Here is a 57671-nt window from a genome sequence, read left to right as displayed (position 1 = left end):
ACCACGCCGATGACCACGCCGGTGCGCCACTTTTTGATGATTAAACCGGTGGCGACGCTGGATGATATTCTGCATCGCCCGGACTGGTGTGGGCAGTTGCAACAGGCGTGGTACAACCACATTCCTCTCAGCGAAAAAATGGGTGTGCGCATCAGTCAGTACACCGGGCAGAAATTTATTACCACTATGCCGGAGGCGGGGAACCAGAACCCGCATCATACTTTGTTCGCTGGCAGCATGTTCTCGCTGGCGACGCTTACCGGGTGGGGATTGATCTGGTTGCTGCTGCGTGAGCGGCAGCTGGGCGGCACCATTATTCTGGCGGATGCGCATATCCGCTACAGCACGCCGGTGACCGGTCGCCCCAGCGCGGTGGCGGATTTAGGGTCGTTGAGCGGCGATTTGGATCGGCTGGCGCGCGGGCGCAAAGCGCGGGTGCAGTTGCAGGTGGAGCTGTTTGGCAATGATAAAAAAGGCGCGGTGTTTGAAGGTGTCTACATTGTGCTGCCGCCGGATCCGAATGAATTGCTGGAACAGGGCGGTTCTGCCATTCGCTAGTCCTGAAACCGGATATGCAACAGCCACCATGACGGTGGCTGTTTGTTTTATGTCGTCCTGTGCTTAAGGCTGTGTGGCTGGCGCGGGTGCTGCCTGCGGGGTCGACGTGGCGGGCGCGCTGTCTGCCACCGTTCCCTGATGCATTGCCTGGCTGATGGCGTGTCCGGCGCTGTCAATGCCTTGCAGCGTGCCGTTGAGCGTCGGTCTAAGCGGGCTTGTCGCTTCCAGCCGGCCGTTCAGGTGTAACTGCAGGTTGGTGTTGCCGGTGGGCGCGGTGGCCGGGGCAGGCCAGCCCCAGCGGGTCAGGACATCGAACGCTACGGCTTTGCCGGTCAGATCCAGCGTAAAAGTTCGAGCCGGCTGTTGTGCAATCACCGCTTTGGCTTCCAGCAAACCGCTCTGGGTGAAGGCGCTCAGGTCCGTCAGCGTGATTTGGTTGTCATTGGCGTTCAGCGCCAGCGACGGGCGGCGCACATCGACTTTGTTGAAGGTGGCGTCACTGGCGTTCAGGTTCAGCGCGCCTTGCCACACGCCCCACTGGTGGTTGCGCACCAGCAACAGATTGCTGCCGAAGCCGTCCAGCGCGGTAAGCTGGAATGGAAACGCCGGATTGATATCGATCAGCAGGTTATGGTTGGCGCTGAATTTCCGAAGCTCCACTTCCGCCAGCCAGTCGGGCAGCGTCTGCTGCCAGCGTTGACGCCAGTCCGCCGGCAGCGTGTATTCCATGCCGGCCACCACCAGTTCATCCAGCGTCAGCCGCTGGCTGCTGCGTAGCCAGTTGCCGCTGGTGCGCAGCAGTCCGCCTTCCCAACGGGTAGAGAACTGTTTGATGTTCACGCCCTGTTTCGACAAATCCAGACTGACGATCGGGTCGACCAGATGCATGTTGCCGTTGACGATATCGGTGGCGTTGAATGACAGCGAGCCGTCGTCGCTCTGCCAGTCGTTCTGTCGAAAGGTCACGTTTTGCAGGGTGACGTCCAGATCGGTGAACGCCCAGTTTTGCCCTTCGATACGGGCATCTATCAGGTCGAAGCGATTGACGGCTACTGCTGGCAGGCGAGTCACCGGTTGCCAGAAATCCGCCATCGACTGCCGGGTTTGCAACCGGACATTACTCAGCCGCAGGTTATTGACAAGCCAACTGCCGTCCTCCGCACGGGAAGCACTGCCCGTCAGCTCGCCTCGCGCCACATCGGCGCCGAAGTTTTCCAGCGTCAGTTGCTGGTTATTAAACTGCCCTTGCACCAATACCTTGCTGGCCGGCAGGTCGTTGAGGAGCAGAGAGTGCGCGCTGAGCTGAAACGCCGCCTTTTTACCCAGTAGATAGCCGGGTTCCGGCTGCCACGGGGTAATGCCGCCCGTCACCTGTTCGCCTCTCAATCGCCAGTCGCCATCCTGCGCATGCAACGCCATGGCTTTCAGTTGCAGAACATCGGCTTCAATCGGCAGCGTAAAACCGGTCTGACCCAGATTGAGGGTGCCGCCTTCCAGCATCAGGCTGGAAAAATGGCGCGGATCGGTAATCTGGCGCACGCTGAATCCTGCGGATACGCTTTGCGCGACCAGGGTAACGGGCTGGTTTTTATGGCCGAAGCTGACGTCCAGTAATTGAATGCGCCCAGGGGAGGACCAGTCATGCGCCATCTTTCTGAATGACACCTGGTATTCGCTACGTTGATTAACCCATTGACTGATATGCCTGGCACCCCATTCAGTCTGGGCCAGTACGTACAACACCACTACAGCCAGCAGCGCCAGTAACAGCAGTGTGAGAAGAAGTTTCCCGATAAGTTTCATTGCTCAAGTCCGCGCCAGTCGCAAGGGATGATCGTGTTATGCCGTAATTATCCAGTCGTCTCAACAGGTAACTTATTACAGACAATAAATAAGGGCCGATGTTACACCATCGGCCCTTATTATCACGTAAGACGAAAAATTTCTGGAAGCGCGGCTTACTCTTTTTCGTGAGGAAAGACCAGATTCAACACAATCGCTGTGATACCGCCCGCAGCAATGCCCGACGACAGCAGCGTTTTCAGCCATTCCGGCGCGAACTGCAGAATCAGCGGCTGCTGGGAAACGCCCAGACCGACGGCCAACGACAGCGCGATGATCATGATGGCGCGGCGGTTGAGCGGCTCGCGGGACACAATACGCACCCCGGATGCGGCGATGGTGCCGAACATCACGATGGTCGCGCCGCCCAGCACCGGTTCAGGAATGTGCTGCACAAAACCGCTCACCGCCGGGAACAGGCCCAGCACGATCAGCATCAGCGCCACCACGAAACCCACATACCGACTGGCAACGCCGGTCAGCTGAATCACGCCGTTGTTCTGACCGAAGCAGGAGTTGGGGAAGGTATTGAACACCGCGGACAGGCAGGAGTTCAGGCCATTGGCCAGCACGCCGCCTTTCAGGCGCTTCATGTACAGCGGGCCGCTGACCGGCTGTTCAGACACGTCGGAGGTAGCGGTGATGTCGCCGATGGTTTCCAGCGAAGTTACCATGAACACCAGCATCAGCGGGATTAGCAGATTCCAGTCAAAGCCAAGACCGTAGTACAACGGCGTCGGCACGTTAATCAGCGCCTGGCTGGACGTACCGGCGCTTTCCGGCAGCATACCCATCAGCCAGGCGGCCAGATAACCAACGGCCATCGCGATCACCAGCGATGCTACGCGCAGGTAAGGATTGCGCTGGCGATTCAGGAGGATGATCATCACCAGCACGACGGCCGCCAGCAGCAGGTTCTTCGGCGCGCCAAAGGTATGGTTGCTCATGGCGGCAAAACCGCCGCCGATTGAGGTCAGGCCGACCTGAATCAGCGACAGGCCGATGATCATGACGACGATGCCGGAAACCAGCGGCGTGATGATACGACGCGCCAGATGCAGCACACGCGACAGCAGGATTTCCGTGCAGGAAGCGACCATCAGGGTACCGAACAACGCCGCCATCATCGTCGGTACATCCGCACCGCCGTTTTTCAGCGCCATGCCGCCCATAATCAGCGGGGTGACGAAGTTGAAGCTGGTACCCTGAATGGACAGCAGGCCGGAACCAACCGGCCCCCAGGTCTTGATTTGCAGAATGGATGCCAGGCCGGAAGCGAACAGCGACATGCTGATGATGTGCTGGGTATCCTGCGCCGGCAAGCCCAATGCCTGACAGATCAGCAGCGCCGGGGTAATCACCGCGACAAACATCGCCAACAGGTGCTGGCAGGCGGCAAACAGGGTTTGCGGTAAAGGAGGCCGGTCCTCCAGACGGTAAATCAGCTCGCTGTGTGCCGGGGTGGCGGCATCGGCCTGAGGTAGCTCAGTGGTGGAAAGACTCATGATATGGCGGCGCTCCTGAACGGCAAAAGCGCATTTTAATCATCTTCTCTGTAAAAGCAATCGTTTGCGGAATGCGGTTTTCTTATTGCCGGAATACGCCGGGCTAGAATACCTTGTTAACCATAGGGATAAATGCAAGCCCGAGACGAGGCGACGGGAACCACGATGCCGGTCGTCCTCAGGCGTTGGTATAACGGGTGCGTTCCGGCAACCAGCGGTCGATCAACGCTCTGGCGTGTTCCGGGTAGTGCTCATGGATATGACGCGACACCCGCTGAACCTGCGGAATTAATGCCTGATCCCGCAACAAATCCGCCACCCTGAAGGCGGCGTTGCCGGTCTGACGGGTACCCAGCAGCTCGCCCGGCCCCCGGATTTCCAGATCGCGCTGGGCGATCACGAAACCGTCGTTGCTGTCGCGCAGAACCTGTAGCCGTATCTGAGCCGTTTTACTCAGCGGCGTTTTGTACAGCAGCACGCAGTGGGAGGCGACCGCGCCGCGGCCGACACGGCCGCGCAGCTGGTGCAATTGCGCCAGACCGAGTCGCTCCGGGTTTTCGATGATCATCAGGCTGGCGTTCGGCACATCCACCCCGACTTCAATCACCGTGGTGGCGACCAACAGGTGCAACTGATTGGTTTTGAACGCCTTCATGACGGCCTGCTTTTCCTGTGCTTTCATCCGGCCGTGCACCAGCCCGATAGTGAGGTCGGGCAACGCTGCTTTCAGCTCCTGACAGGTGGCTTCGGCCGCCTGCGCCTCCAGCAGCTCGGACTCTTCGATCAGGGTGCAGACCCAGTACGCCTGACGCCCTTCCTGCAGGCAGGCGTTGCGCACCCGCTGGATGATGTCATCGCGCCGGGTATCCGGAATGGCGACAGTGGTAACCGGCGTGCGGCCCGGCGGCAGTTCATCGATCACCGAGGTGTCCAGATCGGCATAGGCGGTCATCGCCAGCGTACGGGGGATGGGGGTGGCGGTCATGATCAACTGGTGAGGATGGAACCCCTGCTCTTCGCCTTTTTCCCACAGCGCCAGCCGCTGATGCACGCCAAAGCGATGTTGTTCGTCGATGATCACCAGCGCCAGACCGTTAAACTGCACCTGTTGCTGAAAAATGGCATGGGTACCAATCACCATTGATACCTGCCCGCTGGCGATAGCCTCTTGCTGGGCCTGCCGCGCCTTGCCTTTTTGCTTGCCCGCCAGCCAGCCGACTTCGATGCCCAGCGGCTCGAACCAGCGGCGGAAGTTGGCGGCGTGCTGCTCAGCCAGCAGTTCGGTGGGCGCCATCAGCGCCACCTGTTTGCCGTGAGCGATGGCCCGCAACGCTGTCAGCGCCGCCACCAGCGTTTTACCGGAACCCACATCGCCCTGCACCAGACGCATCATCGGAAACGACCTGTTCATATCCTGTTCGATTTCCGCCACCACCCGCTGTTGCGCGCCGGTGGGGCTGAACGGCAGGGCGGCCAGCAACTGCTGTTTCAGGTTGTCTTTAGGTTCAAGCGCCAGTGCATGATGGCGTTGCGCGCCGGCTCGCACCGCCAGCATGCTCAGGTGGTGGGCCAGCAGCTCTTCCATCACCAGCCGTTGCTGGGCCGGATGTTTGCCTTGCTCCAGTTCAGCCAGTTGTACATCCGGCGGTGGGCGGTGCAAGGTTCGCAATGCATCCGGCAGGCTGATCAACCCGTGGCGCATCTCTTGAGGCAGCAGTTCGTCAATCGGGTGGGTATTCAGCAACTCCAGCGCCTGATCGGTCAGTTTGCGCAGCGTCGCCTGCCGTATGCCTTCGGTGGTGGGGTACACCGGCGTCAGCGTTTCCTGCAGTTCGACCGCGGTGCTTTCGCCTTGTACCCGGTATTCCGGATGGATCATTTCGCCGCCCAGCTTGCCGCGTCGTACTTCGCCATACGCCAGCACGCGCTGGCCCGGCGACAGGCTGTTTTTCATGGCTGCGTTGAAATTGAAGAAGCGCAGCGTCAGCATGCCGCTGCCGTCGCTGATCTGGCAGGTCAACATCCGGCGGCGACCGAAGCTGATATCGCTGCGCAGTACTTCGGCTTCTACGGTGGCGTACATGCCTGGCAGCACATCGTTAATCAGGTAAAGGTGGGTGCGGTCTTCATAACGCAACGGCAGGTGCAACAGCAGATCCTGCACCGTTTCCAGACCGAGACGGGCCAGTTTTTCCGCCTGGCTGGCCCCGACGCCGGCAAGGGTGCTCAACGGCTGGGTATGCAGCAGGCGGCTGTCCATTATTGCTCCGTGGATTGCATCGCCGCCCACCAGGGCGCGTCGGCAATCACCTGACCGGTGTGGTCAATGAATGGTCGCGGCAGCCCTTTGCGTCTGGCGACGCGGGCCAGTACCGGGTAACCGCCTTCAAACAGCAGGCGCTGCTGTTCTTCCTCATCCAGCGGACTGTGTTCGCGCCGGTACATTCCGGCCAACTGACGCTGGCGCTGCGCTTCGTACAGAATCAAGGCGGATGCCACCGAGACATTCAGGGATTGCACCATACCGATCATCGGAATGATGATGTCCTGATCGGCGAGTGCCAGCGCATCGGCGGAGATGCCGGTTTTTTCCTGCCCGAGCAGAATGCAGGTGGGGCGGGTGTAATCCACTTCACGGAAATCGACCGCGCTGGCGGACAGATTGGTCGCCAGAATTTGCATCCCCTGCGTTTTCAGGTGGCTGGCCGCATCCTGAACGGTACGGTGGGTTTTGACCTGCACCCAACTGTTGCTGCCCGCAGCGGTGGACACCAGGGTCCTCATGCGGTTGGTGGGCCACACGGCGTGCACCTGATGCACGCCGACCGCATCGGCGGTACGAATAACGGCGGATACGTTGTGAGGCTTGTGCACCTGCTCCATGCACACGGTCAGGTCGGGCTGACGGTTGTTAAGCATTTCGCGGATGCGTGTATAACGTTCTGGGGTCATAACAGGCTAATTTCGGTTACGGTTGACTTTAATCACGTCCGGCATCACGCGGATCTTGCGCATGATATTCGCAAGATGAATACGGTCGCGCGTCGTAAGACGGATAAAGGCGCTGTACACCCGGCCATCCCGTTCTTCGGTATTAATGCTTTGAATATTGGAGTTTGACGCGCTGATCGCCGCCGTCAGGTTGGCCAGCGCCCCCTGATGGTTGAACATGTCGACCTTGATTTCCGTCATGAATTCCTGCTCGGTCACCTCATCCCACTCCACCGCCATGAATTTCTCTGGCTCTTTCTGGTAGCCACGGATGTTGCGGCAGGACTCATGATGAATCACCAGCCCTTTGCCGGGGCTGACGTGTGCGATGATCGGATCGCCGGGAATCGGGCGGCAGCACTTGGCGAAAGTGATCAGTACCCCGTCGGCGCCCTTGATAGGCAGTTTGCGGATACCGGCGGCGCCGGTTTCGGCGTGTTCTTCCAGCAGATTGCGCGCCACCACCACGCTCATGGCGTTGCCCAGACCGATTTCCGCCAGCAGGTCGTCCAGTGAGGCGAGCTTCATGCGCTCCAGCTCCCGCTGAATATTCTGTTCCGGAATGTCGGACAGTTTACGGCCGCTGCCCAGCGCGTGATTAATCAGACGGCGCCCCAGACTGACGGAGTCGTCACGTTTGAGGTTTTTCAGCATCTGACGGATTTTGGCGCGGGCTTTGGAACTGACCACGAAGTTGAGCCAGGCGGCGTTCGGGCGGGCGCCCGGCGCGGTGATGATTTCGATCGTCTGCCCGCTGGACAAAGCCTGAGACAGCGGATACGGCTGGCGGTCGACGCGGGCGCCGACGCAGGCGTGGCCGATATCGGTGTGGACCGCATAGGCGAAGTCCACCGGCGTCGCGCCGGCAGGCAGCTCGACGATGCGACCTTCCGGCGTGAACACGTAAATTTCGTCCGGGAACAGGTCGGATTTGACGCTTTCGATGAATTCGAACGAGCTGCCGGCGCTCTGCTGTAGCTCCAGCAGGCTTTGCATCCAGCGCTGGGCGCGCACCTGCGCCGTAGTGCTGCTGCTTTCGCCTTCTTTGTAAGCCCAGTGCGCAGCAACCCCCATTTCCGCCATCTGGTCCATGTCCTCGGTGCGGATCTGGACTTCAACCGGCACGCCGTGCGGCCCGATGAGGGAAGTGTGGAGCGACTGATAGCCGTTGGCCTTGGGAATGGCGATATAGTCTTTCACCCGACCGGGGCGCGGCTTGTACAGGCTGTGTACCTGTCCCAGCACGCGATAACAGGTATCCACTTCCCGGACGATCACCCGAAAGGCATAGATATCCATAATCGAGTGAAAGCGCTGCTCTTTCAGGTGCATCTTGCAGTAAATGGAGTACAGATGCTTTTCGCGGCCGCTGACGCGACAGCTGATGCCGGCTTCCTTCAGGCGCCCTTCAATCTCGGAAAGGATCTTCTGAATCATCTCTTTGCGATTGCCGCGGGCGGCTTTCACCACTTCTTTGATGACTCGATAACGGTTGGGGTAGAGCGCTTCGAATCCCAGCTCTTCCAGCTCGGTTTTCAGATGATGAATACCGAGACGATGTGCGAGCGGGCTGTAGATTTCCAGCGTTTCCCGGGCGATGCGTCGGCGCTTGTCCGGACGCAGCGATCCCAGCGTACGCATATTGTGGGTGCGGTCGGCCAGTTTGATCAGAATGACGCGGATATCCTGCACCATCGCCATGATCATCTTGCGGAAGTTTTCCGCCTGCGCCTCTTTCTTGTCGCGGAATTTCAGCTTATCCAGCTTGGAAACGCCTTCCACCAGTTCGGCCACGCTTTTGCCGAACAGCTGTTCCATATCCTGATAGGTGGCGGGCGTATCTTCGATGACGTCATGCAACAGGGCGGCCATCAGCGTTTCATAGTCGAGACGCATTTCGGCCAGAATGCAGGCCACCGCCACTGGATGGGTGATATAAGGCTCACCGCTGGAGCGTGTCTGGCCCTCGTGAGCATCACGTGCAACAAGATAAGCCTGCTTGAGGCGCTTTATCTGGTCTTCCGGCAGATAACGCTGAATCAGCAGATTGAGGCTTTCAAACAGATACAAGGGCGACTCGCGACCGAATTCGAATTAACGACGACCTTCAGCGATAGCGGTAACCGCCTGGATTTCCGCTGCTTCCTGCTCCTGCTGCTCCTGACGTTCGCGGGTATCCAGAATCTGGCCGTTGATCAGGCCTTCTTCGATCTCGCGCAGAGCGATAACGGTGTACTTGTCGTTTTCTTCCGGAACCAGCGGCTCTTTGCCACCCACCTGGATCTGACGGGCGCGACGAGCGGCGACCAACACCAGGTCAAAACGGTTACCAATTTTTTCTACAGCGTCCTGAACAGTTACGCGTGCCATAGTGTGTACTCCAGTGGGGAAATAAAATGACTGGGCATCATACTGAAAGAGCCGTCAGTCTGCCAATAGTTTGGTGATTAAAGCGTCATGTCGAACTTTCTGACGGCTCAGACGCAGGCGCTCGGCGCGAATGATGGTTTTCAGATCCAGCAGCGCCAGATCGAAATCATCATTCACAATCAGATAATCGTATTCGGCGTAATGACTCATTTCCGCCACCGCCTGTTTCATCCGGCGGGCGATGACCTCTTCACTGTCCTGACCACGACCGCGCAGGCGTCGCTCCAGTTCTTCCTGTGAAGGCGGCAGAATAAAGATGCTGCGGGCTTGCGGCATACGCTCACGGATCTGACGGGCGCCCTGCCAGTCGATATCCAGAAAGACATCGACGCCGGTAGATAACACCTGCTCGATAGCCGCGCGGGACGTTCCGTAATAATTGCCGAAAACTTCGGCATATTCCAGAAAGTCGTCCTCTTCAATCATACGTTTGAATTCATCTACCGGCACGAAAAAGTAGTGTTCGCCGTGGACTTCGCCGGGCCGCATGGCGCGGGTGGTGTGCGAAATGGAAACCTGGGTGTCATACAGCGGCTGCGTTTTCAGCAATGCCTGAATCAAACTGGATTTCCCCGCACCGCTGGGGGCGGAAACAATGTATAACGTGCCTTGAGCCATAGTGAATTCTGTGTCTGATAAAGATGAAAGGAGAGATGCGGCCAGTCGCGCATTTTCCCGCATTATACACGCCGCTGTGTGAACCGTCGCGTGGTGAAACACAGCCTGACTCTCCGCCAGCTGTCTGTCATCCCGTCTCTTTTCATTTTGCGAACCACTTTCCTGCTTTTATATCGGTTGCTGCAACCGGCGCGATGCCGTGCGGCATGCTTCGCATTCCCTTGTCTTTGTGCTCGTATTTCCTGACCGCCTGCGTATTAATGCCCTGGTTTTCGCTCAAGGAGTTTCGCTCAAGGAGGAAAGGCGATGCGATATCGATACGTGCTGGCGGCGGCGCTGTTTGTTGTGAGCGGGCTGGCCGAAGCGGCGTCTTGTCCGGCATGGTCGTCGGCGCGGGCTGAACAGGAGATCGCCCAACTGGGGCAGCAACTGACGCAGTGGGACAACGCCTATTACGAACAGGGCCAGAGCCCGGTGGACGATCAGGTTTACGATCAACTGCGTCAAACGCTGGCGACCTGGCAAGTCTGTTTTCAGACGGATATCGGGCGTTTTGCGATAGCTCTGCCTACCACCGGCAAACGGCAGCATCCGGTGGCGCACACCGGCCTGAAAAAGTTGTCGGAACCGGCCGAACTGAAGCAGTGGATCGCACAGCATCATGATTTGTGGGTGCAGCCCAAGATCGATGGCGTGGCGGTGACGCTGGTGTACGAACAAGGGACGCTGGTTGCCGCCATCAGTCGCGGCAATGGCTGGCAGGGCGAGGACTGGACCGACAAGGTGCGCCAGATGAATACGGTGCCACAGCGTCTTTCCGGTGTGTCCGGCCGTCAGGTTTTTCAGGGCGAATTGTATTTACAGGTGGCGGGCCACCGTCAACAGCAGGTCGGCGGCATTAACGCGCGGGCGCAGGTGGCGGGTGAAATGCGGCGCAAACAGCCTTCGCCGCTGCTGTCCCGCATTGGCGTATTTATCTGGGCCTGGCCGGACGGCCCGGCGGACATGCCGGCGAGACTGGCGAAATTACGGGAACTGGGGTTTGGGCTGACAGCGGATTACTCGCAACCCGTTTCCTCGCTGGAGACGGCGGCGCAGTGGCGTGAACGCTGGTATCGTGCGCCGCTGCCGTTTGTGACCGATGGAGTGGTGGTGCGCCAGGCGCGGGAACCCGCCGGACGTTACTGGCAAGACAGCCCGGCGGAGTGGGCGGTGGCCTGGAAATATCCGTTGGTGAACCGGGTGACGGAAGTCACTGGCGTCGACGTTGAAGTGGGGCGAACCGGCAGAATGACCGTAGTGTTGCAACTGCAGCCAGTGGTGCTGGATGACAAAACCGTTAGTCGGGTCAATCTCGGTTCGGTATCCCGCTGGCGGCAATGGGATGTGCTGCCGGGGGATCGGGTCAGCGTCAGTCTGGCGGGGTTGGGGATTCCCCGGCTGGACGCCGTGGTCTGGCGCGGTGCGGTACGTGAAGCGATAACCGTCCCGGCGTCGTCGCCCTTTGATGTTTTCAGTTGTTTGCAATGGAGCCGGGAGTGCCAGCCGCAGTTTCTGGCCCGACTGGTATGGATGAGCGGGCGCAACGGGTTGTCGCTTAGCGGCATCAGCGAAGCCACCTGGCGGCGACTGACACAGCGCGGCGCGCTGGCCGATGTGGTGTCCTGGCTGGCGTTTGAGCCGGCTCAGTTGGCGGCGGCCGGTGATTTCGGCGAACAACAGGCGGAACGGATTCACCGCCTGTTTCAGCACGCGCGTCGCCAGCCGTTGCGAAACTGGTTGCTGGCGTTAGGACTACCGGTGCCATCCCGCGCCCGGCACGCGCTGGATGGTGCATCGCTCGAACAGTTGCAGCAGCGTTCCGCAGCCGAATGGCAGCAGTTTTCCGGTATTGGCGTTCGACGGGCGCAGCGTATTCGGGACTTTCTGCACCACCCCGATATCGTCCGGCAACTGGCATGGCTTAATGAACAAGGCGTGAAATCATGACGGGAATCACCGGTCTGATGGGAAAGAACAGCGCTTTTCAGCTAATAACCAGAGTGATGAATTGAAAGGAAAAAATAGTCAGAGCAGCAAACAAGAAAATAGAAATAACATGAAAAATCAATTCGGCGATATTTAAAATAAAAATGGCATCTAATAACGTTTTTCCTTGTTTTTCCGCGCGATTCACTTATTAGCCGAAAGGATAAACAGATTGCTTAAACGATGCTGAACTGTCTGTGTAAAGATTCCACAGCTAAAGGGCGTAATGGCATAAGAAAAAACCGGAATAGGCCGATGGCGCCTGAACTTTCGAACATACCATTGGTCTGTTTACAGGATATTTTACCTCTGGAGTATGGTCTGGAATGAAATCCCTGCTGGCGTTGTCACAATCTAAATTGTCCTGGTTGCTGGCAATCTATATTGGTTTTTTTTTGAATCTGCCGGTTTTTTATCGGCGTGTAGATGCATTCCCGTTTTTTACTGAAAATCCGGTCGCCAAATATATTCCCCTGTTGGTGGAATCGATGGCTTGCATTTTGTTTACCTTTTTCCTGATGCGACTTCTGTCGCTCGGCGGACGCCGTTTTTTTCGTGTAGTAGCGTCATTGCTGGTCTTGATTTCAGTGGCCGCCAGCTACTACATGACTTTTTTTAATGTCGTGATTGGTTATGGCATTATCGCCGCGGTAATGACCACGGATATTGATTTATCCAAAGAGGTGGTCGGGCTGTTTTTTGTGCTGTGGGTGGCGGCGCTCGGTATTCCGCCCTTGTTTGTCATCTGGAAAAACCAGCTGCAGCAAACGCTGATCGAACAATTGCGTACTCAGGGGCGCCGACGTATCGCGCTGTTGGGACTGGTGGTGTCCGCTACACTGGTATGGTTGCCGCTACGCTATCTGGATCGGATGAATACCTCGGCGGAGAAACTGTCCAATCAGGATTTGCCTAGTTACGGCGGGGTGGTGGCCCATTCTTATCTGCCGGCCAACTGGTTGTCGGCATTCGGTTTGTTTGCCTATGCCCGTTATGATGAAAATCAGGATGACGACGAGCTGATTGATCCCGGTAAACAGTTTACCTATCAGGCGCCGCCGGGAATCGACGACACTTACGTCGTCTTTATCATCGGCGAAACCACCCGCTGGGACCATCTGGGGTTGCTGGGCTACGAGCGTGATACTACGCCGCAACTGGCGAAGGAAAAGAACCTGTTGGCGTTTCGCGGCCACTCTTGCGACACCTCCACCAAGCTGTCGATGCGCTGCATGTTCGTGCGGGAAGGCGGCACCGCCGATAACCCGCAGCGTACGCTGCGGGAAAAAAATATCTTTGCCGTCATGAAATCGCTGGGGTTTACGTCCGAACTGTTCGCGATGCAGAGCGAGGTCTGGTTCTATAACAACATTCAGGCCGACAATTACGCCTTTCGTGAAATGATTGCCTCGGAAAAGCGCAATGAGGGCAAAGCGGTGGACGACATGCTGCTGGTCGATGAAATGTCGCAGTCGCTGATGCGTTACCCTAACGGCAAGCACCTGGTGGTGCTGCACACCAAAGGCTCCCACTATCTGTATTCGATGCGCTATCCGCGCAGCTATGCCCGTTATCAGCCGGAGTGTATGGGCGTGGATGCATCCTGCTCCCGGGAACAGTTAATCAATGCCTTTGATAACAGCGTGTTGTATACCGATGCCTTCATCAAACGGGTAATTGACCAGTTGCGCGACAAGAAGGCGCTGCTGGTGTATTCCTCCGATCACGGTGAATCGATCGACGACAACTACCATTTGCATGGCACGCCGCGCCAACTGGCGCCGCCGGAACAGTTCCGTTCGCCGGTTATGCTGTGGGCTTCGGACAAGTATCTGGCGCAACCACGTAATCAGCAGGCGTTTGAGCAACTACGGGCGCAGCAGCAACAAGGAAAAGTGCTGCGTCATGAGGAGATTTTCGACTCCATGCTGGGGTGTCTGGGATATACCTCGCCGGATGGCGGCATTCAGGAAAAAAATAACTGGTGCAATGCGCCGGGGCGCGAATAACGCCGTTGCCTGCGGGTTGGGACGACGCGCATTCCGGCGGCAATGGCGGTGTTTTTCCACCCTGTCGGACACTTTGTCGCCAACCTGTTGGCTTTTATGAAAAAGGGATTGACGCTATGGTAGGGGCGCAGTAATATGCGCCCCGCATTCGGTGAGTGGCGCAGCCTGGTAGCGCACTTCGTTCGGGACGAAGGGGTCGGAGGTTCGAATCCTCTCTCACCGACCAAATTTTAAAACGGTAAAACCCGGTTACCGTTAACATGAAACTCGCATCCTATGGATAGCGAGTTTTTTTGTTTCTGCAGCCCGGTGTGGCGATTTTTTCACCTTTCTCTTAGCGTTTCAGGCATATTCATGCCAAATCCTGCTTTATGCCTTGTTTCCCTGCTTTTTTTTCTCACGACGATGCTTTTTCGTTGCGAATATTTTTCCCTGTCTGACGCGCTAATTTTTTGTTTGGCTTCGCCTTTTTATCCGCGATGGCTTATTTCTCCCGGTTTTTACCTTTTTTTACATTTAGGCGGGCCGGCAATCAGTTTCATCACGAAAATATTAAGGGTTTTAATCTGAGAGCAATGATAAAAGGTGAAAAAAACAACACGGATAAGCGGCGCTTTCCCGCCGGGCAGAGGTACTGCTCACGGCGGGGGCGGTTCTATCAATATTTCAGCTGCGCCAGCGCTTTTTCGGCTTCCACTCGGCGGCCCAGATCGGCGATTTCCCGTCCCGGGCGGGGCGATGCATTCAGTGCGGAGGTCAGATATTGTCTGGCTTCGCCCTTGCGTCCCGCTTTCAGCAAAAAGTCGCCGTAAAAGAAGTTGGCATCAATGTTGGCAGGATTCATTTTCAACGCGGTTTTCAGGTACTGCTCCGCTTTTTTGTCATCGCCAAACCCCAGCGGCCAGCCCGGCACCTGATAATAAAGCACGCCAAGGATGGTGTAAGCCGCGCCATTCAGCGCATGCGGGTCAAGGGCGATGGCTTTTTCCAGCGAGCTTTTGGCCTGTCCGGCCAGATTGAGCGCTTCCATACCGTCTTTGACGCCGGCCCAGCTGCTGTCGACCATCGCCGACCAGATCAGATAATCCGCGCGATCAGGGTGGCTTTCCGCCTGTTCCTGCGCCTGTTGGCTCAATGCGGCGAAACACTCATCTTTGCGGGATGCCAGCGTCTTGTACTGGCAGACGGACCATTGCCGGTGGATATCCATCGACGTATCGCCGGCATGGCCCATGTTTACCGTCAGCAATCCACTGAGCAGTAGCATTGTTGCTCGGAGAATCATCTGTGAACGCATAGTCGTATGCGAGCGGATAGTCGTATATAAGCGGGTAGCCGTATGTGACCGAATTGTCATATCTGATTGGATTGCCATATGTGCCCGGAGAACCATGTGTGATTTCCCTATTTTTTCTGCGCCTTTGCATAATGCTGGATAGCGGCAAGCTGACGACGGATGGCATTATCCACCACGGCAGGCACCAGCGCATTAAGCCGCACGAACAGTTTTTCCGGCCAACCCAGCCAACGGCGCACGGTTTCCTGCTCCAGCGCGTTGACCACCTGTTCCGCCACCCAGGCCGGGTTGTCGCTGTGGTAGCCCAGCGCCTGAGTCAGAGCGTTGGTCTTCTGGGCGTGACGGCCGGTATCGATGGATCTGGGAGCCAGATGCAGTACTTTAATCCCTTTAGATGACAATTCGCGATGCAGCGCTTCGCTGAATCCGCGCAAGGCAAATTTGCTGGCGCAATATGCGCTGTATCCCGGGTAACCGATCCCGTCCAGGGTCGAGCCGATATTCATGATGATGCCGGGCGTGCTGATGCAGTCGAGCAAAGAGTGAGTCAGCAGTATCGGTGCTTCGGTATTAAGAGCAAGTTGCCGACGGATGACGTCGTGGCTCTGCTCTTCAAACAGGCCGAAGGTCGATGTGTCTATGTTGTTAATCAGCACGTCCAGTCTGGCGTTTTCCGGGAAACACTCCGCCAGCGCGTCGCGATCCTGTTCGTCGCACAGGTCCGCCAGCAAAATATTGTGATGACTGGGATCGGGTAACCGATTCTGTAACGCCAGCAGCGCCTTTTCATTACGGCCGACCAGATATAGCCTGGCGCCCCTGGCGGCCAGCGACAATGCCAGTTCCTGGCCAGTGCTGCTGCTGGCGCCCGTCAGAAGGATACGTTTATTTTTTAGCTTCATGACATTAGTGCTCCGTGAGGCTGCGCAGCATATCGCCGTACAGCTGATAAACCACATGAGCGGCATGAATTATCGCGGTCTGATCGGCCGAGTCGCTGATGTTGTCCATCCGCGCGGCGAAGACGTTCTGGCATGTTTTATCCGCCGGATCTTGTGCCTGCAGGCCGTTTATCGTGCCAACAGGCAGGCCCTGTTCCGCTTCTATCTGCCTGACCATATCGGGCGCGATGTTGGCCTGGATGCCTTCCAGTACGTGTATCAGGCCGAAGATGCTCATCGGGTTGTCGCGCTGGATCTGGTCATAGAGGTACGCCGCCATCAGTTCAATCCACTGGGTGGCGGCGTTCTGGCTCAGGGTTTCCGTTTTGCCGCCGCAGGCACGAATTCTGTGGAGAATCGAGGCCTTGTGGTCGTACTCGGCGTCGATATATTCCTCAATGGCCTCACGCACCCACGCCTGATGCCGGGGAAGACGACCGCTCGCCGCCATCAGCAGCGGTACGGTATAACTGACGTGATGGTAAGCCTGCGTCAGAAAGGCGATGTACATATCCCCGGTGATGGTTCCCTGACGACAGGCGTCAATGACCGGAGCGGACATCATCAGTTGTTGCGATGTTGATGTTGCGGATTGCAGTTGCTGGTAAAAGCTCATGTCTTACTCCTGAATGGCGCGTTGACAGTCGGGGCCGCCTCTGGGTGCGATGGTGTCATGCTAACGGGCGAGCATTAAGAGAGACTTAAGACGGTTAAAAAATCATCTCAATATCGATGTGTTAGATTAATGTTTTGATAAATAATGAAATTTATAGTCATTGGTTTGCGGTGAGGGTACACGTCGGCGTCGGGTTCGGCGCCGGAATCCGGTGGTACTGAAATCCGATATAGGTAAAATCCGGTATAGGTGATAGTAGGCCGCCTGATAAATCACGAAGGGACGGAGAAACAGCATGTCGAGATCGCGCCGCGCGCATCAGCTGGCGATTTGGGTGGTGATGACCAGCGCCTCGTTGGTGGGGCTGGTTCAGGGGTATTCCATCCCGCTGGTGACGCTGAAACTGACCGCGCTGGGATACGGCTCCGCGCTGACTGGCATGATGTCCGCGCTGCCGGCGATTGGCGTCTTCGTCTCTTCCTGGGTGGCGGCGCCTGTGGCGATGCGTTTGCCGGTGGGCCGCTTGCTGGCGCTGTCGACATGGGGCATGGGCGTCAGCCTGACGCTGTCGTTTTACCTCGACAATGTGCTGCTGCTGGCCGCACCGCGTTTTCTGATGGGATTTTGCTGTGGGCTGATTATCGTCATCGGCGAAACCTGGGTCAGCGGCCACACCGCCGAGCACCGCCGGGGCGTGCTGGTGGGATTGTACGCCACCGCGTTTACCGGCCTGCAACTGCTGGGGCCGCTGCTGATTTCCCTCACCGGCCTGGACGATCCCACCGGGCTGTTGCTGATTCTGGCGCTGCATGGCGTATGCCTGCTGATGGTGCCCGGCTCGTCTTTTTCCGGGCTGGCGCTGAGCGCCCATCGGCAACATAACCTGTTTTCACTGCTGCTGGCCGCGCCGGCGCTGGCGGCGGCGGTATTTGCGTTCGCCTTTTTCGACGGCGCGGTGCTGTCGATGCTGCCGCTGTACGGCATAGCGCACGGCTACGAGGAACCGCTGGCGGTGCTGCTGGTGACGGTGCTGTTTATCGGCGATGCGTTGTTGCAGGTGCCGCTGGGCTGGGTTTCCGACAAACTGGGTACGGTGCGGGTGCATCTGGTCTGCGGGGTGCTGTTCGTGCTGATGCTGGCCGGTCTGCCGTTCAGCTACGGCACCGGCTGGGTGTGGGCGAACGTCTTCCTGCTGGGCGCGGTGGCGGGCAGTATTTACACTCTGTCGCTGGTGCGGGCGGGCAAGCAGTTCAGCGGCGTCGATCTGGTGGCGATCAACGCCTTGTTCGGCGTTTTATGGGGCGTCGGCAGCTTCAGCGGTCCGCTGGTGAGCGGTTCGCTGATGCAGTGGTACGGCCGTGATGGGCTAATCGCTATTCTGGGGTTGCTGGGGCTGTTGTTTCTGGCGGCCAACGCGCTTGCGACGACGCAGCGGGACGCCGCCAGACCGGCGAGTCCGGAAGTGGCCGAGTAGCCCGACAGGCGTGTATTGGTGGTGAATCACCGGGGGAGAAAATGGATCGTCTGGCAACGCTGGAAACGTTTATCTGTGTTTATGAGTGCGGCTCCTTTTCCGCTGCGTCGCGCCGTCTTGGCATCGGCCAGCCGGCCATTTCCAAAGCCATCATACAGCTTGAGCAGCAACTGTCGGTCAAGCTGTTGCTGCGCTCCACCCGTGGGTTGACGCCCACCGAAGCCGGGCAGCGGTTTTACGAGCAGGTCGCCCCGGCGTTGCAACAGTTGCACGAGGCGCAGGACGGGGTGCGCGGCGGTAACGGAGAACTGAGCGGTTATTTGCGGGTGTCGGCGCCGGTGACTTTCGCCCGCCTGCATGTGCTGCCCCGTTTGCATAGGTTTATGTCGCAGCATCCGCAGCTGAAGGTGGACATCATTCTGGATGACCGTCCGGTGGATCTGATCGCCGAAGGCATTGATGTGGCGTTGCGGCTGGGCGAGATGAAAGATTCCGGGTTGACCGCCCGGAAGATCGGCTCGGCGCCGATGCGGTTGCTGGCTACGCCGGCGTATTTCGCCGCTCGCGGCACGCCGGCCTTGCCCGAGGCGCTGGAAGAGCATGACGCGGTGATCTACCTGCAGGCCGATGCGCCGGGCAACTGGTGGTTTCGTCGCGATGACCGGCAATGTCTGGTCACGCTGTCGGGACGCATCCGCACCAGCGCGGCGGAAGGGGTGCGGGAAGCGGTGCTGGCGGGCAACGGCCTGGCGGTGGCGTCGGCGTGGATGTTTGCGCCGGAGCTGGCGAGCGGCGAGGTGGTAACGGCGCTGACCGACTGGCATATCGGCGTCATGGATCTGTGGGCGGTTTACCCCGGCGGCCGGTTAACGTCGGCCCGCGCCCGGGCGTTTACCGAATTTGTGGCCCACCATCTGTCTGTGCCTGCCTGAGTTTCCTTTCACCCATTCCATTCTGGAATAAATATTATGGCTGGTGGCGCTCTTCTGCGGTGAAGTCGCCTTGCTTATGCTGAACCTGTCCCCCAAGTCGTGCCGTGTGATGGTGCTTCCGGCCTGAGGGGAAAACAACCTTCAGACAGGCAACCACGGAGAATGACCATGAGCACGTTATCTTACAGCGATGACGCCGTACAACAGGCGGGTAAGCCGCTGATTTTTGCCATGGCGGCCGCCAGCGGTGTGGCAGTCGCCAATATTTATTACAACCAGCCGATGCTCGGCCTGATGACCGCCAGCTTTCCCGGCAGCGGCGCGACATCGATGATTCCCACCGCTACCCAGCTTGGTTACGCGCTGGGATTGCTGATGCTGGTGCCGTTGGGCGACAAGTTCGAGCGGCGACAGCTGATCGTCTGGCAATTTTTGTTGCTGGCGCTGGCCTCGGTACTGGCGGCGCTGGCGCCGTCGGCGACGGTGCTGCTGGCGGCATCGGTATTGATCGGCGTCGGCGCGACGGTGGCGCAGCAGATTGTGCCGGTAGCGGCGACGGTGGCGGGCGAGGGTCAGCGCGGCGCGGTGGTCGGCACCGTGATGAGCGGGTTGCTGAGCGGCATACTGCTTAGCCGGACGCTGGCCGGGCTGGTGGCGGATGCCGCCGGGTGGCGCGCCATGTTCTGGCTGAGCGTGCCGCTGGCGCTGGCGGGCGCGGCGCTGATGGGGCGCATGCTGCCTGTGTTGCCGTCGTCATCGGCGCTGTCCTGGCGTTCGCTGATGCGCTCACTGCTGACGCTGTGGCGCGCGGAGCCGGCATTGCGTCGCGCTACCTGGATTCAGGGTGCGCTGTTTGCGTCGTTTAGTGCGTTCTGGAGCATTCTGGCGCTGTACCTTGCCAGCGGCAGCCATCCGATGGGCGCGGCGGCGGCGGGTCTGTTCGGCGTGATTGGCGTGGCGGGCATTACCGCGGCGCCGGTGGCCGGACGCCTGGCGGATCGCATCGGCAGTCGGCCGGTGATTCTGCTGGGCGCGTTGCTCACGCTGCTGGCGTGGGGCGTGTTTGGGCTGTGGGGCGCGGTGGCGGGCCTGATTGTCGGGGTGATACTGCTGGACCTCGGGGTGCAGAGCGCGTTGATCGCTCACCAGCATGTGATTTATGGCTTGCAACCGGCGGCGCGCGGGCGCATCAATACGCTGTTCATGGGCGGCATGTTCCTCGGCGGGGCGCTGGGTTCCAGCGGCGCGATGGCCGCCTGGCAGGCGGGCGGCTGGATGCCGGTAACGCTGTTTGCCGGCGGCGTGACGCTGCTGGCGCTGGTGGCGGCCAGTCGTCGGTAATCACGGGCGGGGTTCCGCCCGTGACGGGTATAACGATTACAGCGTATAGCGCACCGGCAGCAGCGCGGTGCGATCCACCGCGCCGTTGAGGCGTTTCATCACGGCATCGTACGGACACAGGGTGCCGACATCGGTTTTCTGGCAGCCGTTCATCGAGAATTCGCTGCGCAGCGGCGGATGGTCGTTATCCAGCGCGGTCAGCCCGCGAATCTGGTCCAGCGACTGCGCCTGGAAGTAGATGCGCACGAAGCGTTGGCTGGACTGCGGATTGCGCCAGCGTTCGAAGATCAGGCTGCCTGCGGGCGGGATATTGCCGCGCGGGTAGTCGCCCATCTGCCAGGTGAAGCCCAGCATGGCGCGCAGTTTGGCGATGTTGGTGTCGTGCGCTACGTACAGCAGCCATTTGGCGTCGGGCGGGGCGTCCGCCTGATGTTCCGGGTTGAGCGCCAGGGCTATCTGATTCATCAGTACCGAACCGCCGCGCCGCGCCACGTAAGGCAGGTCGTTGGTGAAATCGTAGTTGGCGGTCAGCAGCGGCATTAACGCGCCCACCGCGGCGGCGGTTCTGGCGTTGCCGAACGCCACCTGACCGAGCGGGTTGTTGTTGCTGTAGGCCAGCCGGATGGTTTCCGCCATGTTGGCCAGCGCTTCCGGCCCATGCAGCGAGAGGTTCCCTTTTTTGCTCTCTTTCACTTCCCATTTGGCGCTGAACGCCGGACAGGGTTTATCCGGCAGGCAGACCGCCTGTTTCAGGCGATCGATCGCCGGTTGCCACTCCGCCTGAATCTGCCCGGCGCTTTTGCCCTGCATCGCTTTTTGCAGATCGGCCTTCACCTGTTCCTGATCCACCGGCACGCCGGCGGTTTCGGCATGGAACAGCGGGTCGTTGTCTTCACTCTCCGGGCCGCGAATCACCACGCCGCAGCCGGGGAATACGCCATCCATCAGCGCCATTGCGGTTTCCTGCGTGCGTTGCAGCGGGCTGGCCCAGACAAACACGTCGTCGGACGCCGGGCAATTTTGGGTCAGCAGCCTGTGCTGGCGCAGGTACTGCCCTTCGTACCGTCCTTTTAGTACCGCCGCCGCATAACCGTGACCGGTCAGCTCGCCGTAATGGGTCAGCCAGGCAGGCCAGTTGCGTCCGGTGCCTTCCTGAATGGTTTTGACGTTGCCTTCGGTCGGCGGGCGTACGCCGTGGCGGCTTATTTCCACCACTTTTTCCAGCGTCCAGCCTGACGGAGCGGTTTCCGCCTGCGCGCCCAGCCAGGGTAACGCCGACAACAACAGCCCGGCGACGGTCTTGCGTGTGAATAACATAGTTAATCCTCGGGTACATGCCTTTTGGCTACCGCAAGGCTAAGCGATGGCGGTAGCGGGAAGAATATTTTTTCTATGTAAGAATCGTGGGATTTCTTTCAGCCTGTAAATAAGTTTGTTGAAGAGAAAATATCTTTTTGAGCCCGGCAATGATGTGAACGTCATCACTTTCACTCTGAAGGCCGTGAAATGAAAACAGAAAAGCCTGAATCATGAAACTGTCTTCTTTTTGCCGGTTTGTTGTCACAGAGCGCTTTTAGGCTTGGCGGATTAACACCGGGGTGTGATTTACGGAGACGTCATGAAGGCCAATAAAATACCGACGCTATTTAACCGCGGTGGGTTTGGTGGCTCAGGATTTATTGGCGCCGGGTTTATTGCCCCGTTGCTGATCCCGTTATTGCTATTCTGGGTGATTCCTTTTTTTTGCAGCCTCTATATCAGCCTCACCGACTGGGATTATATTTCGCCGGATTATCATGTCGTCGGTGTGGATAATTACCGTGATTTGCTGCAGAGCGACGATTTTTCCGGCGCGCTGGCAAACACGCTGGTGTTCGCCATCGCGGTGGTGATGCCGGTGGTGGCGCTGGGGCTGGGATTCGCGCTGCTGCTGCATCGCCGGTGTCGCGGGCAACGCTGTTATCAGGCGATGATCTTTTCTCCGTGGATTACCCCGACGGTAGCGGTTTCCGTGGTGTGGTCATGGGTGTTCGACTCTCGCGCCGGGCTGGCGAACCAACTGCTCGGGCTGTTCGGCGCGGCGGGCGTGCCCTGGCTGGAGCGGCCGGGCAGCGCCATGCTGGCGGTGGTGGCGGTCACGGTATGGCAGGGCATCGGCTGGACGATGATGTTCTTCATCAGCGCGCTCAACCGCATTCCCGCCGAGCTATACGAAGCCGCGCGGCTGGACGGCGGCAGCCGCGCTACACGCCTGTTAACCATCACCTTGCCGCTGATTTCCCCCACCACCTTTTTCCTGTTGATCGTCAATCTGGTGAATGCCGTTCAGGCATTCGATCAATTTCAAATGCTGACGCAGGGCGGCCCCGGCAATAGCACCCGCACGCTGATGTACCTGTTTTACCAGCAGGCGTTCCAGCAGTTCAGCATGGGACCGGCGGCGGCCAGCGCGGTGATGATCCTGTTGCTGGCGGGGTCGCTGTCGCTGGTCAACACCCTGATTGCCCGCCGCTGGGTCTATTTCTAAGGAGCATGGGTATGGTGTCGTCGCCGATCGCGCTGGCCGAACCGGTTGTTTCCGCTGCCGCCCGTCGCCCGGTTTTTCGCGGGCGGGGATTGCTGAAACACCTGCTATTGATGATGGCCGGCCTGCTGATGGTATTCCCGTTCGTGTGGATGCTGTCCGGCGCGCTGAAAACCAATGACGAAATTTTCCGCCATCCGCTGCAACTGTTGCCGTCGCATCCCGACTTTTCCTCATTCGCCGCGGTATGGCGCGAGACGCATTTCGGGCTGTTTATGTACAACAGCCTGACGGTGGCGCTGCTGACGTCGCTGCTGGTGGTGGTCAACAGTCTGCTGTTTGCCTACGCCGTTGTTCAGTGGCGCGGTAAAGCCGGCCGTTTGCTGTATGGCGTGGTAATGGCCTGTTATATGTTGCCCGGCGCGGTGACCTATATTCCCTGTTACATCATTCTGGCTAAATTGCATTTGCTGGATACCCATATCGGCCTGATTTTTTCCAACGCGGTAAGTGCGATGGGGGTGTTTTATTTACATCAGGCGCTGAAAAAAATTCATCCGTCATTAATGGAAGCGGCGCGTATTGACGGCGCCGGCGAATGGACGTTGCTGCGTACCATTGTGCTGCCGCAAATAAAGCCGGCGCTGGCTACGCTGTTTCTGCTTATTTTCATCACCAATTACAACAGCTACATGTGGCCCAGTCTGGTGATTACTTCGCCGTCGCTGAATTTAATTTCCATTGGTATCCGGCAGTATTTTATTTCCGGGGGAGACTACGGTTTTAACTGGTCGAATATCATGGCGGCCAGCGCCATTGTCGTGATGCCGATGCTGTTTTTATTCCTGTTGTGCCAACGAATTATCCTGTCCGGCTTTTCCGATAATGGAGTGAAAGAATAATGATGACCGTACGCAAAGGGTGGCGGTGTGTGAGCGGCGCGCTGTGCGCGCTGCTGCTGACCGCGCAGGCGCAGGCCGCTACCGAGGTGAACTTCTGGTATTCCGGCGGCACCAAGCCGCAAAAAATGATGCTGACGCTGATCGACGAATTTAACCGCAGTCAGGATCAATACGTGGTGAAAGGCGCGTTGCAGGGTAATTACGATGAAACCTGGCAAAAATTACAGGCCGGCATGGCGGCGCAAAACGCCCCGGCGTTCGCGCTGTTGACCGCCTCGCAGGGAACGGCGCTGGCGGAGCGCAAGTTGCTGCGCGACCTGCGGCCGTACATGGACGACAGCTTCCATTTCACCGATTTTATCGGCGCGTTCCGCCGTCAGGTCACCCGGCCGAACGGCAGCGTTTACGGCCTGCCCGCCTACGGCACCACCCAGGTGCTTTACTACAACAAGGCGATGCTGGCGCAGCACGGTTTTACGCCGGATGACCTGAAAACCTGGCAGGGGCTGGCGAAAGTGGCGACGGCGGTCACCCAAAAAGACGCCGACGGCAACACCCGCTATTACGGCTGGGAGCCGATGTGGGGGCCGGGCAACCTGATTGACGCGGCGCTGTCCAACGGCGGGCGTATTCTCAGCGAAGACGGTAAAAAGGTGGTGATCGATTCGCCGGCGTGGGTGGAGGTTTGGGACAGCTTCCGCCGGTGGATTCATGAAGAGCGCATCATGCGCATTTATCACGGCGGTCAGGGCTGGGAATACTGGTACAAAACCATTGATGACGTGATGAAAGACCGGGCGCTGGGGTATACCGGTTCGTCCGGCGATCAGGGCGATCTCGACTTCCAGCGGCTGGCGGCGTTGCCTCAGCCGGGCTGGGGGAGCAATCCGGCGGCGCCGCAGGCGGGGGCGCTGATTTTCGTGATGCCAACCGGCACGCCGGAAGCGGCGGCGAAGGGCGCCTTTGCCTTTATGCGTTTCTACACCAGTGCGGCCAATACCGCCCGCTGGTCGATGTTCACGGGGTATATTCCAGTGCGTGAAAGCGTGTTGCAGGACACGGATTATCAGAAATACGTCGCCGCCAACCCGCAGGCGGCCGTGCCGGTGCAGCAGGCGAAATCCGCCAGTATGGATTTTATCGATCCGACCAAAGGCAAAATTCTGGATGCGCTGACCGTGGCCGCCGATCAGGTGGAAATCGAAAACAATCCGGCGCAACAGGTATTGACCGAGGCGGCCCGTAAAGCGCAAAAAGCGCTGGACCGCATCAATGAATAAGCCGGAGCTGACCCTTGCCGGTTGCCTGACGACAGGGCGTGGGCAAGTGGAGTTTACCGTGCCGGAGGGGGTCGACTGCCTGACTCTGACCGCGCACAACCGCAACAAAAGCTACCTGTATGCGTTTGTCTACGACGCCCGCCGGCAACTGCGCGCCAACCTGCTGATTGAGCCGGCCGCCAAGTCGGTGACCATCGCCGCACGGCGTGCGTTGCCGTTGGGCGGCATACCGGGGCCGCTGCCGCCGGGGGCGTGGCGGCTGGCGCTGTGCAGCATTCCGGCTCAGGCAAATCATCCGACGCAGGCGGATTACCAGATCACGGTGGCGTTCGATCCGCCGTTGCCGCCGCCGGACGAGATGCTGCTGACGGTGGCGCTGCGCGGCGACCATCAGGTGTGTTTTGACTATTCCGCCTGTCTCGAACCGGCGTCCCGCTGGTATCGCGGCGATTTGCACGCCCACACCCGGCTGTCGGACGGGCACAACGGCCTGACGGCGGCGGTGACGCTGGCGCAAGAGCATCAGCTCGATTTTCTGTTCCTGACTGAACATAACCTGTGCCACCCGGCGCTGCCGGCTGGAGGCCGTACCCTGTTCCTGCCTGCGCTGGAGGTGACCACCGACATCGGCCATTTCAATGTGCATGGTCCGCGCCGGGTGCTGACGCCGGAAGACGGGGACATGGCGCCGGAAACGCTGATCCGTCAGGGGCTGTCGCTGAATGTGACGGGCGACGGCAACATCAGTATCAACCATCCGATGATGCCGCCGTGGCACTGGCAGTATGCGGCGATGCCGCTGGCGCGCATCAACACGCTGGAAGTGTGCTGCGACCCGACCTGGCCGACGTCGGCCGCCGCCACCGAGCGGGCGTTGCAGTTCCTGAGCACGTTGTGGAACGGCGGCTGGCGCATCGCCGCCGTCGGCGGCAGCGATTGCCATCTGCGCCCGGACGAACGTTATGACGGCGCGACCCAGCCCTCGGTGTACGGCGACCCGACGACGCTGGTGTTTGCCCACGGCCTGAGCGGCGACGCCATTCTGCACGGATTGCGGCAAGGCCGGGTGTATATCGACCGGCAGTGCGGCCTGCGCTTCCGGTTTGACGACGGCGACGTGTTGCCGGGGCAGAATGTCGGGGCGCGCACGGTTCAGGCGACCCTCGTCATCGAAAACGATCGGCCGGGCTATGTGGCGGAATGCGTAGCGGGCGGAACGGTGATTGCGCGCCATGAACTGGGGCGCGACGAAGTGAGCTTTGCGCTGCCGCTGGCAAGCTGGCCGTGGTGCCGCATTGATATCCGCGGGCCGGACGGCGACTTTGCCGGGCTGATCAATCCGCTGTATAACGGCACTCACCCGATTTTCTCCTGCCAGACCTTCACCACCTGGGGCGAAGCGGTGGCGCGCCTGCCGAAATAGCGCGGGATGACGCTCCGTCGGCGTTATTGCGCCGGGTAATGAAAAGGGGGCGCGACTGGCGGCGGGTGGTGCCTCGCTGTGATTAATGGCATAGTCAGCGCCACCTGTCGGACGAAAGATATCAACGACGCCCTGATGCCAACCTCATTTTTATCGTGCTGGAGCGGCTGGCTGGAACGCCGCCAGACCGTCCTCTATCTGCTGACCATGCTGGTCGCCGCCGTGCTGGCGTGGCGCTGGCCGCCATCGGACGCGCTGGCGGAGGCGATTAACCCCGCGCTGGCGCTGATGCTGTTTGTCACCTTTCTGCAATTGCCGCTGTCCCGCCTGCTGGAGGCGCTAACCCATCTGCGCTTTATGCTGGCGCTGGTGGTGACGAACTTTGTGGCGATACCGCTGCTGGTGGCGTTACTGCTACGTCTGTGGCCGCTGGAGCCGCTGGTGGCGGTGGGTGTCGCCATTGTACTGCTGTGTCCCTGCGTCGATTATGTGGTGACCTTTTCGCATCAGGGCGGCGCGGATTCCCGATTACTGCTGGCGGCGACGCCTTTATTGTTGATATTGCAGATGTTGCTGCTGCCGTTATGGCTGCCGCTGCTGTTGCCGCAGACCACGGCGGTCACCATCGGGATGGCGCCGTTCCTGCACGCTTTTATCGTCCTGATGGCGCTGCCGTTGCTGTTGGCGGCCGTCGTTCAGCGCTGGGCGGCGCGAGATCCTGTCGGCGCGGCGGTGACCGGCTGGCTCGGGCTATTGCCGGTGCCGGCCACCGCGCTGGTGCTGGCGTTGATCATCGCGTTTGTGGTGCCGCGGCTGGGGCTGGCGACCGGTGCGGTACGGCAGGCGTTACCGATCTATCTGCTGTTTGCCGTGCTGGCGCCGGCGTTGGGCTGGCTGATGGCGAGGCTGTGGTCGCTGCCCGCGCCCTCGGGGCGGGCGCTGGTGTTCAGCGGCGCCACCCGCAACGCGCTGGTGATTTTGCCGCTGGCGCTGGCGATACCGGATGCGTTGCCGGTCATTCCGGCGGTAGTGGTGACGCAGACGCTGGTGGAGCTGCTGGCGGAACTGGTCTATATACGCTGGGTGCCGCGCCTGCGTTTTGCCGGCGGGCCGCCGCATTCCACCGCGCCATCCAGAAAATAACAAGAGGGAACCATGCGAGCATTTAAACAATTACGTGGGCCGGAACGGCTGATTCGGATGGGACAGTGGACCGTTGCGCTGCTGTTTGCCTATTTTCTGGTGATGATCAGCGCCGCGGTGCTGGAAGACCTGCCGTCGCTGAACCGTGAACCGGAGCGCAGCAGCTTTATCGATCAGACCGCGGTGGACGCCCAGAAAGCGCGCATGGCGCCGATTCAGGCGGCGCAGGAAACGCTGGACAACACGCTGGCGGATAAACGGGAGGCGCGCGAAATGGCGCTTAACGATTACGCCAAAGCCAAGGCCAGCTTCGACAACTGGCGCGCCACCCGCAGCAGTACCGAGCTGTCCGATCAGAACCCGGAGGTGATCAAGCGCAACCATGAGCTGGATCGCCTGCTGGCGGTGCAACAGCAACTGGATGGGCAAATCGCCGATCTGCAAAAACAGAAAGCGCAGTTGCAGCTTCAACTGACGCCGATAACGCTGGCGGTCAGCCAGTTGTACGGCGATGCGGACGCACGCTATGGCGAGGCGCTGCACAAGGCGGAACTGCAGGCGTTTTTCATCCGGCTGGCGTTTGTCGGCCCGCTGCTGCTGGCGGCGCTGTGGCTGTTTCGTCGTTATCGCAGCGGTAACCAATGGCCGTTCGTGTGGGGGTTCATTCTGTTCGCCCTGTTCGGCTTCTTTGTCGAACTGGTGCCGTATCTGCCGAGTTTCGGCGGCTACATTCGTTACGGCGTCGGGGTGGTGCTGACCTATTTCGGCGGGCGGGCGTTGCTGCGCTGGTTGCAGACGTATCTGGAACGTAAGAAGCAGGAGCAGGCGGCCTCGCAGGAAGAACGCAAGGAGTCGATTCACTACGAAGCGGCGTTGACGTCGCTGGCGCGCAACCAATGCCCCGGCTGCGACCGCCCGCTGATCCTGCAGGGCGGCGGCGCCCCGGCATTCTGCATGCATTGCGGGCTGCAACTGTTGTCGCAGTGCCCATCCTGCGGGTTGCGTAAAAACGCCTTCTATCACTACTGCCCGGATTGCGGCGCGCCGGCCGAAACGTCGAAAAGCTAAAGAATCACAGCGTCAGGCGCATTACAGGGTCAGGCGCATCGTCGTCAGTTCCAGCCCCTGATCGCCGAACGGGGCGGCGGCGGTGATGTGAAAACCGAGCGACTGATAGCAGCGCAGCGCGCTGTGGTTATGGGTAAACACCGACAGCGATACGGCTTGCGCCTCAAACCGCTCCGCTGCCTGTCGGATGGCGGCCTGCAACATCGCGCGCGCCAGCCCGCGCCCGCGGTACGCCGGGTCGATGAACACCCGGCACAGCCGGCTGTGGCGCGGTTCCACCTGATACAGTTCGACAAATCCCACGATAGCGCCCTGATGCTCAAACAGATACGGGGCAAACTGCGGGTTAGCCAGATGATCGGTAATCTGCGTGGTGGTGAGTGGGAACGAATACGTGGGGCCGCCCCACAGCAGATTCAGTTCGGCGCTGTCTACCCAGCGAATCAGGCGCGGGTAATCCACCAGCGTAAAATCGATAAGCGACATCAGGCAGGTTTCCTTACAGCATCCGTGACTGGCGGCAGGCGGCGCCCGCCTGCAGATAACGCGCCATCTCGTCTTCCGGCACCATGCCGCCGCCGGTGGCCCAGATAACATGGGTGCCTTGCCGGCAACGCTGCGGCGTCAGCGGCGCGCGCCGGCGGTAGCCCTGATTTTCCTGCAACAAACGCAGAAAACCCGGCGCGCCCGCCAGCGCGGACGGCTCCAGCAGAATCTGCTGGGTTTCGTGCATCACATGCAGTAGCGCCAGCATTTCTTCATCCGTCAGTGTGTAGTAACCGTCGATCAGCCGCTGCATGGCGTTGCCGACAAAGCCGGACGGCCGACCGACCGCCAGCCCGTCCGCGGTAGTACGGTTGCTGATGCCGAAATCCTGCACCGCCAGCCGATCGTGCAGGCCGGTGTAGACGCCCATCAGCATGCAGGGGGATTCGGTCGGTTCAGCGAAAATGCAGTGCACGTGATCGCCAAACGCCAGTTTCAGCCCGAAACTGATGCCGCCGGGCGCGCCGCCGACGCCGCAAGGCAGATACACGAACAGCGGATGATCGGCGTCCACCACCCGGCCCTGCGCGGCAAACTGCGCTTTCAGCCGTTCGCCCGCCACCGCGTAGCCCAGAAACAGCGAAGTCGAGTTTTCGTCGTCGATAAAGTGGCAGCTCGGGTCGGATTGCGCTTCCCGGCGGCCTTGCGCCACCGCCTGACCGTAATCGCCGTCGTATTCCACCACCCGCACGCCGTGCGCGCGCAACCGGTCTTTCTTCCACTGGCGGGCATCGGCGGACATGTGCACCGTGGTGTCAAACCCCAGCCGGGCGCTGGCGATGCCGATCGACATCCCCAGATTGCCGGTAGAGCCAACCGCCACTTTGTGGCGATGGAACAACTGCTGACAGTCGTCGTCCAGCAGGCGGCGATAGTCATCGCTTTCCTGCAGTAAGCCGTGACGCAACGCCAGCTGTTCGGCGTGGTACAGCACCTCGTAAATGCCGCCGCGCGCTTTGACCGACCCCGCCACCGGCAAGTGGCTGTCCAGCTTCAGTAACACGGAGGATGGCGCATCCAGCCCCGCCTGCCGGGCGATTGCGGCGGCAAACGCCGGCACCGGCACCAGTTCGGACTCGATGATGCCGTGGCTGGCTGCCAGTTCCGGAAAAGCCTGGCGCAGAAAAGGCGCGAACCGTTGCAGGCGCTGGCTGGCGTCGGCTACGTCGGCATCAGTCAGCGGCACGTCGCCCAGCGCGTCGCGTACGGGGACCACGGCCGGATTAAACCAGCACACCGGTTGGCGGTTAACCAGCGGTTCCAGCAGTGGAAAGTCGTGGAACCATTGTGGCAAGGATTTACCGTATACGGCGTCAGCCATGATCGTTGTCTCCAGTAAACGGCGGGCGCGTGCCCGCTGCGAATCATCGACGTTTATCATGCCTGCGTTAGCGGGGATTTGCCTACCGTCATCGCCGGACGGGTGTTTGTTAATAAGGATTTGTTTTTTCTAATCATAGGGATATGTCGGATTCCCTACCCTATACAGAATTTTTATACCCGCATAACCGGCTTTTACGACAAATTTACCGCCTGACCGGTAGCCTGACTGCGTGTTCCCGGAGCGGCGCTAACCGAATGCGGGCGGGCATCGTTGAGGGGATCGGACAACCGATGGCGACACGGCTTAGATACGCTGTGCGGCAGGCCCATTTCATGGGGGAAGTGAGCCTGCCATAGCGGATCTCCCGAGGTGAGGAGGCAATCATGAAAGTAAACAGGCTGGCGGCAGGCGGGGTGTTGCTGATGCTGCCGTTATGCGGGCTGGCTATTGCGCCTTATCCGGCGGATGGCAATCGTGAATTTACCGAGGCGCAGCGGGCGGAGATCCGCCGGATTGTGACGGAATATTTGCTGGCGCACCCGGACAGGGTTCAGGCGATAGGCCAGACACCGGCGATCGACGGATGCATGCCGGTGCATCCGGCGGCCGGCAACAGTAAGCCCGGTTCGTGCGTCAACACGCTGTGGGTGTGCCCGCCGCAGTAAATCCGGCGGGGAAAAGGCGGAAAGACATGAATAAATATTGTTCACATATTTTGAAAGATATCTGCAAATAAACCCGGTTTTAACGTCGCGTTAACAGGTCTATTATCACTTCCATCGAAGGCGAGAACGCCTCCTGAAAAGAATACTCACCCCATTCAACGTGAAGGATATTGACCATGAAAGCTATCAAAAATATTGTTGCAGTTATCGCCCTGGCTACCGTTTCTTTCGGCACCTTCGCTGCGACCACGTCCACTGCGACTGAAGTACAGCAGTCCGCCAGCCTGTCCGTCGGCACCGTCAGCGCGACAGCCGCTACGCTGGACGGTCTGCAGGCCAGCCTGTCGGAAAAAGCCAATGCGGCCGGCGCCAAATCGTTCCGCATCATCTCCGCCACCTCCGGTGAAAACCAGATGCGCGGTGTGGCTGAATTGTACAACTGATAACCGGTTTATCGTTATCATCAGCAACAATGGCCGCCTTCGGGCGGCTTTGTTGTTTCTGATATTTGGCTATATATATGAATAAAGCGCATTAATAATATTAAGAACATCTAAAATATTAAGGTGTCGATATTATTAAACTCCTCTTGTGACATTCTTATTAAATTATTTTCATAAAATTTTCATTTTTAATAATTTGGTATCATAATTATTTATTGATATAAAATTATTGTAGTAATTATATATTATGATGCTATTTGTATTGTCAATGTGAATCTCATAGGTTGTTTTCTTTATTTTTTTGTCTGTTCCACTCCTCAGTGAAAATAAATTATTTCAGCCAGCGTTAAGGAGAACACATTGAAACTCGCGCTTGATTATATTAAAGCTCAGGTTGTTGAGAATGGAGAGAACATCGCGGTCGTCGATGAAAGTCGCTCTGTTACATATTCGCAACTTGATAAGCTTTCCGATGCAGCAGGAATGCGTTTGTTAAATGCCGGAGTGCAGAAAAATCAGATAGTTTGTATCTCTTTCGGGAGAAGCGTTGAGACTATTATCGCGCTGTTGGGCGTGTTGAAGGCGGGTTGCTGTTATATGCCTATCGAGGTGGACCTTCCTGAAGCCAGAAAGAAATATCTGCTGGATAATTCGAATAGTCGATTTCTTATATCCAGGCGGGGTGAGGAAGTAAATTGGGTTACAGATAGCATTCAGATTATTGACATACTTGATAACGAAAAATCAACATCTGATGCACGAGCCTTATCTGATATTGAAATTAATAAAAACGATCCTTTTTTTATCACTTATACATCAGGCTCAACCGGTAATCCTAAAGGCGTTGTTAATACCCATCTTGGTGTTCTGAATAATATATCCCACCAAATTGAAACCTATAATATCAATCACCAGGATGCATTTTTACAGCAATCCGCGCTTTCCTTTGATGCCGCCGTCAGGGAGATATTCTGTGCTCTGATGAGCGGCGGGCGGCTGGTCGTCCCCAAACAAGGGGGGCAACGTAATCCGGAATATTTGTGTGAACTGATGATCAGGCAGAACGTGACCCTGATTCAGGTGGTGCCGTCAATGCTGCGGGCCCTTCAGGCTTGTGAGCTTTTCCCCCGTTGTAAGCAGTTAAGGATGGTGGCGACCGGGGGCGAGGTGCTGGATAAGCAGCTTATTGATAGCCATTTTGCCTGTTTTGATATCCCATTACTGAATATTTATGGTCCGACCGAGTGTGCGATTAACGTAACGGATTACCTGGTCACGTCCCCGCTGAATGGCGATGCGCCGATTGGCAAAGCGATCCGCCAGGTGGATTTGCGCTTGCTGGATAATGCAGGCCATGAAGTGGCGACAGGAGAGGAAGGCGAGCTTTATATCGGCGGCGATTGTCTGGCGCAGGGGTATCTCAATAACGCGGCGGCAACAGATGAAAAATTCCTTACATTAAAATCATTTGGCAATAAGCGTTATTACCGGACGGGCGATCTGGTGCGTCAGAACGAGCGTGGCGAATTGGTCTTTGTCAGCCGTATTGATAGTCAGGTAAAAATTCGTGGAGTGCGTATTGAACTGGGTGAAATCGAATCTGCGGCGCTGACTATTCCGGGTATTCACGGTGCTGCTGCCGTATTGGCCTATACCCGTCTGTCAGACAAGCGGATCTGCCTGTTCTATGACATCCGAGGCGCCATGCCGGTCAGTGAGCAGCAGGTACGCGCGGCGCTGGAGCGGGTGCTGCCTCAAGAGGTCGTCCCTTCGGTTATCCGCGCTATGGATAAGCTGCCTAAGTTGCCGAATGATAAAATTGACAGGCAACGGCTGCTGGCAATGGCGAATGAACAACTGAGCGCGCCGCGCCAGACGATTAATGAACACCATTTGCGCACACAGGAAGAGCGCGATGTACACCGGATATGGTGCTCGATTTTAAACCTTGATGCCATTGCGGCGGATCGCTCCTTTGTTTCGGTCGGCGGTGATTCAATAAAAAATTTCATGGTTTATAACGAGCTAAAAAAACAGGGATACCGGATCACATTTGATGCGCTTTATGCGGCAAAAACTATCGCCGGGCAGGCATCGATATTGAAAAGCGGGAACGATAACGATATTGAGGCGGATCGGGTGGTTAATCTGCAGCAGTCCGCTTACAAGACGAGCCGCGTACAAAGTAATCTTTTGTTTTTACAGAAATTGTCACCACAATCGACGGCCTATAATCTCCCGATGGATTTTGTGATCTCGGGTGAGTTGGACAGCGACAGACTCAATGCTGCACTGCAAAAATTGATTGCTGACAATCGGGTATTGGTTACCCGATTTGACGATATCGGCGGGCAATTTTTCCAGGCCGCCAGATCTGAAGCGCGCCTTGAAATCGTACGCTGCCAGTCAGAGCAGGAGCTGACGGCGCAGCGTATTCGTCCGTTTGATCTGTTTAATGCGTTGCCGCTACGCGTTGCACTGTATCGGGAGAGTGCGCAGACATGGCAATTATCCGTTGTTATGCACCATGTCATCAGTGATGGCTGGTCACATAATTTATTCATTCAGCAATTATCGGATAACTATAATGATATCCAGAGCGTGAACGATATCCAGAGCGTGCGGGATGAGTCGCACATCGATTATTTTAGCTACGCCGAATGGGAGCGCCGTCAGAACGACAGCCAGCATGTTGAATACTGGGCTGAAAAACTGAAAGGCGCGCCGGAACTTCTGGAATTGCCGACCGATTACTCCCGACCGGGGGTGTTTTCCTTCCACGGGGCGCACCGTTGGTTGACTATCCGCGCGGCGGAGTATCAACCGCTTGTGGCGCTGGCCAGAGAAGAAGGGTGTACGCCATATGTCGGCCTGCTCTCAGCCTATGCCGTTTTGCTGGCGAAATATACCGGACAGCGCGATATGGTGATCGCGACTCCGGTGACAAACCGGGTCCGGCATGAGGTTGAAAGCACCCTGGGCTATTTTGCCAATACCCTGCCGATACGCATTTGTTTTCAGGATGGCATGACGCTGCGGGAGTTGTTGCGCCAGATTCAGACAACGCTTGATGAAGGCATGTTGCATCAGTCCTACGATATCGCCAGCGTCATCGACCGGCTGAATATCGGCAGCAACCTGGGGTATAACCCGCTCTATCAGACCCTGTTCGTGCTACAGCAGGACGAAACGCCGCTGACACTCTCCGGATTGCAAGTCGACAGGCATCGGCGCTCCTCTCAGGGGGCGAAGGTTGATGTTCAGTTCTCTCTGTTTCGGGACCACCATACCGACGATCTGACCCTGGAAATCGAGTACGCCACGGATTTATTTGGCGAGTCAACGATAGCGCGCTTTGCGCAGCACTGGCGGAATCTGCTGGTGAATATGGCAAGCCAGCCCGACAGTGCCGTTCTGCCATGCCCAATGATGAGCCCTGACGAGATAAAGCACGTTACCTGTGACTGGAACCGCACCGCGTATGACTATGGTGATGGCAATATCGTCTCGTTCATTTATGACTCGATAATGCGTCGCCCGGAGAAAACCGCGCTGGAATATGAAGATATTCGGCTTAGTTATGCGGAGTTGGGGGGGCATGTTGCGGCTTTGGCGGCGGAACTCAAGCGACAGGGGGTCGCTAAAGGGGACTTTGTCGGCGTTTACATGAATCGGTCGCCCGAGATGGTAGTGAGCCTGTTGGCCGTGCTGTTTGCCGAAGCGGTTTATGTTCCGATGGATCCGAATTACCCTGCGGACCGTATCGAATACATGCTGTCCGATTCACAACCGCGACTGGTGCTGACGCAAGCGGGGCTGCGTATGCCTGGTCATGGCGATAATGCCTTTTTCACTGTGGATATTCGCCGACTGACCGGCGTTGGGCATACGGCATTGGCGCTGCCGCAACTGACGGCAGACGACGCCGCCTACATGATTTATACCTCCGGCTCGACGGGCAATCCCAAAGGGGTGGTGAACACCCATCAAGGCGTGTTCAACCGCCTGGCCTGGATGCAGAAAGCGTATCAACTCACTACGCATGACGTCATTTTGCAGAAAACGCCGTTCAGTTTTGATGTTTCGGTCTGGGAATTCTTTTGGCCGCTGATGTACGGGGCAACGCTGGCGGTGGCAAAACCTGAAGTTCATAAAGATCCGCAAGCATTGCTGGAGGTCATTGGCCGTAAAGGCGTCACCACCCTGCATTTTGTTCCTTCCATGCTATCCCTGTTCCTGGAGCAGAACGGCGTGATGCGCCATACCCCGCTCAAACGCGTCTTTTGCAGCGGAGAGGCATTACCCAACAATACGGTGGTTGCGTTCCGGGAAAGCTTGCCGGGCGTTGAGTTGCATAATCTGTACGGCCCGACGGAAGCGGCGATTGATGTGTCTTTCTGGTCCTGCAACCAGGGGTTGAAGGGGGGTAAGGTGCCGATCGGCCGGCCCATCGACAACATTCAGCTGTACATTCTGGATGAGTTTATGAGCCCGGTGCCGGTTGGCGTGAAAGGGGAGTTGTATATCGCCGGCGTCGGCTTGGCCAGGGGGTATCACAATAAGCCGGAGCTGACCGCCAAAGCGTTCATCCGCAATCTGATCAACCCGGCGCTATCGCCCGTTATGTATAAAACCGGCGATGTGGCGCGGTTTGACCGCGATGGCGATATCGAATACCTCGGCCGGGTAGATAACCAGGTCAAGCTCCGTGGTTTGAGAATTGAACTGGGTGAGATTGAAAGCCAGTTGGAAAATATCTCCGGCGTGAAAGAAGCGATTGTCAGTGTGCATAAGTCGCGCTCCGGGCAGGAACAACTGGTGGCGTACTACACCGGCGAGGGTGAGCACGAGGCGTTTGAGCATGCTCTTGCGAAAGTGCTGCCGGAATTCATGGTGCCCAGCCTGTATATTCGGCTGGATGATTTCCCACTCTCCCCCAATGGCAAGAAAAACAGGAAGGCGTTGCCTCATCCCGATGCCTATCAACAGGAATCACGGATTGTTGCGCCGGTAACGCAGCAAGAAAAGGCGCTGGCGGCGGTATGGTCGTCACTGCTGAAAATCGAGGCGATTTCGCGTGACGGCGACTTTTTCCGTCTGGGCGGGGATTCCATTGTTTCATTGAAGCTGGTGTCCCGGCTGAAAGAACTGGGCTATGAGATAACGCTTCGGGACGTTTTCCAGCATCGTAAGTTATCAGATATGGCAGCGAGACTGGTGACGACGCAAGCGCATCTGCCGTCGCAAGACTACGTTCGTCGCCGGTTTGTTTCTGATGACGAGGCGGGCAAACTGCCTGTCGGCTGTAGCGATGCCTGGCCGGCGTCTTTGCTGCAGACCGGAATGCTGTATCACTCTGATCTGCATGCGCATACCTATCACGACGTGTTTTATTTTGTGTTCGCGTTCGATAAACACGACAGCGCCGCTTTCCAGCGTGCGGTGCGGCAACTGGCTTGTAAGCATCCGGTGCTGCGCAGCGCCTTTGATCTGGCATCCTGCAATGTACCCATGCAATTGCTGTTTGAGAACGCAGAGATCCCTTGCAGGTATGTGTACGATGACGGGGCCGCTGACGCGCAACTGAAGGCGGCGTTTGATGATTGGGTAGCGATTGAAAAACAGCGTCCTTTTGATTTTGCCGCAGGTCAGCTTTTCAGGATCAATGCATTGCAGAACCCCACCTCGTTGGTGGTTGGTTTCAGCTTCCATCATGCCATTCTGGATGGATGGAGTGTGGCGTCGCTGGTGACGGACCTGGTGCTGTTTTATCGTCAGGAAACGATAGCTGCCGGCTCGGTACAGGAAACGGAACTGCTGATTCAGCCCATCGTTGCTCAGCAGGAAGAAGAAGCCCGACAGAATCAGGAAATACGGTCATTCTGGCAGCAGTATTTGCAGGCGCTACAGGTAGCTGAGCTTCCCAGTCTGGCGGACGGCGACGGCGCGGATTACGTCTGGCAGAGCCGGGGGCGGGTATGGCCTGCTTCGCTGGTAACCGCAGTTGATGCGCTGGCCAGCGATGTAGGGGTATCCGTCAAAACGGTGATGCTTGCCGCGCACCTGCAGGTGCTGGGCATGATCACCAACACGCAGGATGTATCCACGGGTTGCACCATGAATGCGCGTCCGGCAATGGAGCAGGTGGATGCCGCTGCCGGGCTGTTCCTGAATACGGTGCCGGTGCGCGTGAATATCGAACGTACGAGCTGGCGTGAGCTGTGTCTGGCGGTCCATGAGGCGGAACATCAGTTGATTGGCTACCACGTTATGCCGTTGGCCGACATTCAGAAGCTGGCGGAGCAGAGTTCTCTGTTCGACAGTAACTTCAACTATGTGGATTTCCATGTCTACGATCGCCTTTCCTCGCTCGACGATCTTGTGCTGAAGCACGCCAGCTATTTTGAACAGACAAACTTTGATTACCTGGTTAACTTCATCAATAACAAGTTCACCCGTCAGATGGAAATCACGGTCAATTACAACGCCAGCCGGTTTACCGCCGAGCAGATTGATCGCTATCTTGGCTATTACCTCGCCGTGCTGGGTGCGATGTCCGCTGCACCGGATGCCGCGATGCAAACGACGGATCTATTGTCCGAACGGGATTGTTTTGAACTGAAGGTGCCGAAAGCGACCGACCGCGTTTTCCGGGAAAAGAGTATCAAGGCGAGATTCGAGCATATTGCGGCGACCTACCCGGAAAAGAAAGCCGTGGTTTTCGAAAACCGCTATATCACCTATCGGGCTTTGAACGAACGCGCGAACCGTATCGCCAGCTATCTCATCAACCAACGTGGCGTCAGACCGACGCAGCGAGTCGGCGCATTTTGCTCCCGAAATCTGGATGCAATCGTCTGCCTGCTGGCGATCGTGAAAACGGGAGCCACCTATGTTCCTATTGACCCCGCCTATCCGCAGGAGCGCATCGATTACATCATTCAAGATGCCGGTCTGGAGGTGGTATTAACGACGGATGAAGCCGGTTCGTTCGGGAATCGCACTTTCCTGAATATTTCCAGAGTGGACAGTGCCGGGTCTTCGAATCCCAGCGTTGAGGTCGCACCGGATGATCCGTTGTACATCATCTACACGTCAGGTTCGACCGGGAATCCGAAAGGGGTTCTGGTTGCCAATCACAACGTTCTGCGGCTATTCGGCAGTACTCAGCATTGGTTTGATTTTTCATCGGATGATGTCTGGACGCTGTTCCATTCGCTTTCGTTCGACTTTTCGGTGTGGGAAATGTGGGGCGCATTGCTTTATGGCGGCAAGCTGGTCGTGGTTTCTCCCGGCGAAGCCCATGATATTACTCGCATGGTCGATCTGACTGCGCTGCATCAGGTCACGCGCCTGAACATGACGCCGTCGGCCTTTGAGCTGTTTAAGAATGAGGCGTTATCTCGCGATATCCGGCCTACGTTTAGCCTACGGTCCATCATCTTTGGCGGCGAGGCGTTGAATATTGCAGGGTTGAGACCCTGGTTCGAACACTATGGCGATCGCCGTCCGCGGTTAATCAATATGTATGGCATTACGGAAACCACCGTACACGTGACCTATCGCGAAATTACCCAACGTGACTGTGATGGCACCCGCAGTCTGATTGGCGAACCGATACCGGATTTGACGGTTTCGTTGCTGAACAAGGCGCTACAGCCGGTCCCCGTAGGAACGCCGGGGGAAATCTTTGTCGGCGGCAGCGGGGTTACGTTGGGTTACCATGAGCGGGATCAGTTGAATCGCGAGCGTTTTGTTACATTGAAAAGCGGAACACAGACCTTCCGCGCTTACCGGTCCGGCGATATCGCCCGCAGGATGCCGAATGGCGACCTGGAGTATCTGGGACGTGAAGACGCCCAAGTGAAAATCAATGGCTACCGGATTGAGGTTCAGGAGGTAGATGCCGCGTTGTCGAAAGTGGACGGCGTCATTCAGTCAACGGTGGTGGTGTTGAAACGGGACAACGGCGGTAAGGCGCTGGCCGGTTATTACCAACTGGCTGTCGGGACTTCGATGGATGTCGGAGCCTTGCGTCAGCAGCTTCAGGCGTTACTCCCCTCGCACATGATCCCGGCTTATCTGGTTGAGGTCGAGAAGTTCGCTATAACGGTAAATGGTAAGCTGGACCGTAAATCGCTCCCCAACCCGTTTGATAACGTGCTGAATACCCAAGCGTATATTCCACCGGAAACCGCGCCGCAGGCGATGCTGGCCGCGTTGATTGCGCAAGAGCTGGGGCTGGAGCGAATCGGCATTGATGATAGTTATTTCACTCTGGGCGGCGATTCCATTCACGCGATCCGGATTGTGGCGAAACTCAAGCAAGCCGGGATGACTCTCAAGGTCAGTGATATGTTCAGGTTGCAGACGGTCAGAAAGATGGCTGAGTGCCTTTCTCGAGACAGTCAGCGGGAAGCCGCATCTCTGACTCCTTTTGCTTTGCTGACGTCGGAAGAGCGGCGACAGATACCTGCGGGTGTGGTGGATGCGTATCCGGCAACGCTGTTGCAACAAGGGATGATTTATCACTCCGAACTGGATGTTCGCCAGGGCGTCTTCCATGACCTGTTGTGTTATGAACTTGCATTGCCTTACGACAGCGAGCACTTCCGAACGGCGTTGCAATCGTTGATTGCCGAACATGATGTACTGCGTACCTCGTTTGACTTTAGCCGCTACGGTCAAATCATGCAGATTGTGCATGGTTATGTTTCATTGCCACTGACGGAAATGGATATTTCACATCTGTCTGCTGCGGAGCAGGAGCGCTTTATCGATCGCTGGTTTGAGCAGGAGAAACAGACCGGTTTCAACTGGACAACTGCGCCGGTCGGCCGTTTCTTTGCGATTCGCTGTACAGAAGAAACCTTCCATTTCGCCTTCAGTTTCAATCACTGCATTCTGGACGGATGGAGCCTGGCAAACCTGATGACGCAGTTGCTCAACGTCTACACCGGCCTGCTGGCGGGCAAGCCCGCAGTGCTGCCGCCGCGTGAGACTCGACTGAACTACCGTGACGTTGTGGCGCACGAGATTGCATCCCGCAGCAGTGCAGAAAGTTCAGCCTTCTGGCGATCGTATCTGGCTGATTATCGGTATAACGCGTTGCCCAGAACTCAGGCCGCGGTTGCTACGCGATGGAGTGAGCGCACGTTACGGTATGCGCCTGATATTACGACCCGTCTGAAAGATCGGGCCAATGTGTATGGTGTGTCGCTTAATCAGTTGCTGTTGGCGTGTCACTGTGTGTCATTGCAAGTGATAACGGGAGAGCGTGATATCACGACCGGGGTATTTGGCAATATTCGATTGGAACAGGAAGGCGGGGATAACACGATCGGCCTGCATCTGAATATCCTGCCGTTCCGCCTTCAGATGGATGAACGCATACCGATGGCGCAGCTCGTCGGCGCTGTGGCTGAGAATTATACCGAGGTACTGGCACACCGTAATTACCCATACGCGATGATTCAGCGCGATGTCGGCGCGCAACGACTGACCGAAACGGCGTTCAATTTTACGAATTTCCATGTGTATGGCAGCGCGCTTGACGACCAGCGTTTCATCGGCCGGATTCGCTGGTTTGAGCATGCCGACTTTGCGTTACTGGTGAATGTCGGTATCGATATCAAGACCGGTGGTATCAATATTATCTTTAACGCCAACGGGAAGGTGGTCAGCGACGAGCAATTACAGGTTATTCATGCAGTGTATGACCGGGTTATCAACGATGTGCTGGCGACCCGCGAGCCGGCTTATCCGGATTTGCATCGGATGGCGAAAGGTCTGGGTTCCGGTGGTTGCAGTCGCTATGATGCTTATGATCGCCGGTTTTCGATCCCGCTGTCCGGTGAGCGGGATGTTGCGTCCGTGCTCGGTACCCTCTGGCTGAGGGAGACACGGCAAGCGTCGGTTCATGCCGCATTGGATTCGCTGACGGTGCTGCGGCTATCGGTCAGGATTGAGAATGAATTGGGCGTCAAAGTTCCATTCCATATTCTGTTCCAATCCAACGCGTTCGAACAGGTAACGGAATATCTGCATTCAGCGATGTCTGTTTCTGATTAAAGCAAATAAGGAAAGAGGTTCACTGGCGTGGGCCTCTCTTTTTTACAGGAGTGAATATGCATACAAGACATAATCATATATGGATCATGGTCATTATGGCCGTGTTTTTCTGGGGCAGTAATTTTAATGCCATTGCGGAACTGGATGCCAACCTGCCGCCCATCATTTCGTCCATTGTTCGATTTGTTATCGCGTCGGTTATTTTTTCTTTTACCCTTTTTATCTTCAAAGGTCGGGATATTTCTCTTTCCATAAAGGACGTGCTTTCGCTCGCTTTATTAGGCTTTCTGGGGATTTTCTGTTTTAACTATGCGATCTTCGCAGGGATGAAATCGACATCGCCTATTAACGGGGCGCTAATCATGGCCAATATGCCATTGGTGAGCATTCTGTTTTCCCGGTTATTGCTAAAGGCCAAAGTCACGCTGGCTCAATATATTGGGTTGATATTGGGTGTCTTTGGCGTGTTTTTGGTTATCGCCAAGGGGAATTTCTCTTCCCTGCGGTATAACAGCGGGGACCTCTGGATCATCGTGTCCTGTGCCTGTGGCGGTTTATATGCTGTTTTGACCAAAAAGCTGATCACCCATGTTCCTCCCGTGCAGGCAACCCGATGGACCATTCTGTTTGGTACTGCATTTATGTTGGTGTTTGCAGCGCTGACGCACGACATCAGCTATGACTACCTGTCGATATCCCAACTCTCCTATACGTTATTGGCTTATATGGCTATTGCCGGGACAGTACTGGCCTATTACTTCTGGGTCAAAGGGTGCCAGGTGCTGGGGCCGGAAAAAACCTCAATTACGACTAACCTGACGCCGGTCTTTACGCTGGCTATCAGTTTTATTATGGGAAAAACCGTCGAGCCTATCCAGATAATCGGCATGGCGGTGATCATCATCGGGGTATTGCTGGGCACCGGTTACCTCAGGAATATCCGTTTTTTTCCGCTGGGAAAGAAACTGGCCCGGAAAGAAGGCGCCTGAACAGGTGATTTGGCTATTCGTCTGATGCAAGGAGAGAAGATTTATATGGATATGCTGTCCGCCGGAATATTCACGGTTTTCAGGCCCAACCCCGCAGCCAGAATCCGGTTGTTGTGTATTCCCTATGCCGGCGGCAGCGCGAATCTGTATCAACACTGGCATGAGTATTTGCCGGAAGACGTGGAAGTGGTGGTGGCCCAGTTGCCTGGGCGGTCATACCGGTTATCGGAGCCGCCGCATGAAAGTATGTCGGCGGTGGTAAGCGAACTGATGACGTATATACATCAAGTGCTGGATCGGCCGTTGATCATTTTTGGGCATAGCCTGGGAGGGTGTATCGGGTTTGCTCTGATGGTGGAGTTGCAGCGCCGCGGGTTGCCATTGCCGGCGTTTTTTATTGGCTCTGCCAGCCGTCCCCCTCATCAATTGCAGCTTGCCAGAAAAACGCACCATGTTTCGGATGAAAAATTTATCGATATGCTGAGAGAGATGAAAGGGACGTCGGAAGAGATACTGAATTCCAATGATATTATGGCCATGCTATTGCCGATGCTGAGAGCAGATTTCAAAATTTCGGAGACGTACCAGTATACCGATACCTTAAAGTACGCTGTTCCCGCGATGTTCTTTTCCGGCGATGGGGATCGCTATTTGCCTGCTGAGCGAATTGCGCTGTGGCAGGAACTGTTTAGTTCCCGCGTTACTTTTGCCTCCTTTCCGGGAGGGCATTTTTTTATTCATGACCACATCAACGATATTACTCAAATCATTAAAGGTATTGCGGCTGATGTTTTGAATAAAACGGATGGGAAATAATAGGGACGGAATACGCGATCATGATATCGCCGAGTCGAGAGAAAAAGAGGATGGTAGACGCCGGTGCCGGGTTTATTGAGCGGATAGGCGTTATTAACCGCACGCGAACGGAAATATTTACCGTAGGGTGGGGAACGTTTCAGATTGCTCATTTTAACGAGCGACTTTTTCATCTTTATAATATCACTATACCGCCGGTCATTGCCTCGTCGGTGAGAAAGCGGCAAGCGGAATTTCTGGCCGGGCGTGTTGTCGCGGCCACGGCGTTGAAGTCTTGCGGCGTAGCCTATCCGGCGATTGAGATACAACCTGACAGGGCGCCTCGATGGCCTGCCGGTTATATCGGATCAATTTCTCATACGAATGACCGTGCGGTTGCGGTTGTTGCAAGCAGCCAGCATCATACTGCCGTCGGTATTGATGTAGAAAGAATCATGGATAGCGCTACGTTAATGCAGGTTCTCCCGGCGATTACCGTAGGGGATGAATGGCGCAGGGTTGAATGTTCAGGAAGTGGGTTATCAGTAGAACAGCTTGGTACGCTGATCTTTTCTGCTAAAGAGAGCCTTTTTAAGGCGCTAAATCCGATAGTAAATAAGTTCTTCGACTTTACCGCGGCGGCGTTAACACAGGTACGGATAAAACAGCGGCGATTTACAATTCAGCTAACCTGTGACTGGGGCGAACAATATCGTGCCAATATCTCATTTACTGGCAGGTTTTATATTAATCATGATGCGGTGGTAACGTTATTGGTCGTATAAACGGGCTCAGCGGTAGCGCCTTATCGTGTGTGATAAGGCGTGGTATTTATATCGCGCCGGAGTTATGCCAGTGCGACAATCGATTCGACTTCGATCAGCAGGTCCGGGTGAATCAGGCTTGAAACTTCAATCAGCGAACAAGCGGGCAAATGCTCGCCGTAAAAATCAAACAGCAGTGTTCTTATCAGGGCTAATTGAGAGATATCTCTGACGAAGATAGTGAGTTTGATTAAATCAGCGGTACTTCTTTTTTCAGCGGCGAGAATGGCGGCAATTTGCTGGAGCACCGTGCGGGTTTGGGATTCCAGCCCGGCCGATTGAGCATCGGTGCCAAAGGCGGTCAGGCCGGAGATATACAAGGCGTCACGGTGCTTTGTCGCGTGGACATAAGGGCCTTTGATCTGAGGCAGAAACGCGTAGGTCATGCGTGTAACCAAAACAGACTCCTCACATAATTCAGGGCATGAATGTGTTCATGCGGGATGGCGGAAAACTTCATGATACTCGCATCAGGAGGGTAAAACAGTGTTCGGTCGTTGCTCGTTATCACTCCCGCCCATTGTTATTTTTGTTTCATATTTTTTGAAAGATATCTGCAAATAAACCCGGTTTTAACGTCGCGTTAACAGGTCTATTATCACTTCCATCGAAGGCGAGAACGCCTCCTGAAAAGAATACTCACCCCCATTCAACGTGAAGGATATTGACCATGAAAGCTATCAAAAATATTGTTGCAGTTATCGCCCTGGCTACCGTTTCTTTCGGCACCTTCGCTGCGACCACGTCCACTGCGACTGAAGTACAGCAGTCCGCCAGCCTGTCCGTCGGCTCTGTCAGCGCGACAGCCGCTACGCTGGACAGTCTGCAGGCCAGCCTGTCTGAAAAAGCCAATGCGGCCGGCGCCAAATCGTTCCGCATCATCTCCGCCACCTCCGGTGAAAACCAGATGCGCGGCGTGGCTGAACTGTACAACTGATAACCGGTTTATCGTTATCATCAGCAACAATGGCCGCCTTCGGGCGGCTTTGTTGTTTTCAGTACTGATTAAGCGCCAGCGCGGCTGCGCCGAAGGCGGCGCTGTTTTGTGTCGGTAGCGTCGAGAGGCGCACCGGCGGTAGCGTTAGCGGCGCATCGTCGTCCGGCGCCGGCGTCTGAGCCATGACGGCGGCCTGCAATCCGGCCATGAAAGGCGCGGGCAGCGTGCCGCCGAGGTAGAGGCTGGGCGGGTCGAGCAGCGCGGTGACGGTATAGAGCAACCGATACAGCTCGCCCGCTGCGCGTTGGATCCAGCGCTCTCCGGCGGGCGAGGTCGCCAGCGCCTGCCAGTTCGCGTCGGCGGCGGTGGAAGGCAGCGACTCGCCTGCCGCCAGCAGAGCGTCGTGCAGATCGTCAAACGATGGGCGTGACTGCGCGCGGGTACGCAGCGCGCCAATCTCCCCCGCGTTGCCTTGCTTGCCCCGATGCAGTTCGCCATTCAGGATCAACGCGCCGCCGATGCCTTTGCCGATATACAGGTAGAAAAAACTGTTGTCCGGAGCGGCGGACCCAAAATGCAGCTCGCCGATGGCGGCGCAGTTGGCGTCGTTTTCCACCAGCACCGGGCAGCCGAGCCGGTCGCTCAACTGCCGGGCGATATCCACCCCACGCCAGGCCGCCAGACCGGGGGCGATCCACACCGGCATGGCGCCGCCGTCAAACCGGGCGGGCAGCGCCAGGCTGACGGCCAGCAGCCGCTCGCGTGCCTGCGGCTGAGCGTCGAGCAGGGTGCGGATGGCGTCGGCCAGCGTATCCGCCACGGAATCGACAACCCGGAAATCGCCGCGCAGCGTGGTTTCCGCCACGCACTGCCCGGCGTAGTCCATCAGGATCAGGCAAATCAGGTCGTATTCCGCGTACACCCCCAGCACATAGCCCGCGTGCGCCGCCGGTCGCAGGTTGATTTGCGGCGGGCCGCGCCGCCCCTGCGCCCGGTCGCTCTCTTCCAGCAGACCTAAGTTGAGCATGTCCCGCGTCATCATGCTGACGGCGGCGGTGGTCAGGCCGCTGGCGGCGGCCAGCGCGCTGCGCGACAGGCTGCCCGAACGGCGCAGCAATCCCAGCAGTTTGCGGTGGGTGGCCGTGAGTTCTCGCTTTTCCATGGGTATCCGTTGTCCCGGTTCTGTCCGGTTTCCTTCACACGTCTGCAATATAATTAAGTTACTTAATTAATTCGTCAACCTCAATAACAGGATGGTGCCCGTGCGTAAACTTGCTTCGTTATCCCTGTCGGCGTTACTGGCGAGCGGGCTGATAGCCCACGCGGCGGTGGCGGATGTCATCAAACTCAAGCTCTGGACCCTGAATGACCGCAATGCGCCGATGCGCACCGTCAACATCGAGGAGGCGGCCGGGGTGCTCAACCAGCAATTCGCCGCGGCGGGGGTGGATCGCAAAATCGTTATCGATACCCATGCCAGCGCGGTGCAGGGCTGGGACGATCTGGCGCTGGATACGCTGAAAGCCTTCGGCGTTAATCAGGGGCCGGACATTGTGCTGCTGCCGCACGAGTGGATCGGCGAATTTGCCCGCAACGGTTACGCCATGCCGATGGACGGGCAGATCAAGGCGAATCCGTGGGTGTACGCCGACGTGCTGCCGGTGCTGTGGGAGGCGATGAAGTATCAGGGCAAGGTGTACGGCGTGCCGCAGGATGCCGAGATCCGCATGTTTTTCTATAACAAGGACATGCTGCGCAAGATTGGCAAGGACGACGCCTTTATCGATAGCCTGCCCGCCCGCGTGGACAGCGGCGAGTTCACGATGGATGACCTGACGGCGCTGGCGAAAGAGGTGGTAGACCGTGGCGCCGCGCCGATCGGCATGCTGCATCGCCCGAATGTCGGCATCGATTATCTGATGGTGTTCGCCGCCTGCGGCGCGAAATTCATGGATGAGAAAACCGGCAAGCTGCTGTTTGCGAAGAAAGAGGTTGAAACCGCGCTGAGCTGGTACGCCCGCAATGTGGCGGCCGGCGTGACGCCGACCGATAACACCGCCATGAGCTGGGACACCATCCAGACCGCGTTCAAGCAGGAAAAAGCCTTCCTGTTCCATCAGGGCATTTGGGCGATGGCCTGGCAGGTGAACGATAACTTTGGCCCGGCATGGCCCGCCGATAGAGCGGGTTACACCCATAAAATCGGCTGGATAGCGGCGCCGGCGGCGGTGAAGGGCGGCAAGCCCGCCAACCTGTCGCATCCCATCGCTTACGTGGTCAGCAACAAGAGTCAGTACAAGGATCTGGCGGCGCAACTGGTGGCTATCGCCAGCCTGCCGTACTACAACAATCGTCACGCCGTCAGTTCCTATCACACCGCCATCAGCCATGCCCAGACTGCGATGCCGCAGTACACCGACAACTGGGCGTTGAGCGACGCCGGCAAAATGATGAAAAACATTACTTTTGTGCCGAATCACGCCCGCTTTGGCGACTATAACCGGGTGCTGTTCAAAGGCTTGCAGGCGGTGGAAACCAAGCGCATGACTCCGGCGCAGGCGGTGGACTTTATCGCCGACGAGCTGGAAACCCAGTTGGGCAAGGACGTGGAAATCGTGGATAGCCTGCATTGAGACACAGCCGGAGCGCGCGTGTCTCCGGCTCTGACGAGCGAGGTGGCGTATGCCTGTAACGTTCCCGAATCGCCCGACCGGCGTGCACCCCGCGCGCTGGCTGGCTCCCGCCATCTCGGTGCTGGCGGTGTTTTTTGTCGCGCCGATGCTGCTCAATCTGGTGATTGCCTTTAGCGACATGGGCAGCAATTTGCAGATAAGCGCCTTTGGCGCCGACAACCTGATGCGGTTGCTGGTGGCGGACAAACGCCTGCCCGCCATCCTGCTGACCACGCTGGTGTATGTCGCCAGTACGCTGCTGCTGTTCAACCTGGGGTTGGGCATCGTGCTGGCGATTGCCACCACCGCCGTGCCGCCGGCGCTGGGCGCGCTGTTTCGCGGCATCTGGTTTCTGCCGCGGATTTCGCCGTCGGTGCTGTACGCGCTGTTGTGGATCTGGGCGGCAGACCCGTCGCCCCATAGCCTGATCAATCAGGTGGTGGTCGGCGTATTCGGGCTGCCGCCGCTCAATCTGCGCAACGACCATCCAATGATACTGATTGTGGTGGCGAACGGCCTGGTGGGCGCTTCTTTTGCGATGGTGATTCTCGCCTCCACGATTCGCGCCATTCCGGCTCATCTGTGGCATGCCGCGCGGGTAGACGGCGCCGGGGAGTGGTCGGTGATTCGTCATGTGGTGCTGCCGGCGCTGAAAAGCCCGGTGTGTTTCATCGCGTTGTATCAGGCGCTGTCGCTGCTGGTGACCTACGAGTACATCCTGCTGATTACCGGCGGCGGCCCGGTGTACGACACCACCACCTACGCGCTCTACATTTACCGGCGCGCCTTCGAGTCCGGCGCTTATGGCTACGGCGCTATGCTGGCGCTGGGGCTGATGGTGTTCGGCGTGCTGCTGACGCTGTTGCAGTGGCGGATGATGAATATGCGCGCGCAGTTTACCCCGCCGCGTATCGAGGTGATGCGATGACGACGATGACCTCTGTCGACTGGGCGCGTCAGGCGGCGCGCTCGCGCTGGAATCGGGTGGGTTTTCTGGCGAGCGTGGTGCTGTTTCTGACGCTGGTATCGATACCGATTGTGACGCCCTATCTGTGGCTGCTGGCTATCTCGTTTACCCATCGGGATGGCGGCAGCGAGTACCAGGTGCTGTGGCGGTTGCTGACGATCGCGGCGCTGGCGTATGGATTGCTGCTCGCCGTCGCCTGGCGGGCGCGCACCGAACAGCGCGCCCGACGTTTGCGGTGGTTGGTCGGGCTGGCCGCGCTGCTGGTGTTCGGCCTGTGGGTCGCTCCGCAACTCACATGGCACAACTACCGTTTTCTGTGGAACCCGGACGTGCAGGCCACCGGTATGCAGAGCGGTACGTTGCCGTCTGTCTGGACCGCGCTTGGCAACTCGCTGCTGTTCGCCGCCGGCCACACGCTGTTGGTGACGCTGCTGGCGGTGCCTGCCGCCTATGCCCTGTCCCGGCTCGGTTTCCGACGGCGTGAAGGGGTGCTAAAGGTCCTGCTGCTGTTGCACGCCTTTCCGGTGATGGCGCTGACGGTGGCGATCTTTATCCAGCTCTACTGGATGGGGCTGCTCAACAGCCTGTGGGGCGTGATGCTGGTGATGTGCGCGCTTGAGCTGCCGTTCGCCATCTTCGTGATGAAGAATTTTTTCGACGGCGTGTCGTGGGATATCGAAATGAGCGCCATTACCGACGGCGCCAGCCGCTTTCAGGCATTCCGACTGGTGGTGCTGCCGCAGGTGACCGGCGGCATGATCGCCATCGCTACCTTCGCCTTTCTGCGCGGCTGGGAGGAGTACATTTTTGTGCGCACCCTGCTGATCGACAGCGGCAGGATGACCATGAGCCTGTACCTGTTCTGGGCATCGCAAGACAGCATGGGCGCGGATTCCGGGCTGATTGCCGCCGTGGGCGTCATCTACATCCTTCCGGTGCTGGCGCTGTACCTGTTAACCCAAAAATACCTGACGCAAATGAGCGTCGGTGGAATCAAAGGCTAAGATTATGGCGGAAATTGTGCTTGATGGCGTCACCAAAGCCTGGGGCGATACACCGGTGCTGCACCCGGTTAACCTGACGCTGGCTGACGGCGAATTTGTGGCGATCCTCGGGCCGTCCGGCTGCGGCAAATCCACCACGTTGTTTCTGCTGGCCGGGCTGTATGCGCCGACGCAAGGGCATATTTTGTTCGACGGCCAGCGGGTGAACGGCGTGGATGCGCGCGATCGCAACGTTGGCGTGGTGTTCCAGTCTTACGCGCTGTACCCGCACCTGAATGTGTACGACAACATCGCGTTTCCGCTGCGTTTCAAGCCTGCTGAACGCGACGAGCGCGACCAGCGGGTACGGGACGCGGCGGCGCTGGTGCAGGTGACGGAATTGCTGGATCGCAAACCGGCGGCGCTGTCCGGCGGCCAGCAGCAGCGGGTGGCGCTGGCGCGGGCGTTGGTTAAGCGGCCGTCGCTGTTGCTGCTGGACGAGCCGTTGTCCAACCTCGACGCCACCTTGCGCATGACGATGCGCACCGAGCTAAAAGCGATTCACGCCCGCTCACGCGCCACCACGCTGATGGTGACGCACGATCAGCTGGAAGCCATGACGCTTGCCAGCCGCATTATCTGTATGAATCAGGGTCGGGTGGAGCAGATAGGCACCCCGCAACAGCTCTATCGTCAGCCCGCCAATACCTTTGTCGCCGGCTTTATCGGCTCGCCGCCTATCTGCCTGCTGCCGGGACAGGCCAGCGGCTATCAATTGACGGTGGGGGAAACACGCTGGGGGCTGTCATCGACGTATCACGGCGCGCTGACGCTCGGCATCCGGCCGGAAGACGTCGCCCTGACGCCGCCGGGCGCCGGCTTGCTGTCCGGGCGCATTGAACACGTCGAGCCGATGGGGCGGGAGATTCTGTACCGCCTGCACACGCCGCTCGGCCCGTTGCAGGCGCTGGCGGCCGGTTCGACGGCGCAGTACGACGCGGGGATGTCAGTCGGGGTGTCGCTGTCGGTTGATGCCTTGTTGTTGTTTGACGCCGACGGCAACCGCCTGCCCGATGCCGGCGTCGTGCTGCCTGCCAATACGGTTTTCGCCTGCCGGACGGCAGGTTAACGTCCACTTACCAACAGGTTGCCTTATGCACATTGTCAGCTACAACATTCAATACGGTCTTGGCCGCGATGGCCGCTACGATTTGGCTCGCATCGCCGATGAAGTACGCGGTGCGGATATCATCTGTATGCAGGAAGTGGAACGCTTCTGGCAGCGCTCCGGCATGATGGATCAACCGGCGGAGCTGGCGGCGCTGTTGGGAGAGTACCACTGGGTCTACGGCGCCAATCTGGACATGGATGCCAGCACCGTGGCGGCGGACGGCCGGGTCGTCAATCGTCGTCGTCAGTTCGGCACCCTGACGCTGTCCCGCTGGCCGATTCTCTCCAGCCGTAACTTTCCGCTGCCGAAATTCGGTACCCTGACCCAGCACTCAATTCAGCAAGGCGTGCTGGAAACGGTGATCGACACCGGCGCCGGGGCGATCCGCGTCTATAACACCCACCTTAGTCACCTGTGCGCCGATACCCGGTTGCCGCAGGTGGAGGCGATGCTGGCGCTTTTCGCCCGCGCCCCGGATGAAGGCGGCGCCTGGTGCGGCGGCCATCCTGACCCGGCCGCGGGCTGGACTGAGGGCCGGATGCCGGTGATGCCGCTGGAGATGATCCTAATGGGGGACTTGAACTGCCTGCCGGACAGCGAGGAGTACAGCCGTCTGATTGGGCCGGTGTCGCCGCATCACGGCCGGTTGGTTCGTCACCGCGGGTTGATGGATGCCTGGGTCGCCGCCGGTCTGCCGGAGAATAGCGGTTCTACCCATCCGAATGTCGGCGGCCGTATCGATCACTGCCTGTTGACGCCATCGCTGGGGCTGACGGTACGCCGTTGCTGGGCGGATACCGAGAATCAGGGCTCCGATCACCACCCGTTGTGGGTCGAGTTGCAATAATCGGCGCGTCTGTCACCCGCGGCGGGGTCTGCGGGTGACAGGCAATTCATGGTTATTTTTTATTCATTTTTTTTGAAAGATATCTGCAAATAAACCCGATTTTAACGTCGCAGCAACAGGTCTATTATCACTTCCATCGAAAGCGAAGACGCTTTCACTAAAGAAACCAACCAAATTCAACGTGAAGGATATTGACCATGAAAGCTATCAAAAATATTGTTGCAGTTATCGCCCTGGCTACCGTTTCTTTCGGCACTTTTGCAGCAACTGAAGTACAGCAGTCCGCCAGCCTGTCTGTTGGCTCTGTCAGCGCCACTGCTGCTACGCTGGACGGTCTGCAAGCCAGCCTGTCTGAAAAAGCGAACGCAGCCGGTGCCAAATCGTTCCGCATCATCTCCGCCACCTCCGGTGAAAACCAGATGCGCGGCGTGGCTGAACTGTACAACTGATAACCGGTTTGCCGTTATCATGCGCAACAATGGCCGCCTTCGGGCGGCTTTGTTGTTTGGGGGGATACGCCAGTCCCGTCATTATTTGCGTTACTGGCGCAGACCCTACACGCCGTAATCAGGGCGACGTTCCGCAACATCTTGGCAGAACACACACTTAGCACCTATCTCAATAGGCTATTTTACTGTGTGGAATTAAGAAAGTTGGCATTTTAATAAAAGGATATATTTTAATACACACTCAAAAATAAATTGATTTGCAGTAATTTGGCAACCGAATGAGTCACCGGGAGCGGCATTAAATGCGGCTTGTCACGGTCCCGAAGGGATGAATCGGTAATAAAGTCAACGCATCTGTAACCCGAAATATAGTGAATGTAAAACATTCATTCACTCCATATTCATTACCAATCCTTCATTTCTCCCAAAAATAAACATTAAGTAATTTATCTTCCCAACAAAGTTAACAAAAAATCAATAAATGCGTCAGTCACGCTTTGTGACGCTGGTTAAATTAGTTATTTCAAAATGAAAACCATTCATTTCATATTTAAATGAAATGAGTTTAAAGGGTAATGGGAAACGTGACTAATATCACCAATGAAAGCAACAACAACAAAACAACATCTTTTAAATAGCATTAAATATCAATGCATTGTGAATTGAGGGGGCGGGCTTGTCGTTTCTGGCATGCGACATGCACTTATAGGGGCGTAATTAACACTGGAGATAGTTAAATGGCGTATAAAATTTTGCTTCCTCAAGAAATCATGCAAGAAGGAAGAGAATATCTGGAAAGTCGTGGTTATGAGTTAATCACAGGCTCCGGGATGGAAGAAGAAGACATTATCCGTGATATCCCGGATTGTGACGGCATTATTGTTCGTTTATCTAAAATGTCCGATCGCGTATTTGAGGCGGCGAAAAAATTGAAGGTCGTGGTGCGTCATGGCGCGGGTTACGATACTGTGGATTTAGAATCCGCGAAACGTCATGGGGTTGTTGTATTAAATGCACCACTCGCTAATAGTATGTCTGTAGCGGAGCTGGCCATATTTTATATGTTGCATTGCTCTCGTAATTTCAAGCTGGTTGAAGAAAAAATGCTTGAAGATTATTACTGGGCAAAACTGCGTACGCCAAAAGTCGAATTGGATGGAAAAACACTGGGTTTAATTGGTGTTGGTAATATCGGCTCGCGCGTAGCAGTTAAGGCGCTACATGGCTTCAATATGAAAGTCATTGCCTATGATCCGTATAAAAATCAAGACCAGGTTCCTGAAGGCGTTGAGCTGACCGACGATTTCGATCGTATTTTTAAAGAGAGTGATTTTGTTTCTCTGCATTGCCCGACAACAGCAGAAACCATGGACTTTATTGGTGAAAAACAATTCTCAATGATGAAGCAGACAGCTTATTTCATCAATACTGCGCGGGGTAAACTCGTGGATGAAAAAGCACTGTATCACGCGTTAACCAGCAATGTTATTGCAGGCGCGGGTATTGATGTTTTGAAAAAAGAACCCTTCGACCCGAACGACTCCATTTTCCAATTAAGCAATATCGTCATTGGCCCGCATATCGGTGCGGCGACCAAAGAAGCGACTGACCGCGCGTCGCTGCATTCCGCAATCGGCATTGATGAAGTGCTGTCAGGTAAAAAGCCATCCTGGCCAGTGCCGGGTTTTTAAGGAGAACGTCATGTCTATTGGTAATCGTGTTTTTACTCAGCGCCCGGTGTTTGACGTTGAATTACTGAAACATTATGAACAACTTCCGGCTGCGAATATCGCGGATACGATGAACCGAATTGCCGTACTGGGAAATGGTATTAAGCGCATATCTTCTCCCCAAAAGCCGATTATGGCGGGCTATGCCATTACGGTAAAAGCGCGTGCTGGCGATAACTTAATGTTGCACGCCGCACTGGATATGGCCACCGAGAACGATGTGATTGTGGTGTCAAATGAAGGCGATCGCTCCCGTGCATTAATGGGCGAAATTATGGTTGCCTACGCCCATTACACAAAAAAAATCGCCGGTATCGTGCTGGATGGACCTATCCGGGATATCGACGCCCTTTCAGTAATGGACTTCCCGCTCTATGCCACTGGCTCCAACCCGGCTGGCCCCTTTAAAGAAGGCCCTGGCGAAGTCAATACGCCTATTGCGGTCGGCGGTGTTGCGGTATGCCCTGGTGACCTGATTGTCGGCGATGCTGATGGCGTTATTGTCGTACCGTTGGGGGACGCCGCAGCGTTGCTGGAAAAAGCAAAGGAATATTCGAAGTTTGATGCGGGAAAAGTCGAAGCGGCTAAGAACGGCAAAGCAAATCGCGCATGGGTGAAAAAATCATTAGACGAAAAAGGCGTCGAGTTTATCGACGATGTTTACCGTTAATCTGATTAAATAATTACAAGCCACGTATCCCAATAACATACGTGGCTCTAAAGCAAAGGTAATATAAAATGCTTTATTTAAAACTCTTACCCATTGTATTTTTCCCCGTTTTATTTTGGATAACCCCGCATCCGGCAGGCGTATCGGCTCAAACCTGGGAAATGGTCGGTATTTATCTGGCAATGCTCTGCGGATTAGTTCTGCGTCCCTTTACTGATTCAGTCATTATGCTGATTATTCTGGGGATGGCTTCGTTATTCATCGAACCCGGCCCGCTGTTTGCCGGATTCGGTAGTCCGATGGTGTGGTTTATTATCAGTGCCTTTATTATTTGTAAGGCGTTCGTTATTACCGGCCTGGGTAAGCGTATCGCCTATATGCTGCTTAAGCGTTATGGCAAAAATACTCTGACTCTCGGTTATCTGATGATGGTGACGGATACGTTACTTGCACCCGCAACCGGGTCGAATATGTCCCGTTCAGGCGGTATCACTTACCCCATTTTCAGGAATATCGCAGAAGCGCTGGGCTCCAAACCGGAAGACGGAAGCCGAAAAATTGGCGCTTACCTCACGATCCTGATGTATGTGATATCTATGGGGACATCAATCCTGTTCCTGACAGGTATGGCGACTAACTCAATTACCGTTTCTCTCGCAAACGAGATTATGAAGGTGAATCTCGAGTGGATGTTATGGTTCAAGGCCGCCATTGTTCCTGCCGGACTGGTACTACTTATCGCTCCCTGGATTATCTATAAGCTCTACGCGCCGGAATTAAAAACCATCGATAACGTCAATGACATCGCCGAGCAGGGTCTGCGGGAACTGGGGCCGGTGAAGCGTGAAGAAAAACTGCTGATTGTCTTCTTCATCCTGGGTATTTTGGGCTGGATGACCGGCTCCGTCACCGGCATCGATTTTATTCCGGTGGGGCTGGCATTCCTGGCGTGTTTGCTGTTGTTCCGCGTACTGAGCTGGAATGATGTGGTCAGCGAAAAATCCGCCTGGCAAACCTTTGTCTGGTATGGCGCGTTTTACGGCTGCGCGGTCGCGCTATCAAAAGGTGGTTTTTACGTTTACCTTGTCGGCGTGATCAAGAATTATCTTGACCTGTCGCAACTGAGTGAAATCAGCGCCCTTGGCGTTCTGGTCTTTATCAGCCTTGCAGTGCGGTATTTCTTTGTGTCGAATAGCGCCTTCGTTGTTTCCTTCTACCCGGTACTGTTTACTCTGGGCATGACAACGCAGGCACATCCAATGTATGTCGCGCTTTCTCTTGCCTTCTCTGCGGGTTATGGCGCGTTGTTGACGCATTATGGCAACGGTGCGGGCGTATTCACATTCTCAAGCGGTTACGTGCCACAAAAAACTTTCTGGTTGCTTGGGACAATTATGGTACTGGTCAACGTTCTGGTCTTTTTCCTGATCGGAATTCCTTATTGGAAGCTCATCGGTATTTAATTGGGAGGGTAGAAAGATGAAACTAGATATTCTGATTAAAAACGGGCTGGTTGCTGATACCGATAATAATAACTACGTTAGTCGAAATATTGGCATCATCGGCAACCGGATCGTCGATCTCAACCACGTCGATACTTCTCAGGCTGAAACGGTTATCGATGCGGCGGGTTGTATTGTGGTACCGGGGTTGATTGATTTCCATGCGCATGTTTTTCATGGCGGGACGGCCATTAGCGTCACCCCGGACATCATCTGTTTACCCAACGGAGTAACCAGCGTGGTGGATGCGGGAAGCAGTGGCTGGGTTAATTACCCAGTTTTTCGAAATACGGTCATTAACACATCAATGGTGAAAATAAAAAGTTACCTGAATGTGGTTAATGTCGGCCTTTCAACACTGGGGGGCGGCGCTACCGGGTATCTTGAAAACACCAATCCCGCTAACTATAACGTAGAAAAAATCGCGCAAACTCTGGCGGAAAATAAAGAAAACATTCTGGGTTTGAAATTACGTTACAGTCAGGATATCGCCAGGGGTAAAAATTACGCCAGCGATCCCTTTTTCGCGTCAGTCGCACTGGCCCGGGAACTGGATACTTCGATTTGCGTACATGTCACGGACTCGTTGCTGTCAGCAGATGAGCTGATTGGTCATTTTCAAACCAACGATATTTATGCTCACTGCTTTCACGGAACGGGGAACTCAATTCTCGATGAGAAAGGAGATCTCTATCAGGCTGTTAGAGAAGCAAAAAACAGAGGCGTTATTTTCGATTGCTCAAATGGTGTGGCGCATTTTGACTTCAATGTTGCCGGTAAAGCGATGGAGCAAGGGTTTTACCCCGATATTATCAGTACCGATTTAACACAGAGAAACAGTCTGCGTACAGACAAGGTATACAGCCTGCTTTTTGTCATGTCGAAATATCTCAATATGGGGATGTCTTTCTTTGATGTTATTCGTGCTGTTACGGTTACGCCAGCGCGTCTGATGAAAATGCAAGGTCAGATTGGCACATTGCAGCCTGATGCATTTGCGGATATTTCTATCGTCAAGCTGTGCAAGCAAAAGGTCACATTCGAAGATACACGAGGAGTGAAAATAGAGGCTGACCGTTATATTGATAACTGCGCAACCATATGTAATGGGCAGATTGTTTATCGTCGTTATAGTTTCTAGTCTTCGTTGCGAGTCGTCATCGC

At 56.7% G+C, this 57671-nt stretch carries 44 protein-coding genes and 1 tRNA gene (1 of these 45 running past the window's edge); 30 read left to right on the top strand and 15 right to left on the bottom strand.

The genetic code is table 11. The features are described 5' to 3' along the window. Nucleotides 1-558, top strand: partial view of a fatty acid biosynthesis protein FabY gene (gene fabY, locus CPA59_RS22350; protein WP_038917348.1) — the 3' portion only. 384 nt of this gene lie to the left of the window's left edge; 558 of the gene's 942 nt are visible here — the last part of the coding sequence; the start codon falls outside the window, past its left edge; it ends in the stop codon at nucleotides 556-558. Nucleotides 559-621: 63 nt separating this feature from the next. Here fabY and CPA59_RS22345 read toward each other — a convergent pair whose 3' ends face one another. From CPA59_RS22345 to gmk, 7 genes are all read right to left on the bottom strand, one after another. Continuing rightward, nucleotides 622-2361, bottom strand: coding sequence for an AsmA family protein (locus CPA59_RS22345; protein WP_107760725.1), 1740 nt, complete (start codon nucleotides 2359-2361; stop codon nucleotides 622-624). Between the two features lie 155 nt (nucleotides 2362-2516). Further along, nucleotides 2517-3905, bottom strand: a complete 1389-nt coding sequence (locus tag CPA59_RS22340; RefSeq protein WP_107760724.1) for an NCS2 family protein — start codon at nucleotides 3903-3905, stop codon at nucleotides 2517-2519. A 178-nt stretch (nucleotides 3906-4083) separates the two neighbouring features. Further along, nucleotides 4084-6165 (bottom strand): ATP-dependent DNA helicase RecG, encoded by a 2082-nt coding sequence (recG, locus tag CPA59_RS22335; RefSeq protein WP_107760723.1) that lies wholly within the window; start codon nucleotides 6163-6165, stop codon nucleotides 4084-4086. Further along, nucleotides 6165-6857 (bottom strand): tRNA (guanosine(18)-2'-O)-methyltransferase TrmH, encoded by a 693-nt coding sequence (gene trmH / locus CPA59_RS22330; RefSeq protein WP_038917352.1) that lies wholly within the window; start codon nucleotides 6855-6857, stop codon nucleotides 6165-6167. Before trmH ends, recG begins: the two co-directional genes overlap by 1 nt. A gap of 6 nt (nucleotides 6858-6863) precedes the next feature. Next, the gene (gene spoT / locus CPA59_RS22325; RefSeq protein ID WP_038917353.1) at nucleotides 6864-8966 is read right to left on the bottom strand and encodes a bifunctional GTP diphosphokinase/guanosine-3',5'-bis pyrophosphate 3'-pyrophosphohydrolase; all 2103 of its coding nucleotides are present in this window, start codon (nucleotides 8964-8966) and stop codon (nucleotides 6864-6866) included. 24 nt (nucleotides 8967-8990) lie between these two features. Then, entirely contained in the window at nucleotides 8991-9266 is a 276-nt protein-coding gene (gene rpoZ / locus CPA59_RS22320; protein ID WP_013315745.1) for a DNA-directed RNA polymerase subunit omega, read from the bottom strand. Between the two features lie 54 nt (nucleotides 9267-9320). After that, the gene (gmk, locus tag CPA59_RS22315; protein ID WP_013315746.1) at nucleotides 9321-9944 is read right to left on the bottom strand and encodes a guanylate kinase; all 624 of its coding nucleotides are present in this window, start codon (nucleotides 9942-9944) and stop codon (nucleotides 9321-9323) included. A 306-nt stretch (nucleotides 9945-10250) separates the two neighbouring features. On the opposite strand from gmk, the gene ligB reads away from it, so the two are divergent. From ligB to CPA59_RS22300, 3 genes are all read left to right on the top strand, one after another. Next, a complete protein-coding gene (ligB, locus tag CPA59_RS22310; protein ID WP_107760722.1) occupies nucleotides 10251-11933 on the top strand; it encodes an NAD-dependent DNA ligase LigB in 1683 nt (560 codons plus the stop codon). Between the two features lie 365 nt (nucleotides 11934-12298). Then, nucleotides 12299-13981 carry a kdo(2)-lipid A phosphoethanolamine 7''-transferase gene (eptB, locus tag CPA59_RS22305; RefSeq protein ID WP_107760721.1) on the top strand — a complete coding sequence of 561 codons (1683 nt, stop codon included), beginning with the start codon at nucleotides 12299-12301 and terminating at the stop codon, nucleotides 13979-13981. Nucleotides 13982-14130: 149 nt separating this feature from the next. Beyond that, a tRNA-Pro gene (locus CPA59_RS22300) sits at nucleotides 14131-14207 on the top strand. A 432-nt stretch (nucleotides 14208-14639) separates the two neighbouring features. Here the strand turns inward: CPA59_RS22300 and CPA59_RS22295 are convergent. The 3 genes from CPA59_RS22295 to CPA59_RS22285 form a co-directional block, all read right to left on the bottom strand. Beyond that, complete coding sequence (locus tag CPA59_RS22295) at nucleotides 14640-15266, bottom strand: tetratricopeptide repeat protein (protein ID WP_100850346.1); 627 nt, start codon at nucleotides 15264-15266, stop codon at nucleotides 14640-14642. A gap of 119 nt (nucleotides 15267-15385) precedes the next feature. Continuing rightward, nucleotides 15386-16180, bottom strand: coding sequence for an SDR family oxidoreductase (locus CPA59_RS22290; RefSeq protein ID WP_038917355.1), 795 nt, complete (start codon nucleotides 16178-16180; stop codon nucleotides 15386-15388). 4 nt (nucleotides 16181-16184) lie between these two features. Next, nucleotides 16185-16835, bottom strand: coding sequence for an iron-containing redox enzyme family protein (locus CPA59_RS22285; protein WP_107760720.1), 651 nt, complete (start codon nucleotides 16833-16835; stop codon nucleotides 16185-16187). A 295-nt stretch (nucleotides 16836-17130) separates the two neighbouring features. On the opposite strand from CPA59_RS22285, the gene CPA59_RS22280 reads away from it, so the two are divergent. The 3 genes from CPA59_RS22280 (at nucleotide 17131) to CPA59_RS22270 (ending at nucleotide 20582) form a co-directional block, all read left to right on the top strand. Then, entirely contained in the window at nucleotides 17131-18309 is a 1179-nt protein-coding gene (locus CPA59_RS22280; RefSeq protein ID WP_107760719.1) for an MFS transporter, read from the top strand. A gap of 41 nt (nucleotides 18310-18350) precedes the next feature. Next, the gene (locus CPA59_RS22275; RefSeq protein WP_107760718.1) at nucleotides 18351-19241 is read left to right on the top strand and encodes a LysR family transcriptional regulator; all 891 of its coding nucleotides are present in this window, start codon (nucleotides 18351-18353) and stop codon (nucleotides 19239-19241) included. A gap of 168 nt (nucleotides 19242-19409) precedes the next feature. Further along, nucleotides 19410-20582 (top strand): MFS transporter, encoded by a 1173-nt coding sequence (locus CPA59_RS22270; RefSeq protein WP_049854821.1) that lies wholly within the window; start codon nucleotides 19410-19412, stop codon nucleotides 20580-20582. A 36-nt stretch (nucleotides 20583-20618) separates the two neighbouring features. Here CPA59_RS22270 and CPA59_RS22265 read toward each other — a convergent pair whose 3' ends face one another. Then, nucleotides 20619-21899, bottom strand: a complete 1281-nt coding sequence (locus tag CPA59_RS22265) for a histidine-type phosphatase (RefSeq protein ID WP_107760717.1) — start codon at nucleotides 21897-21899, stop codon at nucleotides 20619-20621. 301 nt (nucleotides 21900-22200) lie between these two features. Here CPA59_RS22265 and CPA59_RS22260 point away from each other — a divergent pair, with 301 nt between their 5' ends. From CPA59_RS22260 to CPA59_RS22235, 6 genes are all read left to right on the top strand, one after another. Further along, the gene (locus tag CPA59_RS22260) at nucleotides 22201-23109 is read left to right on the top strand and encodes a carbohydrate ABC transporter permease (RefSeq protein ID WP_222844068.1); all 909 of its coding nucleotides are present in this window, start codon (nucleotides 22201-22203) and stop codon (nucleotides 23107-23109) included. Nucleotides 23110-23120: 11 nt separating this feature from the next. Further along, nucleotides 23121-24008 carry a carbohydrate ABC transporter permease gene (locus CPA59_RS22255; RefSeq protein ID WP_245167392.1) on the top strand — a complete coding sequence of 296 codons (888 nt, stop codon included), beginning with the start codon at nucleotides 23121-23123 and terminating at the stop codon, nucleotides 24006-24008. Continuing rightward, nucleotides 24008-25288 (top strand): extracellular solute-binding protein, encoded by a 1281-nt coding sequence (locus tag CPA59_RS22250; protein WP_107760715.1) that lies wholly within the window; start codon nucleotides 24008-24010, stop codon nucleotides 25286-25288. Before CPA59_RS22255 ends, CPA59_RS22250 begins: the two co-directional genes overlap by 1 nt. Then, nucleotides 25281-26711, top strand: coding sequence for a CehA/McbA family metallohydrolase (locus CPA59_RS22245; RefSeq protein WP_107760714.1), 1431 nt, complete (start codon nucleotides 25281-25283; stop codon nucleotides 26709-26711). The genes CPA59_RS22250 and CPA59_RS22245 overlap by 8 nt, the downstream gene beginning before the upstream one ends. A 135-nt stretch (nucleotides 26712-26846) precedes the next feature. Beyond that, nucleotides 26847-27854, top strand: coding sequence for a bile acid:sodium symporter (locus CPA59_RS22240; protein WP_107760932.1), 1008 nt, complete (start codon nucleotides 26847-26849; stop codon nucleotides 27852-27854). 12 nt (nucleotides 27855-27866) lie between these two features. Then, nucleotides 27867-28922, top strand: coding sequence for a hypothetical protein (locus CPA59_RS22235; RefSeq protein WP_107760713.1), 1056 nt, complete (start codon nucleotides 27867-27869; stop codon nucleotides 28920-28922). Nucleotides 28923-28943: 21 nt separating this feature from the next. Here the strand turns inward: CPA59_RS22235 and CPA59_RS22230 are convergent, their stop codons facing one another. Together CPA59_RS22230 and CPA59_RS22225 are read right to left on the bottom strand one after the other, a co-directional pair. Further along, nucleotides 28944-29408 (bottom strand): GNAT family N-acetyltransferase, encoded by a 465-nt coding sequence (locus tag CPA59_RS22230; protein ID WP_107760712.1) that lies wholly within the window; start codon nucleotides 29406-29408, stop codon nucleotides 28944-28946. A 13-nt stretch (nucleotides 29409-29421) separates the two neighbouring features. After that, nucleotides 29422-30789 carry a D-serine ammonia-lyase gene (locus tag CPA59_RS22225; RefSeq protein ID WP_167389561.1) on the bottom strand — a complete coding sequence of 456 codons (1368 nt, stop codon included), beginning with the start codon at nucleotides 30787-30789 and terminating at the stop codon, nucleotides 29422-29424. Between the two features lie 386 nt (nucleotides 30790-31175). Here CPA59_RS22225 and CPA59_RS22220 point away from each other — a divergent pair, with 386 nt between their 5' ends. From CPA59_RS22220 to CPA59_RS22195, 6 genes are all read left to right on the top strand, one after another. Then, nucleotides 31176-31457, top strand: a complete 282-nt coding sequence (locus CPA59_RS22220) for a hypothetical protein (protein ID WP_107760711.1) — start codon at nucleotides 31176-31178, stop codon at nucleotides 31455-31457. A 176-nt stretch (nucleotides 31458-31633) separates the two neighbouring features. Continuing rightward, nucleotides 31634-31900 (top strand): DUF1471 domain-containing protein, encoded by a 267-nt coding sequence (locus tag CPA59_RS22215; protein ID WP_038917369.1) that lies wholly within the window; start codon nucleotides 31634-31636, stop codon nucleotides 31898-31900. Nucleotides 31901-32260: 360 nt separating this feature from the next. Next, entirely contained in the window at nucleotides 32261-41971 is a 9711-nt protein-coding gene (locus tag CPA59_RS22210) for a non-ribosomal peptide synthetase (protein ID WP_107760710.1), read from the top strand. A 56-nt stretch (nucleotides 41972-42027) separates the two neighbouring features. Continuing rightward, nucleotides 42028-42960 carry a DMT family transporter gene (locus CPA59_RS22205; RefSeq protein ID WP_049842573.1) on the top strand — a complete coding sequence of 311 codons (933 nt, stop codon included), beginning with the start codon at nucleotides 42028-42030 and terminating at the stop codon, nucleotides 42958-42960. Nucleotides 42961-43005: 45 nt separating this feature from the next. Further along, nucleotides 43006-43776, top strand: a complete 771-nt coding sequence (locus CPA59_RS22200) for a thioesterase II family protein (protein ID WP_159077964.1) — start codon at nucleotides 43006-43008, stop codon at nucleotides 43774-43776. A gap of 50 nt (nucleotides 43777-43826) precedes the next feature. Further along, the gene (locus CPA59_RS22195) at nucleotides 43827-44540 is read left to right on the top strand and encodes a 4'-phosphopantetheinyl transferase (protein WP_159077963.1); all 714 of its coding nucleotides are present in this window, start codon (nucleotides 43827-43829) and stop codon (nucleotides 44538-44540) included. A gap of 62 nt (nucleotides 44541-44602) precedes the next feature. Here CPA59_RS22195 and CPA59_RS22190 read toward each other — a convergent pair whose 3' ends face one another. Further along, nucleotides 44603-44965 (bottom strand): RidA family protein, encoded by a 363-nt coding sequence (locus CPA59_RS22190; RefSeq protein ID WP_197724557.1) that lies wholly within the window; start codon nucleotides 44963-44965, stop codon nucleotides 44603-44605. A 284-nt stretch (nucleotides 44966-45249) separates the two neighbouring features. On the opposite strand from CPA59_RS22190, the gene CPA59_RS22185 reads away from it, so the two are divergent. Further along, nucleotides 45250-45516 carry a DUF1471 domain-containing protein gene (locus CPA59_RS22185; protein WP_100850340.1) on the top strand — a complete coding sequence of 89 codons (267 nt, stop codon included), beginning with the start codon at nucleotides 45250-45252 and terminating at the stop codon, nucleotides 45514-45516. Between the two features lie 58 nt (nucleotides 45517-45574). On the opposite strand, the gene CPA59_RS22180 is transcribed toward CPA59_RS22185, so the two are convergent. Further along, nucleotides 45575-46678, bottom strand: a complete 1104-nt coding sequence (locus CPA59_RS22180) for an ROK family transcriptional regulator (protein ID WP_049853819.1) — start codon at nucleotides 46676-46678, stop codon at nucleotides 45575-45577. Nucleotides 46679-46778: 100 nt separating this feature from the next. Here CPA59_RS22180 and CPA59_RS22175 point away from each other — a divergent pair, with 100 nt between their 5' ends. From CPA59_RS22175 to CPA59_RS22130, 10 genes are all read left to right on the top strand, one after another. Continuing rightward, entirely contained in the window at nucleotides 46779-48149 is a 1371-nt protein-coding gene (locus CPA59_RS22175) for an ABC transporter substrate-binding protein (protein ID WP_107760708.1), read from the top strand. Nucleotides 48150-48198: 49 nt separating this feature from the next. Beyond that, nucleotides 48199-49116: a carbohydrate ABC transporter permease gene (locus CPA59_RS22170; protein WP_049853817.1), complete on the top strand. Its 918-nt coding sequence runs from the start codon at nucleotides 48199-48201 to the stop codon at nucleotides 49114-49116. Beyond that, nucleotides 49113-50159 carry a carbohydrate ABC transporter permease gene (locus CPA59_RS22165; protein WP_049853816.1) on the top strand — a complete coding sequence of 349 codons (1047 nt, stop codon included), beginning with the start codon at nucleotides 49113-49115 and terminating at the stop codon, nucleotides 50157-50159. Before CPA59_RS22170 ends, CPA59_RS22165 begins: the two co-directional genes overlap by 4 nt. 4 nt (nucleotides 50160-50163) lie before the next feature. Further along, nucleotides 50164-51267, top strand: a complete 1104-nt coding sequence (locus CPA59_RS22160) for an ABC transporter ATP-binding protein (protein WP_107760707.1) — start codon at nucleotides 50164-50166, stop codon at nucleotides 51265-51267. A gap of 25 nt (nucleotides 51268-51292) precedes the next feature. Further along, nucleotides 51293-52156, top strand: coding sequence for an endonuclease/exonuclease/phosphatase family protein (locus tag CPA59_RS22155; RefSeq protein WP_100850335.1), 864 nt, complete (start codon nucleotides 51293-51295; stop codon nucleotides 52154-52156). Nucleotides 52157-52353: 197 nt separating this feature from the next. Beyond that, nucleotides 52354-52605 carry a DUF1471 domain-containing protein gene (locus CPA59_RS22150; protein ID WP_038917381.1) on the top strand — a complete coding sequence of 84 codons (252 nt, stop codon included), beginning with the start codon at nucleotides 52354-52356 and terminating at the stop codon, nucleotides 52603-52605. Between the two features lie 737 nt (nucleotides 52606-53342). Next, the gene (locus CPA59_RS22145) at nucleotides 53343-54296 is read left to right on the top strand and encodes a hydroxyacid dehydrogenase (RefSeq protein ID WP_049853812.1); all 954 of its coding nucleotides are present in this window, start codon (nucleotides 53343-53345) and stop codon (nucleotides 54294-54296) included. A gap of 10 nt (nucleotides 54297-54306) precedes the next feature. Further along, entirely contained in the window at nucleotides 54307-55005 is a 699-nt protein-coding gene (locus CPA59_RS22140) for an RraA family protein (protein WP_049853811.1), read from the top strand. A gap of 68 nt (nucleotides 55006-55073) precedes the next feature. Next, nucleotides 55074-56468, top strand: coding sequence for a DASS family sodium-coupled anion symporter (locus tag CPA59_RS22135; RefSeq protein ID WP_049853810.1), 1395 nt, complete (start codon nucleotides 55074-55076; stop codon nucleotides 56466-56468). Between the two features lie 16 nt (nucleotides 56469-56484). After that, nucleotides 56485-57648 (top strand): metallo-dependent hydrolase, encoded by a 1164-nt coding sequence (locus tag CPA59_RS22130; protein WP_107760706.1) that lies wholly within the window; start codon nucleotides 56485-56487, stop codon nucleotides 57646-57648. The last annotated feature ends 23 nt before the right edge of the window (nucleotides 57649-57671 follow it).

This window comes from Dickeya sp. Secpp 1600, assembly GCF_003049805.1.
GTDB classification, from domain to species: domain Bacteria; phylum Pseudomonadota; class Gammaproteobacteria; order Enterobacterales; family Enterobacteriaceae; genus Dickeya; species Dickeya fangzhongdai.
Note: the sequence above shows the minus strand (reverse complement) of the source record. Positions and strands in the feature narration are given on the sequence as shown.

Coding starts and splice junctions, on each gene's coding strand:
- CPA59_RS22250 (WP_107760715.1), top strand. CDS start 24,008: ATGATGACCGTACGCAAAGGGTGGCGGTGTGTGAGCGGCGCGCTGTGC.
- CPA59_RS22280 (WP_107760719.1), top strand. CDS start 17,131: ATGTCGAGATCGCGCCGCGCGCATCAGCTGGCGATTTGGGTGGTGATG.
- CPA59_RS22140 (WP_049853811.1), top strand. CDS start 54,307: ATGTCTATTGGTAATCGTGTTTTTACTCAGCGCCCGGTGTTTGACGTT.
- CPA59_RS22195 (WP_159077963.1), top strand. CDS start 43,827: ATGGTAGACGCCGGTGCCGGGTTTATTGAGCGGATAGGCGTTATTAAC.
- CPA59_RS22230 (WP_107760712.1), bottom strand. CDS start 29,408: ATGTCGCTTATCGATTTTACGCTGGTGGATTACCCGCGCCTGATTCGC.
- CPA59_RS22295 (WP_100850346.1), bottom strand. CDS start 15,266: ATGATTCTCCGAGCAACAATGCTACTGCTCAGTGGATTGCTGACGGTA.
- trmH (WP_038917352.1), bottom strand. CDS start 6,857: ATGACCCCAGAACGTTATACACGCATCCGCGAAATGCTTAACAACCGT.
- CPA59_RS22270 (WP_049854821.1), top strand. CDS start 19,410: ATGAGCACGTTATCTTACAGCGATGACGCCGTACAACAGGCGGGTAAG.
- CPA59_RS22235 (WP_107760713.1), top strand. CDS start 27,867: ATGCGAGCATTTAAACAATTACGTGGGCCGGAACGGCTGATTCGGATG.
- rpoZ (WP_013315745.1), bottom strand. CDS start 9,266: ATGGCACGCGTAACTGTTCAGGACGCTGTAGAAAAAATTGGTAACCGT.
- CPA59_RS22150 (WP_038917381.1), top strand. CDS start 52,354: ATGAAAGCTATCAAAAATATTGTTGCAGTTATCGCCCTGGCTACCGTT.
- CPA59_RS22345 (WP_107760725.1), bottom strand. CDS start 2,361: ATGAAACTTATCGGGAAACTTCTTCTCACACTGCTGTTACTGGCGCTG.
- CPA59_RS22215 (WP_038917369.1), top strand. CDS start 31,634: ATGAAAGCTATCAAAAATATTGTTGCAGTTATCGCCCTGGCTACCGTT.
- CPA59_RS22180 (WP_049853819.1), bottom strand. CDS start 46,678: ATGGAAAAGCGAGAACTCACGGCCACCCACCGCAAACTGCTGGGATTG.
- eptB (WP_107760721.1), top strand. CDS start 12,299: ATGAAATCCCTGCTGGCGTTGTCACAATCTAAATTGTCCTGGTTGCTG.
- CPA59_RS22155 (WP_100850335.1), top strand. CDS start 51,293: ATGCACATTGTCAGCTACAACATTCAATACGGTCTTGGCCGCGATGGC.
- CPA59_RS22340 (WP_107760724.1), bottom strand. CDS start 3,905: ATGAGTCTTTCCACCACTGAGCTACCTCAGGCCGATGCCGCCACCCCG.
- ligB (WP_107760722.1), top strand. CDS start 10,251: ATGCGATATCGATACGTGCTGGCGGCGGCGCTGTTTGTTGTGAGCGGG.
- CPA59_RS22225 (WP_167389561.1), bottom strand. CDS start 30,789: ATGGCTGACGCCGTATACGGTAAATCCTTGCCACAATGGTTCCACGAC.
- CPA59_RS22265 (WP_107760717.1), bottom strand. CDS start 21,899: ATGTTATTCACACGCAAGACCGTCGCCGGGCTGTTGTTGTCGGCGTTA.
- CPA59_RS22190 (WP_197724557.1), bottom strand. CDS start 44,965: ATGACCTACGCGTTTCTGCCTCAGATCAAAGGCCCTTATGTCCACGCG.
- CPA59_RS22290 (WP_038917355.1), bottom strand. CDS start 16,180: ATGAAGCTAAAAAATAAACGTATCCTTCTGACGGGCGCCAGCAGCAGC.
- gmk (WP_013315746.1), bottom strand. CDS start 9,944: ATGGCTCAAGGCACGTTATACATTGTTTCCGCCCCCAGCGGTGCGGGG.
- CPA59_RS22185 (WP_100850340.1), top strand. CDS start 45,250: ATGAAAGCTATCAAAAATATTGTTGCAGTTATCGCCCTGGCTACCGTT.
- CPA59_RS22135 (WP_049853810.1), top strand. CDS start 55,074: ATGCTTTATTTAAAACTCTTACCCATTGTATTTTTCCCCGTTTTATTT.
- recG (WP_107760723.1), bottom strand. CDS start 6,165: ATGGACAGCCGCCTGCTGCATACCCAGCCGTTGAGCACCCTTGCCGGC.
- CPA59_RS22245 (WP_107760714.1), top strand. CDS start 25,281: ATGAATAAGCCGGAGCTGACCCTTGCCGGTTGCCTGACGACAGGGCGT.
- CPA59_RS22220 (WP_107760711.1), top strand. CDS start 31,176: ATGAAAGTAAACAGGCTGGCGGCAGGCGGGGTGTTGCTGATGCTGCCG.
- CPA59_RS22255 (WP_245167392.1), top strand. CDS start 23,121: ATGGTGTCGTCGCCGATCGCGCTGGCCGAACCGGTTGTTTCCGCTGCC.
- CPA59_RS22170 (WP_049853817.1), top strand. CDS start 48,199: ATGCCTGTAACGTTCCCGAATCGCCCGACCGGCGTGCACCCCGCGCGC.
- CPA59_RS22145 (WP_049853812.1), top strand. CDS start 53,343: ATGGCGTATAAAATTTTGCTTCCTCAAGAAATCATGCAAGAAGGAAGA.
- CPA59_RS22240 (WP_107760932.1), top strand. CDS start 26,847: ATGCCAACCTCATTTTTATCGTGCTGGAGCGGCTGGCTGGAACGCCGC.
- CPA59_RS22130 (WP_107760706.1), top strand. CDS start 56,485: ATGAAACTAGATATTCTGATTAAAAACGGGCTGGTTGCTGATACCGAT.
- CPA59_RS22205 (WP_049842573.1), top strand. CDS start 42,028: ATGCATACAAGACATAATCATATATGGATCATGGTCATTATGGCCGTG.
- CPA59_RS22275 (WP_107760718.1), top strand. CDS start 18,351: ATGGATCGTCTGGCAACGCTGGAAACGTTTATCTGTGTTTATGAGTGC.
- CPA59_RS22260 (WP_222844068.1), top strand. CDS start 22,201: ATGAAGGCCAATAAAATACCGACGCTATTTAACCGCGGTGGGTTTGGT.
- CPA59_RS22160 (WP_107760707.1), top strand. CDS start 50,164: ATGGCGGAAATTGTGCTTGATGGCGTCACCAAAGCCTGGGGCGATACA.
- CPA59_RS22165 (WP_049853816.1), top strand. CDS start 49,113: ATGACGACGATGACCTCTGTCGACTGGGCGCGTCAGGCGGCGCGCTCG.
- CPA59_RS22200 (WP_159077964.1), top strand. CDS start 43,006: ATGGATATGCTGTCCGCCGGAATATTCACGGTTTTCAGGCCCAACCCC.
- CPA59_RS22285 (WP_107760720.1), bottom strand. CDS start 16,835: ATGAGCTTTTACCAGCAACTGCAATCCGCAACATCAACATCGCAACAA.